The 57671-nt window shown below is 71.1% G+C and carries 46 protein-coding genes and 1 pseudogene (1 of these 47 running past the window's edge); 24 read left to right on the forward strand and 23 right to left on the reverse strand.

Features of this window, described 5'->3' with window-relative positions:
• Window positions 1-298 precede the first annotated feature (298 nt).
• The 6 genes from AC0NH5_RS39660 (at window position 299) to AC0NH5_RS39685 (ending at window position 9917) form a co-directional block, all read left to right on the forward strand.
• A complete protein-coding gene (locus AC0NH5_RS39660) occupies window positions 299-760 on the forward strand; it encodes a MarR family winged helix-turn-helix transcriptional regulator (protein ID WP_474412996.1) in 462 nt (153 codons plus the stop codon).
• On the forward strand, window positions 757-1398 hold the full coding sequence (locus AC0NH5_RS39665; protein WP_474412998.1) for a maleylpyruvate isomerase family mycothiol-dependent enzyme: 642 nt from the start codon (window positions 757-759) through the stop codon (window positions 1396-1398). The genes AC0NH5_RS39660 and AC0NH5_RS39665 overlap by 4 nt, the downstream gene beginning before the upstream one ends.
• A gap of 41 nt (window positions 1399-1439) precedes the next feature.
• Window positions 1440-3701, forward strand: a complete 2262-nt coding sequence (locus AC0NH5_RS39670; protein WP_474413000.1) for a putative bifunctional diguanylate cyclase/phosphodiesterase — start codon at window positions 1440-1442, stop codon at window positions 3699-3701.
• 94 nt (window positions 3702-3795) lie between these two features.
• Window positions 3796-4524: a hypothetical protein gene (locus AC0NH5_RS39675; protein WP_474413002.1), complete on the forward strand. Its 729-nt coding sequence runs from the start codon at window positions 3796-3798 to the stop codon at window positions 4522-4524.
• Window positions 4521-6836 (forward strand): hypothetical protein, encoded by a 2316-nt coding sequence (locus AC0NH5_RS39680; protein ID WP_474413004.1) that lies wholly within the window; start codon window positions 4521-4523, stop codon window positions 6834-6836. Before AC0NH5_RS39675 ends, AC0NH5_RS39680 begins: the two co-directional genes overlap by 4 nt.
• 15 nt (window positions 6837-6851) lie before the next feature.
• The gene (locus AC0NH5_RS39685) at window positions 6852-9917 is read left to right on the forward strand and encodes an amidohydrolase family protein (protein ID WP_474413006.1); all 3066 of its coding nucleotides are present in this window, start codon (window positions 6852-6854) and stop codon (window positions 9915-9917) included.
• Here AC0NH5_RS39685 and AC0NH5_RS39690 read toward each other — a convergent pair.
• On the reverse strand, window positions 9896-10840 hold the full coding sequence (locus AC0NH5_RS39690; protein ID WP_474413008.1) for a helix-turn-helix transcriptional regulator: 945 nt from the start codon (window positions 10838-10840) through the stop codon (window positions 9896-9898). The two genes, AC0NH5_RS39685 and AC0NH5_RS39690, sit on opposite strands and share 22 nt — an antisense overlap.
• A 61-nt stretch (window positions 10841-10901) precedes the next feature.
• Between AC0NH5_RS39690 and AC0NH5_RS39695 the strand changes: the two genes are divergently transcribed.
• A complete protein-coding gene (locus AC0NH5_RS39695; RefSeq protein ID WP_474413010.1) occupies window positions 10902-11465 on the forward strand; it encodes a DinB family protein in 564 nt (187 codons plus the stop codon).
• A complete protein-coding gene (locus AC0NH5_RS39700; RefSeq protein ID WP_474413012.1) occupies window positions 11462-11923 on the forward strand; it encodes a VOC family protein in 462 nt (153 codons plus the stop codon). The genes AC0NH5_RS39695 and AC0NH5_RS39700 overlap by 4 nt, the downstream gene beginning before the upstream one ends.
• Before the next feature lie 5 nt (window positions 11924-11928).
• Here the strand turns inward: AC0NH5_RS39700 and AC0NH5_RS39705 are convergent, their stop codons facing one another.
• Window positions 11929-12861, reverse strand: coding sequence for an AraC family transcriptional regulator (locus AC0NH5_RS39705; protein ID WP_474413014.1), 933 nt, complete (start codon window positions 12859-12861; stop codon window positions 11929-11931).
• Window positions 12862-12966: 105 nt separating this feature from the next.
• On the opposite strand from AC0NH5_RS39705, the gene AC0NH5_RS39710 reads away from it, so the two are divergent.
• From AC0NH5_RS39710 to AC0NH5_RS39735, 6 genes are all read left to right on the forward strand, one after another.
• Window positions 12967-13824 (forward strand): NmrA family NAD(P)-binding protein, encoded by an 858-nt coding sequence (locus tag AC0NH5_RS39710; RefSeq protein ID WP_474413016.1) that lies wholly within the window; start codon window positions 12967-12969, stop codon window positions 13822-13824.
• The gene (locus tag AC0NH5_RS39715; RefSeq protein ID WP_474413018.1) at window positions 13821-14675 is read left to right on the forward strand and encodes an oxidoreductase; all 855 of its coding nucleotides are present in this window, start codon (window positions 13821-13823) and stop codon (window positions 14673-14675) included. The genes AC0NH5_RS39710 and AC0NH5_RS39715 overlap by 4 nt, the downstream gene beginning before the upstream one ends.
• A 228-nt stretch (window positions 14676-14903) precedes the next feature.
• Window positions 14904-15395, forward strand: coding sequence for a sigma-70 family RNA polymerase sigma factor (locus AC0NH5_RS39720; protein ID WP_474413020.1), 492 nt, complete (start codon window positions 14904-14906; stop codon window positions 15393-15395).
• Window positions 15379-16467: a hypothetical protein gene (locus tag AC0NH5_RS39725; protein ID WP_474413022.1), complete on the forward strand. Its 1089-nt coding sequence runs from the start codon at window positions 15379-15381 to the stop codon at window positions 16465-16467. Before AC0NH5_RS39720 ends, AC0NH5_RS39725 begins: the two co-directional genes overlap by 17 nt.
• Window positions 16464-17444, forward strand: a complete 981-nt coding sequence (locus AC0NH5_RS39730; RefSeq protein WP_474413024.1) for an ABC transporter ATP-binding protein — start codon at window positions 16464-16466, stop codon at window positions 17442-17444. Before AC0NH5_RS39725 ends, AC0NH5_RS39730 begins: the two co-directional genes overlap by 4 nt.
• Window positions 17441-18283 carry an ABC transporter permease gene (locus tag AC0NH5_RS39735; protein WP_474413026.1) on the forward strand — a complete coding sequence of 281 codons (843 nt, stop codon included), beginning with the start codon at window positions 17441-17443 and terminating at the stop codon, window positions 18281-18283. Before AC0NH5_RS39730 ends, AC0NH5_RS39735 begins: the two co-directional genes overlap by 4 nt.
• Window positions 18284-18332: 49 nt before the next feature.
• Here AC0NH5_RS39735 and AC0NH5_RS39740 read toward each other — a convergent pair whose 3' ends face one another.
• The 5 genes from AC0NH5_RS39740 to AC0NH5_RS39760 form a co-directional block, all read right to left on the reverse strand.
• On the reverse strand, window positions 18333-18641 hold the full coding sequence (locus tag AC0NH5_RS39740) for a DUF3349 domain-containing protein (RefSeq protein ID WP_474413028.1): 309 nt from the start codon (window positions 18639-18641) through the stop codon (window positions 18333-18335).
• Window positions 18642-18645: 4 nt separating this feature from the next.
• The gene (locus tag AC0NH5_RS39745) at window positions 18646-18960 is read right to left on the reverse strand and encodes a hypothetical protein (RefSeq protein ID WP_474413030.1); all 315 of its coding nucleotides are present in this window, start codon (window positions 18958-18960) and stop codon (window positions 18646-18648) included.
• Window positions 18961-18970: 10 nt separating this feature from the next.
• On the reverse strand, window positions 18971-20188 hold the full coding sequence (locus tag AC0NH5_RS39750; RefSeq protein WP_474413032.1) for an inorganic phosphate transporter: 1218 nt from the start codon (window positions 20186-20188) through the stop codon (window positions 18971-18973).
• Window positions 20189-20310: 122 nt separating this feature from the next.
• A complete protein-coding gene (locus AC0NH5_RS39755) occupies window positions 20311-21042 on the reverse strand; it encodes a lysostaphin resistance A-like protein (protein WP_474413034.1) in 732 nt (243 codons plus the stop codon).
• 150 nt (window positions 21043-21192) lie between these two features.
• Window positions 21193-23118, reverse strand: coding sequence for a cellulase family glycosylhydrolase (locus AC0NH5_RS39760; RefSeq protein ID WP_474413099.1), 1926 nt, complete (start codon window positions 23116-23118; stop codon window positions 21193-21195).
• A gap of 451 nt (window positions 23119-23569) precedes the next feature.
• On the opposite strand from AC0NH5_RS39760, the gene AC0NH5_RS39765 reads away from it, so the two are divergent.
• Entirely contained in the window at window positions 23570-24439 is an 870-nt protein-coding gene (locus tag AC0NH5_RS39765) for a sulfotransferase domain-containing protein (RefSeq protein WP_474413036.1), read from the forward strand.
• A gap of 22 nt (window positions 24440-24461) precedes the next feature.
• Here AC0NH5_RS39765 and AC0NH5_RS39770 read toward each other — a convergent pair whose 3' ends face one another.
• Together AC0NH5_RS39770 and AC0NH5_RS39775 are read right to left on the reverse strand one after the other, a co-directional pair.
• A complete protein-coding gene (locus AC0NH5_RS39770; RefSeq protein WP_474413038.1) occupies window positions 24462-25139 on the reverse strand; it encodes a DUF998 domain-containing protein in 678 nt (225 codons plus the stop codon).
• Window positions 25140-25228: 89 nt separating this feature from the next.
• Entirely contained in the window at window positions 25229-25423 is a 195-nt protein-coding gene (locus tag AC0NH5_RS39775) for a hypothetical protein (RefSeq protein WP_474413040.1), read from the reverse strand.
• Window positions 25424-25680: 257 nt separating this feature from the next.
• Here AC0NH5_RS39775 and AC0NH5_RS39780 point away from each other — a divergent pair, with 257 nt between their 5' ends.
• The 7 genes from AC0NH5_RS39780 to AC0NH5_RS39810 all read left to right on the forward strand — a co-directional run bounded on the left by AC0NH5_RS39780 (window position 25681) and on the right by AC0NH5_RS39810 (window position 35811).
• On the forward strand, window positions 25681-26160 hold the full coding sequence (locus AC0NH5_RS39780) for a hypothetical protein (RefSeq protein ID WP_474413042.1): 480 nt from the start codon (window positions 25681-25683) through the stop codon (window positions 26158-26160).
• Window positions 26157-26483, forward strand: a complete 327-nt coding sequence (locus tag AC0NH5_RS39785; RefSeq protein WP_474413044.1) for a winged helix-turn-helix domain-containing protein — start codon at window positions 26157-26159, stop codon at window positions 26481-26483. Before AC0NH5_RS39780 ends, AC0NH5_RS39785 begins: the two co-directional genes overlap by 4 nt.
• Window positions 26484-26901: 418 nt before the next feature.
• On the forward strand, window positions 26902-27741 hold the full coding sequence (locus AC0NH5_RS39790; protein ID WP_474413046.1) for a hypothetical protein: 840 nt from the start codon (window positions 26902-26904) through the stop codon (window positions 27739-27741).
• Between the two features lie 57 nt (window positions 27742-27798).
• Entirely contained in the window at window positions 27799-30258 is a 2460-nt protein-coding gene (locus AC0NH5_RS39795) for a beta-L-arabinofuranosidase domain-containing protein (RefSeq protein ID WP_474413048.1), read from the forward strand.
• 12 nt (window positions 30259-30270) lie between these two features.
• Window positions 30271-31704 (forward strand): glycoside hydrolase family 43 protein, encoded by a 1434-nt coding sequence (locus AC0NH5_RS39800; RefSeq protein ID WP_474413049.1) that lies wholly within the window; start codon window positions 30271-30273, stop codon window positions 31702-31704.
• The gene (locus AC0NH5_RS39805) at window positions 31701-34973 is read left to right on the forward strand and encodes a discoidin domain-containing protein (protein WP_474413051.1); all 3273 of its coding nucleotides are present in this window, start codon (window positions 31701-31703) and stop codon (window positions 34971-34973) included. The genes AC0NH5_RS39800 and AC0NH5_RS39805 overlap by 4 nt, the downstream gene beginning before the upstream one ends.
• 154 nt (window positions 34974-35127) lie before the next feature.
• Window positions 35128-35811 (forward strand): hypothetical protein, encoded by a 684-nt coding sequence (locus AC0NH5_RS39810; RefSeq protein WP_474413053.1) that lies wholly within the window; start codon window positions 35128-35130, stop codon window positions 35809-35811.
• A gap of 33 nt (window positions 35812-35844) precedes the next feature.
• On the opposite strand, the gene AC0NH5_RS39815 is transcribed toward AC0NH5_RS39810, so the two are convergent.
• From AC0NH5_RS39815 to AC0NH5_RS39840, 6 genes are all read right to left on the reverse strand, one after another.
• Window positions 35845-36399, reverse strand: coding sequence for a putative immunity protein (locus AC0NH5_RS39815; RefSeq protein WP_474413055.1), 555 nt, complete (start codon window positions 36397-36399; stop codon window positions 35845-35847).
• A gap of 80 nt (window positions 36400-36479) precedes the next feature.
• On the reverse strand, window positions 36480-37298 hold the full coding sequence (locus AC0NH5_RS39820) for a MerR family transcriptional regulator (protein WP_474413057.1): 819 nt from the start codon (window positions 37296-37298) through the stop codon (window positions 36480-36482).
• 92 nt (window positions 37299-37390) lie between these two features.
• Complete coding sequence (locus AC0NH5_RS39825) at window positions 37391-39001, reverse strand: LamG-like jellyroll fold domain-containing protein (RefSeq protein ID WP_474413059.1); 1611 nt, start codon at window positions 38999-39001, stop codon at window positions 37391-37393.
• A 79-nt stretch (window positions 39002-39080) separates the two neighbouring features.
• On the reverse strand, window positions 39081-40091 hold the full coding sequence (locus AC0NH5_RS39830; protein ID WP_474413061.1) for an aldo/keto reductase: 1011 nt from the start codon (window positions 40089-40091) through the stop codon (window positions 39081-39083).
• 132 nt (window positions 40092-40223) lie between these two features.
• Window positions 40224-42146: a putative bifunctional diguanylate cyclase/phosphodiesterase gene (locus tag AC0NH5_RS39835; protein WP_474413063.1), complete on the reverse strand. Its 1923-nt coding sequence runs from the start codon at window positions 42144-42146 to the stop codon at window positions 40224-40226.
• 141 nt (window positions 42147-42287) lie between these two features.
• Window positions 42288-45230 carry a M36 family metallopeptidase gene (locus AC0NH5_RS39840; RefSeq protein ID WP_474413065.1) on the reverse strand — a complete coding sequence of 981 codons (2943 nt, stop codon included), beginning with the start codon at window positions 45228-45230 and terminating at the stop codon, window positions 42288-42290.
• Window positions 45231-45485: 255 nt separating this feature from the next.
• Here AC0NH5_RS39840 and AC0NH5_RS39845 point away from each other — a divergent pair.
• A pseudogene (locus AC0NH5_RS39845) lies at window positions 45486-45686 on the forward strand (hypothetical protein); the annotation flags it as partial.
• Window positions 45687-45764: 78 nt separating this feature from the next.
• On the opposite strand, the gene AC0NH5_RS39850 reads toward AC0NH5_RS39845, so the two are convergent.
• From AC0NH5_RS39850 to AC0NH5_RS39880, 7 genes are all read right to left on the reverse strand, one after another.
• Window positions 45765-47912, reverse strand: coding sequence for a molybdopterin oxidoreductase family protein (locus AC0NH5_RS39850; RefSeq protein ID WP_474413067.1), 2148 nt, complete (start codon window positions 47910-47912; stop codon window positions 45765-45767).
• 194 nt (window positions 47913-48106) lie between these two features.
• Window positions 48107-49441 (reverse strand): cellulase family glycosylhydrolase, encoded by a 1335-nt coding sequence (locus AC0NH5_RS39855; protein WP_474413069.1) that lies wholly within the window; start codon window positions 49439-49441, stop codon window positions 48107-48109.
• A 217-nt stretch (window positions 49442-49658) separates the two neighbouring features.
• The gene (locus tag AC0NH5_RS39860) at window positions 49659-51209 is read right to left on the reverse strand and encodes a glycoside hydrolase family 13 protein (protein ID WP_474413071.1); all 1551 of its coding nucleotides are present in this window, start codon (window positions 51207-51209) and stop codon (window positions 49659-49661) included.
• Window positions 51206-52438: an ABC transporter ATP-binding protein gene (locus AC0NH5_RS39865; protein WP_474413073.1), complete on the reverse strand. Its 1233-nt coding sequence runs from the start codon at window positions 52436-52438 to the stop codon at window positions 51206-51208. Before AC0NH5_RS39865 ends, AC0NH5_RS39860 begins: the two co-directional genes overlap by 4 nt.
• 11 nt (window positions 52439-52449) lie before the next feature.
• Complete coding sequence (locus AC0NH5_RS39870) at window positions 52450-53280, reverse strand: carbohydrate ABC transporter permease (protein ID WP_474413075.1); 831 nt, start codon at window positions 53278-53280, stop codon at window positions 52450-52452.
• Window positions 53277-54224 (reverse strand): carbohydrate ABC transporter permease, encoded by a 948-nt coding sequence (locus AC0NH5_RS39875; RefSeq protein ID WP_474413077.1) that lies wholly within the window; start codon window positions 54222-54224, stop codon window positions 53277-53279. The genes AC0NH5_RS39870 and AC0NH5_RS39875 overlap by 4 nt, the downstream gene beginning before the upstream one ends.
• Before the next feature lie 9 nt (window positions 54225-54233).
• Window positions 54234-55526: an extracellular solute-binding protein gene (locus AC0NH5_RS39880; RefSeq protein ID WP_474413079.1), complete on the reverse strand. Its 1293-nt coding sequence runs from the start codon at window positions 55524-55526 to the stop codon at window positions 54234-54236.
• Between the two features lie 147 nt (window positions 55527-55673).
• On the opposite strand from AC0NH5_RS39880, the gene AC0NH5_RS39885 reads away from it, so the two are divergent.
• A complete protein-coding gene (locus AC0NH5_RS39885; protein WP_474413081.1) occupies window positions 55674-56669 on the forward strand; it encodes a LacI family DNA-binding transcriptional regulator in 996 nt (331 codons plus the stop codon).
• On the opposite strand, the gene AC0NH5_RS39890 is transcribed toward AC0NH5_RS39885, so the two are convergent.
• Window positions 56628-57671: the 3' portion of a LacI family DNA-binding transcriptional regulator gene (locus AC0NH5_RS39890; protein WP_474413083.1), read on the reverse strand. Its footprint extends 57 nt past the window's final position; the window shows 1044 of its 1101 coding nt (coding positions 58-1101); its start codon lies off the right edge, out of view; the stop codon is at window positions 56628-56630. The genes AC0NH5_RS39885 and AC0NH5_RS39890 overlap by 42 nt on opposite strands.

The following is a 57671-nucleotide window of genomic DNA, read 5'->3' on the forward strand; positions in this document are numbered from 1 at the left end:
TTTTTGTTATTTGTATAACCCCCCCCCCCCCCCCCCCCCCCCCACCCACCACCCGTGTGTTTGTCCCCTCCTTCCCCCCCCCCCCCCCCCCCCCCCCCCCCCCCCCCCGATACGCCATGCAAGCGAGTAGCGGCCGACCGACGGCGGGCACGCGTAGCTGGGGCGCGGCGCCGTGGCAGGAACAGCCTGGACGCGAGCGGCGGGCGCGCGTGGCCGGGCTGCGGGGTGGTGGGCGGGTGCTACCCCGTTTGACCCGATGGGGTGGTGATGGCGATGCATGCATGACATCATTGTTGTCATGTTGGAGGAGCGGGTAAGCCGCGGCGAAGAGCTGTATGAGGTGCTGAGAGAGGTGCGGCCCCTGGTGCTGAACTCGGCACGCGTGGTCGAGGCCGCCCTGAAGCGTGACGGCGTGACCGTCGGCATGCGCGCGGTGCTGGAGATCCTGGCCGAACACGGCGCCGCGACCGTGCCCGCCATCGCCGAGCGTCTGGATCTCGCCCGGCAGGGCGTTCAGCGACACGTCAACGACCTGCTGGAACTCGGCTTCGTCGAGGTCCGCGACAACCCGGCGCACCGCCGATCGGTGCTGATCGCGCTGACCGTCGCCGGCACAGCGCTGTTCGACCGGATGCGGCGCGACGAGCTGCGCCGGCTGAGCGAGATGGCCGCCGAGTGCGGCGCCGGTGACGTGGCGGCGGCACTCAAGGTGCTTCGGGCACTCAACCGGGACGTGCGCCGCCGGGCGGTGGGCGAATGATCGACAAGGCCGAGATCTACCGGCTGACCACGGCGAACCGCCTCATGATCGCCGACTTCCTGGACGGCCTCGACGACCGCCAGTGGGCCGCCGACACCCTGTGCCGGGGCTGGACCGTGCAGCACATGGCGGCACACTTCGTGCAACCCATGCTGATCGGTTTCGGACGGTTCTTCCTTGCCGCTCTGCGCTACCGCGGCGACACCGACCGGACCGTCGACCATTTCACCCGCCGGCTCGCCGACCGGCCCCGCGCCGAGTTGGTGGCGCTGCTGCGCGCGCACGCGCAGGACCGGGTCGACCCGGCCCGGGTCGGCCCGATGGGCCCGTTCGCCGAGACCTGCCTGCACCTGCGGGACATCGCGCGACCTCTCGGCCTGAGCGCCGACGTGCCGCTCGACCACTGGCGGATCCTGCTCGACTACCTCACCTCGCCGCGGGTCGCCCCGGCCCTGGTCCCGCCCGGGAGGCTGGACGGTCTCGCGCTGACCGCCGGCGACCTCGACTGGAACAGCGGCACCGGTGTGATCGTCTCCGGCCAGGCCGAGGCGCTGGCCATGGCGATCACCGGCCGGGCCGCGGCTCTGGCGGACCTGCACGGACCGGGCCGCGACAGGCTGAGCAGCGCCATGAGCTGATCCGGGAGCAGAATCGCGGCCCCGGCGTTTCCGTCAAGTCCGTGCCATTGCTGCCGATCGGCACGCTCATGATGCGCTGGGCGGACTCCAACACTGGACAGACGGGGCACCTGGCCCGTCAGGTCCGCCTCACCCTGGGCGTTCTCGCCGCGCTGACCGGGATGGGCCTGCTCCGGGTCGAGCTGGCCTGGCCGGCCCGCGCCTGGACGACCGTGGCGGCCCTGTGCGCGGCGCTGGTCGTCGTGCTGGCGGCGATCCGCCTGCCCTGGGAGTCGATCCTGGCCCGCCCGTCCGGGCACCGGGTGCTGACCGGCCTGTACGCCGCCGCCCTGGCCGCCCTGGCACTGTTCAACCTGCCCGACCCGGACGCCGTCGTGATGTTCCCGATCGGCGCGGTGCTGGTCACCACGGTGGCCGCCACCACGGTCGGCAGCCGGGTGACCGTCGGGCTGGGAGCAGCCGGCGTGCTCGGCTATCTGGCGCTGCTCGGCACCCGCTGGTCCGGTGAGCCGGCGCTGGTCGTGTCGATGTGCTGCGCCATGGTGGTGGTCACCGGGCTCTGTGTGCTCACCACGCACAACCGCCGCCTGCAGCAGAACCAGCGGGAAGCGGCCGAACAGCGCGCCGCGGCCCTGCTGGAGAACGGCTCCGACGCCGTGGTGGCCCTGGCCGACGGCGAGATCCGCTATGTCAGCTCCTCCACCGGCCGCATCCTGGGCCACCAGGCGGGCACCCTGACCATCGCCGACCTGGCCGCGATGACCCACCCGGAGGAGGTGGAACGGGTCGTCCGGTGGCTGGCCGAGCTGCGCGCGGCCGGGCCCGGGCACACCTCGCGGCTGGAGACGCGCAGCGTGCACGCGGACGGGCGCTGCCTCGACACCGAGGTGACCGGCACCAACCACCTCGACAATCCGGCGATCGGCGCGGTGATCCTGAGCATCCGGGACGTGACCACGCAGAACACCCTGCGCCGGGAGCTGACCCGGCAGGCGTTCGAGGACGCGGTCACCGGGCTGCCGAATCGGTCACTGCTGCGCGACCGGATCACCACCGCGGAGCGCAGGCACGCCCGTACCGCCGGCCGGGTGTCGTTGTTGATCATCGATCTGGACGAGTTCAAGAAGGTCAACGACACGCTCGGCCACCCGGCCGGCGACGAGCTGCTGCGCCGGGTCGCCACCCGGATGACCGGCGTGCTGCGCCCCTCGGACACCCTGGCCCGGCTCGGCGGCGACGAGTTCGCGGTGCTGGTCGAGGACCTCGACGACCTGGGTCTGCACGCCGTCGCGGACCGGCTGCTGGAGGCCGTCCGCGAACCCGTGCGGATCGCCGAGAACGATCTCGTGGTCACCGCCAGCCTCGGCATCGCGACCGTCAAGGCCGGCGAGACACACGGCGCCGTCGTCGACGAGCTGATGCGGGACGCGGACCTGGCCATGTACGCGGCCAAGAGCGCCGGCGGCGACCGTGCCGCGGTCTTCGAGCCCTCGATGTACGCGGCCGCGGTCGCCGAGGCCGAGGCCCGCGGCGAGATGGAGCGGGCTCTCGCCGCCGAGGAGTTCACCGTCGTCTACCAGCCCATCGTCGACCTGCCGGGCGCGCTGCCGATCGGCGTCGAGGCCCTGGCCCGCTGGCAGCACCCCACCCGCGGGCTGCTCGGGCCGAACACGTTCATCCCGCAGGCCGAGCGGACCGGCCTGATCACCGCGCTCGGCGGGTTCGTGCTGCGCACCGCGCTGTCGCAGGTGGCCGAGTGGCATCGCACCATCCCGGGCGCCGACCGGGTCCGGGTCAGCGTGAACCTGTCCGCCCGCCAGTTCCAGGAGGGCGACAACCTGGTCGAGGTGGTCCGCGACGCCCTCACCTCGTCGGGCATCGCCCCGGGCCTGGTGGTCCTGGAGATCACCGAATCGCTGCTGATGACCGACGTGGACGCGACCGTGGAGATCCTGCACGCGCTGCGCGGGCTCGGCGTGCGGATCGCCATCGACGACTTCGGCACCGGGTATTCGTCCCTGTCGTACCTCCGTCGCTTCCCGATCGACATCTTGAAGATCGACAAAGCGTTCATCGACGGGATCACCGTGAGCCAGGAGGACGCCACCCTGGTCGAGGCGGTGGTCGGGCTGGGCCGCGCGCTGCGCCTGCAGACCGTCGCCGAGGGCATCGAGCAGGCCGGTCAGCACTCCATGCTCTCCGAGCTGGGCTGCACGTACGGGCAGGGTTACCTGTTCGCCAGGCCGGGCACCGCGGCGGAGATCACCGATCTGGTCCGGGAGGCGTACCGCACCGGACAGTGACGGCAACCCGGGGTGAGCGTGTCAGCTTTGCCCGGGCGGCCGATGCTGGTATCACGGTCACGGACGGCCGTGATGACCGGGACGGAGCTCAACGGTGCAGGATCTCGCACCACCGGGCTTCGTCAAACGCGCCTTCTGCAACCACCTCGGCAACTCCTGGCACGAAGTAGCGGATCTCTTCGAGGTCCGTCGCCATGAACGCGACCTGTTCCTCCGCGGGAACGAGCCCCGGGGCCTGTGGGACTGGATCGAGGACCGCCACAGACTCGCCGAGTTGCCGGCCATCCTCCGCGAGGTCGAGCGGGCCGACCTCGCTGATCTCTTCGACCAGATTCCCGCCAGGGCGGACATCATCGTCGTCCGGTCGGAGACCCACCGCACCGAGTGGCACCTCCAGGAACTCTTCAACGAGGTCGTCACCGGCTGCCGTACGGAGACGGCCGACGTCCGCGACATCGACGAGGTCCGCGCGGCACGGGCGGATCTCCACTTCGTTGCTCACCTGGCTGCCCGGGTCGCCGGCAACGGCACCGGCGAAGCCGTCCGCAGCGCCTTGTCCGCTCGCGAGCGCGGCGACTCCGCGGAGGCGCACATCTTCCTCATCGGCTCCGAGGACGACTGCCTGCTGGCAGAACCGAAGGTCGACGTCTGGTTGGGCTCCAGCGCGCCCAGCAAGATCTATGTGCGCCGTGCGGCCGGCGTCGACGAGTTCGGCGACGCGGTGGCGAAGCGCATCCGCCAGCTCGTCGCCGACCGCACGCGCCAACGCCCGACTTCCCCGGCCCACTCCTTCAGCGACTCCCCCGTAGGTGGCTACCGATGAACCTGGCCTGGATCGCCGCCGTCCTGGCGCCGCGCGACGTCGCCTCGCGCCCGCACACCCCCGACGAGCGTGGCGCACGCGAGTACGCGCAGCTCGCCGACCTGGTACTCGGCCGCTCCGGCAGCCGGGAATCGAGCGGTCCCCTCCTGCGTGCCGCGGAACGGTCGCTGCGCAACGACACCATCCGGGAGGCGGTTCCCGATCTTGCCGCCCTGGTCGTGGAGGCGGCGGCGGACGACCCGGCCAGGGCGGCCGCCTACGCCCTCATGCTGACCTGCGCCGCCGCCGAGCTCGACGACTACGACACCTGCCTGGGCACCCTCGACCTGCTGCTGGCGAGGGTCACCGGCGAGACCGCGGACGATCTCCTGGTGCGCGCGGCGCTGCTGCAGCAGAAGGCGCTCCGGCTGCGCGACGCCGGCCTGCCGCACCTGCCGGCCTCCCGGGAGGCCGCCTCGGCTCTGGACCGCTTGCGACCTGCCGACTGCACACCCTTCGAGCCCGGCCCGATCAGCGATCGGGGTCACGAGGACGTGATCGCCACGATCGTCGACAACCTGGGCGATGCCGTCGGCAGCCTGATCGCCTACCAGGAAGCCGAAGAGAGTGGACTAGCTTCGCTGCTGGCGCGACGGGAGGAGAGCAGGCTGCGGGGCACCGAGCTGATCCGCCGCACGACGCGGGATCGCGCTGACCAGTACGCCCACTACGCCCGATCGCTCTTCAAGGACGGCTTCAAACGGAAGCGGCGCATCATCGGCGACCCGGGCCACGCGGAGCTGTTCACGAGCGCCCTGCACCTGGAGCTCGCCGGGCACGGCAACGTCTATGCGGCACGCGGTGACCTGGCGGTGCTGCGCCTGCTGCAGAACCCTGACGTCGTCGACACCGCCGACGTCCTGCGGCTGCTGCGCCACAGCATCGGACAACGCGAGCTGACGGTCGTGGTGCGGCATCTCGTCGAAGCGGGTCCCCTCGCGGCCCTCGTCCGGGACGCCCGGCAGATCCTGGACCGGCGGACCGCTCCCCATCTGCTGCGCATCGTGGAGCTCCAGGTGCTGCGGGCCGCCGCGGATCTGCTCGACCCAGAGGAGGCACGGCGCGCTCTGACCGCGGTGCTGGACCTGCTCGCGGCCGGCGGACCGTGGAATCTGCCGGGCAGCCGGCAGATGGCCGTACTGCGGCGTTCGGCCGCATGGTCGGCCGCGGCCGCGCTGAGCAACGTGTGCGACGCCGCCGGCGAGATCACCGACGTGCTGCTGGCCCAGGCCCGCCAGGCGCCCGAGGACGACCAGCTGCTCGACGAGGAACTTCGGCGGGCGGTGCGCATCCTCGACTGGGACCGCCTCGACCCGCACCTCCGGGAGCGCTGGCTGGAGGCGAGCGCGGACCTGACCGACCGGCTGCCGCGCACGACGGCCCTGGTGTCGCTGCGCTCAGGCCGGCCGATCGCCTCCACGTCCGACGCGCCGCCCCTGACGCGGCTGGCCGACGAGCTGAGCTCGGCCATCGCCGCGGACCAGCCGCCGCCCGCGGTGACCGAGGCGGACCGGGCCGCCCTCCGCGAGGGGATGGCTGCAACCCGTGCGACGGCCGCGAACGGCGTCTATTCCTTCGGTGGTCTCCAGGAGGCGGATGTCGCGGTCGCCGCGATCGCTCTGGCCGGCGCCACTGATCTGTGGCCTGACCTGGCCGCCTTCCTGCTGGACATCCGGGTGGGCCGGGACGACCGCAGCACCGCCTTCGACCGGCTGGCCCAGGCGAAGCTCAGCCTGCCGGACGATGTCGCGGAGATTTTCCGGGACGGCATCCGGCGGGTGATCGTGGACGAGTCCGCGCCGGGTTTCCTGACCGGCGTGATCCCTTTTCCGGCCGCCCTCCGGTTCGGCGCGGCGCACGGGCTCCTCGATCCGAGCGACGTCTACGACTTCGTCGCCCGTCTGCTCGGCGGCTCTGAGGCCGACTCCCGCCGGGAAGGCGCCCGCACCGTGGCGCTGCTGGCCGCCCGGGCACCCGATGACGCCCTGATGGCCATGGTGCTCCCGTTCACCGGGGACGAGAACGTCGAGGTCCGGGCCATGGTCGCGGTCGCCCTGGTCCGGTCGCTGACGACAGAGAGCCCGCTGCGCCCGCTCATCGCCGGGAGGATCGACGAGATGATCAACAATGACGGCACCCTCGTCGCTGCCGCGATCCTGACCGCGGCCGAGGACCTGCCGGGCCTGTTCCCCGCCGACCTCCGCCGGCTCACCGACCACCCCGCGCGCTCGATCCGGGAGTGGGCCCGGAGGCTTGCGTCAAGGCATCCATGAGCGTCTATTGAGGGAATGACTCCTGTCACCAGACGTGGACTCCTCGCCGGCGCCGCCGGCACCACCGTGCTCGGGCCGGCCGCCACCCGCGCCGCCGCCTCCGTCACCCTCACCAGGGCCGGTCTCGATCAGGGCACCAACATCGCCGTCCGGGTGTCGCCGGACGGTCGCACGATCGCCATGGATCTGGCCGGCGTGCTCTGGACGCTGCCCGCTTCGGGCGGCCCGGCCCGCCGCCTGACCGGCGACCTCTTCGACATAGCCCAGCCCGACTGGTCGCCCGACGGGCGCACGCTCGTCTTCCAGTCCTACCGCACCGGCACCTTCGACCTCTGGGCCGTCCGCGCCGACGGCGCCGGCCTGCGCCGCCTCACCTCCGGGCCGTTCGACCACCGGGAGCCGCGCTTCTCCCCCGACGGCCGCACGATCGCCTTCTCCTCCGACCGCTCCGGCAGTTACGGCATCCACCTGTTGGACCTGGCGTCCGGCCGGATCAGCGTGGTCGCCGAGAGTGCCGCCGAGGAGTTCGAGCCCACCTGGTCGCCGGACGGCCGGCGGATCGCCTTCGTGGTCGCCAACACCCGCGTCGACGTGGTCGAGGTCGCGTCGGGCGCCCGCAGCACCGCGGTGACCGTGCCGGCCGGCCAGATCATCCGCGGGCCCGAGTGGACGCCGGACGGCGCCGGCCTGATCCATCAGCTCACCGTGGCCGGGCGCAGCGAGTTGTGGCTCGACGGCGCGCCGGTGGTGACCGGTGAGGAGGTGTTCCCGTTCCGGGTGAGCTGGGTTTCGGCGCGCGACTTCGTCTATGCCGCGGACGGCGGGATCCGGCGGCGCACGCTGGGCGCCGCGGCGCCGGCGGCGCGGATCGGTTTTGCGGCCGCCGTCGCCCTCTCCCGGCCGCGTTATCGCAAGCGGGCGAGAGACTTCGATTCGGGTACGCGCCACGCGGTCCTGGGCATCGGCAGCCCGGTGCTCTCCCCCGACGGCAGCTCGGTTGCGTTCCGGGCGCTCAACGACGTCTGGACGATGCGGATCGGGCAGCCGCCCCGGCCGCTCACCCGGGACCACTGGTGGAAGTCCGATCCCGCCTGGTCGCCCGACGGCCGCCATCTGTCGTACTCCACCGACCGCGGCGGCAAGCTGGACATCTGGATCCGTGATCTGGCCACCGGCGCCGACCGGCAGCTGACCGCGCTGCCCGGCGCGGCAGCGGTCTCCGGCACCTGGTCGGCGGACGGGTCGCACCTGGCGTTCCTGGACCAGACCGGCGCGCTCCACACCGTCGAGGTGGCCACCGGCGCGGTCCGGCAGCTGTTCACCGCCACTTTCGAGCCGGGCCGGCCGAGCTGGTCGGCGGACGGGCGCACCATCGCGCTCGCCGCGGTGGTGCCGTACTCGGCCCGCTTCCGGGAGGGGCTCAGCAAGATCCTGCTGGTGGACGTGGCGACCGGGGCCGGGCGCTACGTCGACCCGCTGCCGCACAGGTCCCTGCAGACCCGCGGCGACGACGGGCCGGTCTGGTCACCGGACGGGCGCCGGCTCGCGTTCGTGCTGGCCAGCGTGCTGTGGGTGGTGGACGTCAACCCCGACGGCAGCTATGCCGGCACGCCCCGGCAGATCACCCACGAGGTGACCGACGCCCCCAGCTGGAGCGGTGACTCGACCCGCCTGCTCTATCTGCACAACGGCGTACTGCGCACGATCGGGGTGGGCGGTGGCCGGCCGCGGACCGTACCGATGCCGCTGACCTGGGCCAACACCCGGCCGCGCGGCCGGACCGTCATCCATGCCGGCCGGATGTGGGACGGCGTGCGCCGCGACCTGACCCGGGACGTCGACATCGTGGTGGAGGGCCACCGGATCACCGCGGTCGAACCGCACCGGGCCGGGCGGGACGGGCGCCTGGTCGACGCCCGGGACGCGGTGGTCACGCCGGGGCTGATCGACATGCACCACCACCGGGAGATGCAGGGCTATTCGTACGGCGACCGGCAGGGACGGCTGTGGCTGTCGCTGGGCGTCACCACCACCCGTTCGCCCGGCAGCCCGGCGTACCACATGGTCGAGGAGCGCGAGTCGATCCAGTCCGGCGCCCGCATCGGCCCGCGGTACTTCGCCACCGGCGAGGCGATCGACGGCTCCCGGATCTTCTACAACTTCATGCGGCCCACGTACGACCACGGGCAGCTCGCGCTGGAACTGGAACGGGCCGGGGCGCTGGGGTACGACCTGATGAAGGCGTACGTCCGGTTGTCGCCGGAACGCCAGCGGCAGGTGATCAGGTGGGCGCACCGGAACCGGGTGCACGCCACCTCGCACTACCACTACCCGGCGTTCGCGTTCGGCGGCGACGGCCAGGAGCACGTCGGAGCGACCAGCCGCTTCGGGTACTCGCGAACGGTGACCGCCCTGGGCACCGTGTACTCCGACGTGGACGACGTCTTCGTCACCACCGGCGCGGCGCGCACGCCCACCCTGTTCAACGCCGTCACGCTGCTGCGCGAGGACGACAGCCTGGTCACCGACGTCCGCGTGCGGACGCTCTATCCGGCCTGGGAGTACGCGGCCCTGCAGACCATCGCCACCACCGCCCGCACCACCGACCAGACGGTCACCCGGCAGAACCTGGCCCGGCAGGTGGCGCACCTGACCCGGCTGTTCCGCGCCGGCGGCACCGTGATCACCGGCACCGACTCGCCGATCGCCCCGAACGCGGTCAGCACCCACCTCAACCTGCGCGCCATGGTCGCGTACGGGATGACGCCGTGGGAGGCCCTGAGCACCGCCACCCGGATCCCCGGCCGGTTCCTCGAGGAGCCGCTCGGCCGGATCGCTCCCGGCCACTACGCGGACCTGGTCGTGCTGGGCGGTGACCCGCTCACCGACATCGAACGGGCGGCCGACGTCCGTCAGGTGATGGCGGCCGGGGTGCTCCGCGGGGTGGAGGAGTTGATCGAGCCGTTCCGCGCGGCGCCGATGGAGTCGGCGAGCGTGCCCGCCCCGGCCGCCGTCGATCATCACTGGTGGCACGACCCGCACTGGGTGCGGGAGGCCCGTCACGCCTGCTGCGACGGCTGACCGGCGGCGCGGAGCCGCTCGGCGAGGACCTGGCAGCGCTCCCGCAGCTCCGGCGGTTCAAGGATCTCGAAATCGTGACCGAGCAGGACCATGTGCATCAGCACGAAGTCCAGGGTGCCGGCGCCGCTGAGCAGCTCGCAGCGGCCGTCGGCGCGCTCGGTGACGACCGCTGCCGAGGCCGGGACCTCAGCGCGCACGGTGTCGGCCGGAGCGTGCACCAGGAACCGGGCCTGATGCCGGTAGACGCGGCTGGCCACGCTCTCCTGCACGAACCGCGCGGCGTCCGGGGCCGGGCGGGGAGAGAACCGCCAGGTCCGGGCGGCGACCTCGGCCATCCGGTCCACCCGGAAGGTGCGCCAGTCGTCGCGGTCCAGGTCGTACGCGAACAGGTACCACCGCCGGTCCGAGGCGACCAGCCGGTACGGCTCGACGCGGCGGCGCCGCACAGTGTCGCCGGACGGGTAGTCGAAACCGGCCTCGACCTGGTCGCGGCAGGCCCGGGCCAGGGTGGTCAGCACCTCCCGGGCGATCGGGGCGAGGCGGGCACCGAAGGACTCGACGGCGCTGTGCAGTGCGCGTACCTCCGGTTTCAGTCGGGTGGGAAGCACTTGATCGAGTTTGGTCAGCGCGCGCAGCGCGGCGTCGCCCGCACTCGCCGCACCGGCCAGCAGCGAGACCGCGGTCGCGATGGCCTCCTCGTCGTCGAGCAGCAGTGGCGGCAGCGTCTGGCCGGGGCCCAGCTGATAGCCGCCGCCGACACCCTGGCCGGCCCGCACCGGATAGCCGAGCGTGCGCAGCCGCTCCACGTCGCGCCGCACGGTGCGCGGTGTGACGCCGAGCCGCTCGGCCAGCTCCGGGCCGGTCCAGACCTGCCGCTGCTGGAGCAGCCCGAGCAGGGTGAGCACGCGCTCCGTCGTCTCCATGTCACCACCCTGGCAGAGAAAGCGGACCGATCCTGTCCGCCAGGGGTGCGAGGGTGGGCGCATGGAACCGAACTGGAACCAGATCCTTCGCGAGCAGTGGGAGTTCCACTGGGACAACCAGCTCCGGTCCCGGCTGGCGGACCTCAGCGACGAGGAGTACTTCTGGGAGCCCGCGCCGAATGCCTGGAGCGTGCGGCCACGCGGCTCGTCGGCAGCGCCCGTGCAGGCCGGAGCCGGTGAGTTCACCATCGACTACGGCTTTCCGCCGCCCGAACCGCCGCCGGTCACCACGATCGCCTGGCGGCTCGGCCACGTCATCGTCGGCGTGCTGGCCATGCGCAACGCCGCCCACTTCGGTGCGCCGCCCGCGTCCTACCAGACCTGGGACTACGCGGGCACCGCCGCCGGCGCGCTGGACCAGCTGCGGACGCAACTCGGCGTCTGGCTGGACGGGGTGCGCGGCCTCGGCGAGGCCGGGCTGCTCGTGCCGGCCGGTGACAAGGAGCCCTACCCGGAGCTGCCGATGGCCGCCCTGGTCCTGCACATCCACCGCGAGTTGATCCACCATCTGTCCGAGGTCAGCCTGCTGCGCGACCTCCACACCGCCAAGGAGACGATCCGATGAGCCGCACCGTCCAGGTCACGTTCGACTGCCACGACCCGGGGGCGCTGTCGCTGTTCTGGCGCGACGCCCTCGGCTACGTCCTGCCCGGCCCGCCCGGCGTCGAGCTCGGGCCCGACGACGACCCGCTGGAGGCCTGGCGGGCGGCACTCAAGCGGTTCGGCGTGCCGGCGGAGGAATGGAACTCCCGGTCAGCCATCGAGGACCCGGACGGCACCGGCCCGCGGATCTTCTTCCAGCGGGTGCCGGAGGGCAAGACCGCGAAGAACCGCCTGCACCTGGACGTCCGCTCGGCTCCGGGCCTGGAGGGCGACAAGCGGATGGCCGCCCTGGAGGCCGAGTGCGACCGCCTCGTCGGGCTGGGCGCCAAACGGCTGCGCCGGGACGAGCCGCAGCCCCCGTTCAGCGCCGGCTTCATCGTGATGGCCGACCCCGAGGGCAACGAGTTCTGCCTCGACTGAGCCCTCTAGACAACGGCCCGGTACTGCTGCGGGCTGGCGCCCCGCACCCGTTTGAAGGCCACGGTCAGCGCGAACGCGTTCGCGTACCCCACCTGCCGGGCGATCGAGCTGACCGTGGCGTCCGTGGTGCGCAGGGCCTCCGCCGCCAGGTCCAGGCGCCACCGCGTCACGTACGCCATCGGCGGCTGGCCGACGAGGTCGGTGAACCGGCGGGCGAAGGCCGCCCGGGACGCGCCGGTCGCCGCGGCGAGGCCGGCCACCGTCCACGGCCGTGCCGGGTCGTCGTGGATGATCCGCAGGGCCGGCCCGACCAGCGGGTCGCCGTGCGCCCGGTACCAGCCCGGAGTGTCCGCCTCGGGGCGGGCGAACCAGGCGCGCAACGTGGCGATCAAGGCCAGGTCCAGCAGCCGGTCCAGCACCACCTGCTGCCCCGGCTCGTCCCGCTCCACCTCGGTCGCGAGCAGTTCCATGATCGGTGACTGGACCTGCGCGCGGGGCACGTGGACGAGCCGTGGCAGCGCGGCCAGCAGCCGGCCGCTGACGAAGCTGCTCACCTGATAGGTGCCGCTGGCCAGCACGGTGCCGCCGGCCGGGCGGCCGAGCCGGCTCACCGTCGCCTGCTTCGCCTGGGTGGTGACGTCGATGCCCTCGACGCTGAGCAGCCGGTTGCCGGGCCGGACGAAGACCGACGGACGGGTCCCCGGTGCGTCGGCCACTGTGTACGGCTCCGGGCCCTGCACGATCGCCACGTCGCCGGTCCGGATCAGGGTGGGTTCCCCGTCGTCCGGGACCACCCAGGCGTGGCCGCTGAGCGGGAGGGCCAGGGCGAGCCGCGCCTCGTCCTCGATCCGCAGTCCCCAGGGCGGGTCGAGGACGGCCTGGCAGAAGGCGGCGGTGTGCGCGCGTACCCCGTCGAGCAGGTCTCCCAGCGGGTCCATGGCCGCACTGTAGACGCTCAGACATGCGATCGAGCCTGTGGAACATGGATCGTCTCACCACCTGCCAGTTGACTGAAGTCAACGGAAACCGAGCAGGAGGCCCACATGTACGCCATCACCGGAATCACCGGCCACGTCGGCGGAGCGACCGCCCGCGCCCTGAGCGCCGCGGACCAGCCCGTCCGCGCCGTCGTCCGCGACCCGGGCCGGGCCGCGTCGTGGCCCGGCGCCGCGGTCGCCGATCTCACCGACCGGGCCGCTCTGGCCGCCGCCCTCACCGGCTGTCGCGGCGCGTTCGTGCTGCTGCCGACCATCGCCACCGGCGGCGACGCCGAGCACCGCGCGATGGCCGACACGATCGCCGGCGCGGTCGCCGACAGCCGCGTCCCGCACGTGGTGATGCTCTCGTCGTGGGGCGCCCACCTGGCGGAGGGCACCGGCCCGATCCGCTGGCTGCACCACCTGGAGAACCGCCTGCGCGCGACCGGCGCGGTGGTCACCGCGATCCGCGCCCCGCACTTCCAGGAGAAGGCCGAGGAGATCCTCGGCGCGGCGACCGGGGCCGGCGTCTACCCGGTCTTCGGCGACACCGCCGACGTGCCGGTCCCGATGGTCGCCACCCGTGACATCGGCCGGGTCGTCGCGGACGCGCTGGTGAACCCGCCGGCGGCCGGCGAGGTCGTCGCCCTGGAGGCGCCCGCCTACACCGAGCGGCAGGCCGCCGAACTGCTCGGCGAGCTGCTCGGCCGCAAACTCGAGGTGGTCACCGTCCCGCAGCCGGCCTGGCTGGACACGATGACCCGGGCCGGCATCCCGCCGGTGCTCGCCACCGAACTGTCCGCCCTCTACGACGCCGGGAACCGCGGCCTGCTCGAACCGCGGGGCGACCGGCGGCGGGAGTGCACCACCGAGCTGAAGGAGACCCTCCAGGACGTCGTCCGGGCCGCAGGGGGCGGGTCATGAGGCGCACCGTCGTGGTCACCGGCGCGACCAGCGGCCTCGGCGCGCAGATGACGCGGGTCCTGGCCGCGGCCGGCCACCAGGTGATCATGGCCTGCCGCGATCCGGCCCGGGCGCGGTCCGTCGCGGCGCAGATCGGCGGAGATCTGGAGGTACGCGAGATCGACCTCGCCGACCTCGGGTCGGTGCGATCCTTCGCCGGCCGCCTGGACCGCGAGGTGGACGTGTTGATCAACAACGCCGGCGTGATGGCAGTGCCGAAAGGCGTCACCGCCGACGGCTTCGAGCTGCACCTCGGCGTCAACCACCTGGGCACGTTCGCGCTGACCACCCTGCTGCTCGACCGGGTCCGGGACCGCGTCGTGACGGTCTCCAGCGGCCTGCACCGGCTCGGCCGGATCAGCGCGCACCACCCGGACCTGAACTGGGAGCGCCGCCGCTACCGGCGCTGGCTCGCCTACGGGCAGTCCAAGCTGGCCAACCTGCTCTTCGCGTACGAACTCCAGCGCCGGCTCACGGCCGCCGGCCGCCGGACCATCTCGGTGGCGGCGCACCCCGGCGTCGCCGCCACCGAGGGCCAGCGGCGGGACACCTCGCTGACCGGGCGGATCCTGGCGGGTGGGCGGGCGCAGACCCCGGAGATGGGCGCCCTCCCCCTGTTGTACGCGGCGACGGCGCCCGGCGTCGGCGGCGGCACCCTGATCGGGCCGGACGGGTTCGCGCAGCGCACCGGCCGGCCGGCGGTGGTCCGGTCGAGCCGCCGGTCCTACGACGTCGCGCTGGCCGCCCGGCTCTGGGACTGGTCGGAGCAGCTCACCGGCGTGGACGCGGGACGGCTGAGCACCTCCTCGTGAACGGCGTACACCGATCTCGCGTACCCCTGCGCGATGTAGCCGGCGGCCGGTACGCCCGGGCCACCTCGCCGGCCGGCCACACCGGCCCGCCGCCGACTGTCACATCCCGGGCCTCGGCGGTGCTTTCCTGATGTGAAGCAACACATGGCTGCGCCGGCCCTCGCGCCGGCGATACGGATCTCGGACGGCCGCGGCCGTGCGGCCGGCCGAGCCGAGCGGAGGGACGCGGTGGTCCGACCGGACCTGGAACAGGTCTTCCGTGCCGCCTATCCGCGGGTCGTCGCGGTCGCCGCCCGGGTGCTCGGCTCGCGCGACGAGGCGGAGGACGTCGCGCAGGAGGTGTTCCTGACGTTCGGGCGGTCCTCGGTCCCGGCGGGCGAGGCCCCCGGCTGGCTCTCGGTCGCCGCGGCGCACACCGCGCTCAACCATCTGCGCTCAGGCCGCCGCCGCACCTCCCGTGAGGAGGCGGTGGCCGGCCCGTCCACGGTCTCCCCGGACGTCGCCGAGACCGTCGTGGCGCTCGAGGAACGCCGCCGGGTCCGCGCGGCGCTCGCCAGGCTGCCGCGCAAGCAGGCGGTCGCTCTCGTCCTGCGGCACAGCGGCCTGAGCTACGCCGAGGTCGCGGCCGCTCTCGATCTTTCCCCCGGCAGCGTCGGCACCACGGTGCGGCGCGCCGAATCCGCCCTACGCAAGGAGTTGGGTCATGCGTCATCCCACTGACGGCACGCTGCGCCGGCTGGTGGACGAGCCGGCCGGTGTCGCCGACACCGACCGTGAGCACGTCGCCGGGTGCCCGGTGTGCCGGTCCGCGCTGGCCGCCGCGCAGCAGGACGCGGCCGCCGTGGGCGCGGCCCTGAACTTCGCGGTCACCCCGGACGTCGACGCGGCCTGGCACCGGCTGTCCGCGGCGGCCGCGGCCGGCGAGGCCTCCCCCGCGGTCGCCACGGAGCGCACCGGCCGCTGGCGCGCCCGGCTGGGCCGGCCGGTGGTCGCGGTGGGCGCGGTGGTCGCGCTGCTGGCCGGCGCCACCGCCGCCGCCGCGACGGACTGGCTGCAGATCTTCCGCACCGAGCAGATCGCCCCGGTGACCATCAGACAGGCCGATCTGCTCCAGATTCCGGATCTCTCGGGGTACGGCGATGTGCGGATCACCGAGCCGGTCCGGATCCGCCCGGTCGCCGACGCGGCAGCGGCCCGCGACGTCACCGGACTGTCCCTGCCGGAGGTGGCCGAACTGCCGCGCGGCGTCTCCGGGAAACCGGAGTTCCAGGCCGCGGAACGCATCGGCGCCGAGTTCACCTTCTCCGCGGCGAAGGCCGCCCGGAGCGCCGCAGCCGCCGGGCAGACCCTGCCGCCGATGCCCGCGGGTCTGGACGGGAGCAAGTTCCGGCTGTCGGCCGGCCCGGGTGTCGCGGCGGCCTGGACCGAGGGTCGCGGCGTGCCGTCGCTGATCATCGGCCGGGCCGTCTCCCCCACCGCCTATTCGTCCGGCGTCCCGTTCGGCACCGCCCGCGACTATCTGCTCTCCCTCTCCGGTCTGCCGGAGGACGTGGCCGCGCAGCTGCGCCGGTTCACCGGGGACGGGCGAACGCTGCCGGTGCATGTGATGGCCGAGGAGCTCGCCAGCGCGCCGGCCGACGTGAACGGCACCCCGGCGACCGTGCTGACCAGCAAGGATCAGGTGCTGGCCGCGGTGGTCTGGGTGCAGGACGGCGTGATCACCGCGGTGGCCGGTTCGCTCAGCGCCGACGAGGTGCTCACGGTCGCCCGCGGCCTGAGGTGGGAGCGGTGACGACCGTACCCGACGAGGCGGCCCGGCAGCTGCTCGCCGAGCTGCCGGCCTCGCCCGCGGTGTGGGCCTCCGGCCTGCGCAAACGATTCAAGCGGCGGACCGCGGTGGACGGTGTGTCGTTCAGCGTCGCGCGCGGCGAGGTGATGGGCCTGCTGGGCCCGAACGGCGCCGGCAAGACCACCGTCATCAAGATGCTGCTCGGCCTGGTCCGCCCGGACGACGGCGAGGTGCTGCTGCTCGGCCGGCCGGCGAAGGATCCGCGGTCCCGGGCGAAGGTCGGCTACCTGCCCGAGCTGTTCCGCTATCAGCCGTGGCTGACCGCCGCCGAGGTGCTCGACCTGCACGTCCGGCTGGCCGGGGCCACGGTTCCGGCGGCGGACCGGCGCGAGTGCCTCGGCCTGGTCGGTCTCGCCGACCGGGCCGGCGACCGGGTCGGCGGCTTCTCCAAAGGCATGCAGCAGCGGTTGGGCCTGGCCGTCGCGCTGGTGGCCCGGCCCGAGTTCGTGATCCTCGACGAGCCGACCAGCGCCCTGGACCCGATCGGCCGGGCCGACGTGCGCGACCTGCTGCTGTCGCTGCGGCAGCGCGGCGTCGCGGTGCTGCTCAACTCGCACCTGATCGGTGAGGTGGAACGGGTCTGCGACCGGGTGCTGATCCTGGACAAGGGGCACGTCGCCGCCGCCGGCACCCTGCCGGAGCTGCTCGGCGGCCGCGAACTGCGGATGCGGCTGGGCTGTGTGACCGACCGGGCCCGGGCGCGGCTGGCCGCCACCGGCGAGGTCTCCTCGGCCGGCGACGAGTTCACGGTCACGCTGCCCACCGAGCAGAGTCCCGCCCTGGTGCCGGACCTGATCGCCGAGCTGGTCGCGCTCGGTGTCCGCGTGCACGCCGTCGAACCGGCACGGGTCAGCCTGGAGGAACGTCTGCTCGGCATCCTGCGGGCCGACCACAAGGGTGCGGAACAGGAGCAGCGATGACAGTCGTGTTCACCCTCGCCGGGCTGACCCTGCGGGAGGCCGCCCGCCGCCGGGTGCTGCGGTCGCTGGCCGTGCTCACGGTGGTGCTGCTGACCCTCAGCGCCTGGGGCTTCTCCCGCATCGACGCCGAGTTCGGCGGCCTCACCAGCGGCGAGGCCCGGTTGGCCGCCTCCATGGTGCTCAACCTGGTGATGTTCGGGCTCAGCCTGATCGCCGCGCTGGGCACCGCGTTCCTGGCCGGGCCCACGCTGTCCGGCGAGATCGAGTCCGGGATCGCGCTGGCAGTCCTGGGCCGCCCGGTACGCCGGTCGGCCGTCCTGGTCGGCAAGTGGCTGGGCCTGGTCGGCTTCGGCGCCGGTTTCGTGACGACCGCCGGGCTCGCCCTGCTGCTCGTCGTGCGGGCCACGGTGGGTTATTGGCCACCGGAGCCGGTCACCGGGCTGGCACTGCTCGCCGCGCAGACCATTGCGCTGCTGACCCTGGGCCTGCTGCTCTCCACCGCGATCTCGCCGATGGCGTCGGGCATCGTGGCGGTCGGCCTGTTCGGCGCCACCTGGGTCGCCGGCGTGGTCGGCAACGTCGGTGAGGCCCTCGGCAACCCGAGCGTCGAGCGCATCGGCACCGTCTCGCAGATGCTGCTCCCCACCGACGGCCTGTGGCGCGGCGCGATGCGGGCCTTCCAGGACCCGGCCCTGATGGCCCAGTTGGATCAGTCCTTCCAGGCCCACCCGTTCTTCAGCCTGGCCCCGCTGACCGGCGCGTACCTCGTCTGGTCCGGCGTCTGGATCCTGGTCGTGCTGGGCCTGGCCGCGCTCGCCTTCCAGCGCCGCGACCTCTGACACCGAGCCGGTGCCGCGCGGCCGCCCCTTCGGGGCCGCACGGCACCGGCTATCCGGTGGGCGGGTCGGCGAGGGGCCAGCCGCCCGCTGCCAGGTGCGCGGAGACCCGGACCACGTCCTCCGGCATGGCGTCCTGCAGGACCGTATAGCTGATCATGCGTTCGATGTCGCCGGAAGTGATCGCGGTGGCCGACTGGTCGGCCAGGCTCCGCGCGATCCCGCGGATCTCGTCCTCGGTCAGCTTGCGGCGCAGCACCCCGAGCAACGCGACGTAGTCCTGCTTCGGCACGCCCTCGGGATATCCGGCCCGCAGCCACTCCACGGCCCGCTGCACGAAACTCGACCGGTCCTCGCCCACCGGGTCACTCCTTGTCGACGACGGTCGGCACGACGCCGGAGAAGCTGAGCTCCTTGCCCAGGCCGGTGGCCACGATGAACGTGATGCCCAGCGCCACGCCGAGCAGCACCAGGCCGAAACAGAGGTAGCCGCCGAGGGTCCCGATCCGGTGGGGGCGCGGCCCGGTCGTGCCCGCCTCGTGCGCCGCGGCGTCCCCGCCCGCGCCGAACGCCAGCGAGCGGATGCCCACCGCGAACAGGGCGGGCAGACCGGCGCCGAGGATCATGCTGGCGAGCAGCACCTTCCAGGCGCCCTCCAGAGCCAAGGTCAGATTGTGCATGTCGGGCTCCTCAGCTCGTCGCGCCGGCGGTCTGGCGTCCGGGCACGGGCGCGTCCCATTCGTCGTTGACGTTCTCGTGGTTGACCGGGGCCCGCCGCGACCTCTGCCACATGACAGCGGAGAGCGCGATCAGGACCGCGAAGATGACGAGTGCGCCGGCCGCGCCACCGATGAGGTCGGCGACGGTCCACATCATTGCGCCGACCAGCGCGGCGGCCGGCAGGGTGATCAGCCAGGCGGTGACCATCCGGCCGGCGACGGCCCATCGGACGGTCGCGCCGGGCTTGCCCACCCCGCTGCCCAGGATCGAGCCGGTGGCGACGTGTGTCGTGGAGAGCGCGAAGCCCAGGTGCGAGGAGGAGAGGATGACCGCGGCGGCGGCCGACTCGGCGGCCAGGCCCTGCGGCGGGGCGATCTCGACGAGACCTTTGCCGAGCGTACGAATAATGCGCCAGCCGCCGAGATAGGTGCCGATCGCGATGGCCAGGGCGCAGGACACCTTCACCCAGAACGGGATCTCGTCCGTGTCGGTCCAGTCGCCGGCGGCGATCAGGGCCAGCGTGATGACGCCCATGGTCTTCTGCGCATCGTTGGTGCCGTGCGCCAGCGAGACCAGCGAGGCGCTGCCGATCTGGCCCCAGCGGAACCCGTTGTCGGTGAACCGGGCGGCCACCCCGACGGTGACCCGGTAGATGATCCAGGTGCCGGCCGCGGCCACCGCCCCCGCGATCACCGGTGACAGGAACGCGGGCAGGATCACCTTGCCGACGACACCGTCCAGTTTGCTGCCGTCGCCGGTCCAGTTGACGCCGGCCCAGCCGAGGCCGGCGATCGCGGCGCCGATCAGGCCGCCGAAGAGCGCGTGCGACGAGCTCGACGGCAGGCCGAGCAGCCAGGTGAGCAGGTTCCAGAGGATGCCGCCGATCACGCCGGCCAGCACGATGAGCAACAAGGCGGTGCCGCCGTCGTCCAGCAGTTCCGGTTGCGGCGTGCCGTCCGGGTTCTGGATGCGGACGACGGCGTTCGTCACGGTGAGCGCCACCTCGACGGAGAGGAAGGCGCCGATCAGGTTGAGGACCGCGGACAGAGCCACGGCCACCTTGGGCCGCAGGGCGCCGGTGGCGATCGAGGTGGCCATGGCGTTCGCGGTGTCGTGGAAGCCGTTGGTGAAGTCGAAGCCGAGCGCGGTGACGACGACCAGCAGCAGGATCACGGTTGTCTCGGTCACGGTTCGATCGTTGCCCCGCGCCGAGCTGAGCGTTACCTGGGAACGCAGAAGTTCGAAGTCTATTGGCGGCGGTGAATACCCGAGTTCATCCGGTCCTCACCGGTCACGAGGTTTGAACCGGGTCAGGCCAGGCGCACCGTCGCCAGGGCGGCGGCGATCAGCAGCCCCATGCCGTTGGTGGCCCAGTGCAGCGCGGCGGCCGCCAGCAGGCTGCCGCTGCGCCGGCGCAGCTCACAGAGCAGCAGCCCGGCCACCGCGGTGAAGCCGACCGCACCGGCCACCGCCAGGAACTGGCCAACGACGTCGGTGCCGAGTGCCGAGCCGATTCCCTGGTTGGCCTCGGCTAGCCGCAGCGACGGCAGGATGTGCCAGAGGCCGAACAGGACCGACGAGGTCACGCTCGCCCAGACCGCGCCGCGGTGCCGGTTGACCAGCCCGAGCAGCACGCCGCGGAAGGCGACCTCCTCGAGCAGCACGGTGCCGAGTGGCACCACCACGAACGCGGTCGTCAGCGCGGCGCTCAGATGCAGGTGGTACCGGACGTCGGAGAAGGCGGGCCGGGTCAGCGGGACGGCCACGCCGATCGCGTAGACCACCGCGACCGCCAGCACGGCCCCGACCGCGTATTTCAGGCCGGGCACCAGGGTGTGCCGGGACAGTCCGAGGTCGTGCCAGGTCAGTCCGGCGCGCCGGGCCAGCAGGACGAGTCCCGCGGCCACCAGCGGCCCGGCAATCAGGCCGGTGTGCGGCGGGCCGTACTTGTTGACGACATTGACCACCACCAGGATCGTCAGCACCGCCCCGAGGACGAGGGCGAGGCGACGGCGGGACAGGCCGCCGGGCGGGTTGATCAAGGTAGATGTTCGGTCGGGCACGAGGAGGAGACGCTACCCGCGCGGGGCGGCGCATTTCCGGCCAATGCCGCGGCTGTGACAAGTGCCTCCATGGGTGACAGCCTGCCGGGGGACAACGACCCCGGCAGGCCACCACGCAGGGCGATCGGGTCAGGACAGGCTGCAGCTCACCGTCGGGGTGGCAGCCGGGCCGGAGCCGACGAAGCCGAACGACGTGCTCGCGCCCGCCGCCAGCGCGCCGTTGTGATCGACGTTGCGCACGGTCACCGCGGGCGTGCCGAGCACCCCGTTCCAGAGCGAGGCGACGCTCGTCCCGCTCGGGTACGTCCACTGCACGGTCCAGCCCCGGCCGGCGCTGGTGCCGGTGTTCTTGACCGTCACCTCACCCTGGAAGCCCCCGCTCCACGACGTCGTCGTGCGGTAGGTGGCCGAGCATCCCTGGTCACCGCCGCCGCCGTTCGAGGCCGCCGTCGTGAAGGTGCGCGCCGCCGAGGCGGCCGACACGTTCCCGGCCGCGTCGCGGGCCCGGACGCTGTAGGTGTACGCCGTGGACGGTGTCAGACCGGTGGCGTTGTGGGTGGTGCCCGAGACGGTCGCCACCAGCTGGCCGGATCGCAGCACGTCGTAACCCGTCACGCCGACGTTGTCGGTCGACGCGGTCCAGGACAGGATCGCCCCGGTCGCGGTCAGCCCGCTCACCGACGGCTGCCCCGGCACGGTCGGCGCCGCGGTGTCGCCGTCCCCGCCGCCGCTGCTGTACCGCTGGTTCAGGCTGATGCCGGTGGTGCTGCCGGCGCCGCCGAGCGGCACCTCGTGGTCGAGGCCGACGAACTTGCCGGCGTGCTGCCAGAGGGCCGGCTTGAGCAGCGCGTACTTCTGCTCGTCCCAGGTCTTCCAGTCGTCGAGCAGCAGGCCGCCGGTGTCGCCGGAGTTCGGGTTGAGCACCCAGAACGTCTGGTGCAGCTTGTGCTCGACGATCAGGTCACGCAACGCGGTCATCCACTTGTCCTGCCGGGCGTCCTGCCCGAGCCGGCCGCCCCACTCGCCGATCAGCAGCGGCGCGATGTTGTTCTCGTGCAGGTAGAACCAGTTCGGCCGCCACACGTCGTCGGTCAGCGTGGTCTTGTCGAACGGCTTGTCGAACCACGGCTGGTTGAACACCAGCGGCCCGTAGTCGTGCGGCGAGTAGACCAGCTGGTCCTGGTTGGCCCCCAGGTTGATCGGGTGGTCCTTGACCCCGCGCAGGTTGCCGCCCCACCAGTTGTAATAGTAGTTCGGCGTCAGGTCCGGGTCGGTGTTCGGCGAGCTCCAGGTCTCTCCCTCACGCGGGTAGACCTCGTTGCCCTCGACCAGGATCAGCACCTCGGGGTTGATCGCGAGGATGCGCTTGGCCGCGGTCTCGGCGACGTGCTTCCAGTTGTCGGCGTCGGTGGAGCCGTCCCACTTGGCGCGCACGGGGTCGTTGGGCGTACCGTGCGGCTCGTTCTTCAGGTCGAAGGCGACCATCGTGTCGTTGTTCTTCCAGCGGTTCGCCGCCCACTCCCAGCCCTGGTAGAACTGCTCCGTGGTGACGGTGCCCTTCCACCACACCGGGTGGATGTGCCCGGAGTTGTCGGCCTCGGCGGAGTGCAGGTCGAGCAGCACCTTGATGCCGAGCCGCTCACACAGGCCCATCCAGAACTCGAAGATCTGCAGGCTGTTCATCCCGGCCAGCTCCGGGTTGGCGTACGTGTTGACGTTCGGCGCGGCGGCCTGCCCGTTCTTCCACTCCAGCAGCAGCTGGGTGGAGATCGGCACCCGGACGATGTTGATGCCGCGCTGGGCCATCGACTCGGTGATCTGCGTGATGTTGGCCGACCAGAGTCCGTGGAAGACCCGTTCGGAGGCGTTGAAGCCGAACCAGTTGGCGCCGGTCAACCACACCGGGTTGCCGGCCGCATCGACGATCTTGTTGCCGGACACGTGCAGCCAGTCGGCCGTGGGTGCGGCCGCGGCGGCGGTCGCGGGTGGGGCCGCGACCGCGGTGGCTCCGGTGACGGTGACGCCACCGGTCGCCGCCAGCGCGAGGCCCACCATCAGGGCCAGGCGCCTGCGAGTTCGTTCGAGGAACACTGCATCTCCCTACCGGGAACGGGGACGGGTGGGAGCGCCGGGACGGATGGGCCTGGGAGCGCTCCCAGGACAGTATTCAAGCAACTCGATGCGGAGACAAGCCCTGCGCACGGATCAGCATTCCTGAGTACACCTATAGGAATTGCCGAATCTGCGGATAACGACACGCTGTGACATTGCTGAGAAATCACCGGGTGGACAACGCGCTCGCGATATCCTCTGCGCCTTAGATCAACTGTAGTAACTCGGTCGAAATTCTTGTAAACTCCGGCTCGTCATGGCGGGCGCGACGCGACAGCGGAGCTCCGGCCATACGAGCCGGGCAGCGTTTCCGCTGCACTCGTCGTGCCGGCGAAAGCGCGAGCACGACAGCGACTGACGACGAACGTTCCCCCGACTGGCGCAGGTAAGGACGATGCTCAATCGCACTGTCATGTTCGCCAAGCAGACGGCGCCCGAATCCCTGCGTGTCGCAGGGCGCCGCCTGCAGCAACAGACACACAACGCCCGTCTCCGCCTCACCGTTCCGGTGGTCGAGCGGAGCGAGTTCACGAATATCTATCACTGCGCGGTGCGCAAGACCGCAAGCCAGTGGATCAAAGAGCTCTTCAGCGATCCCATCGTCTACCGGCACTCGGGGCTGGTGACCTACGACCCACGGTTCTACCACTGGAAGGATCCGCGGGTCTGCCCGCCGGACCGGATCGCACTGTCGTTGTTCTTCCCGCGCCGGCGATTCGACAGGATGCCGAAACCGGAGAAGTACCGCGCCTTCTACGTCTACCGCGATCCCCGCGACATGGTCGTTTCCAGCTATTTCTCGACGCGCAATTCACACGGCCCGATGGGCGACGTGCTCGAAGTGCGCAAGGTCCTTCAGGAATTGCCCAAGAAGGAGGGCCTGCTGTACCTCGTGGATCATCTCGCCAAGAAGAACACCTTCAAGGCGATCAGGTCCTGGGCGGCCGCTCCGCCGTCGGACGAGGTGCGGCTCTTCCGCTATGAGGATCTGACCGGCGAACACCAGGCCGAACAGGTCGACGAGCTGATGCGGCACTGCGGCATCGTCATTCCGCCGGCCGAGCTGGAGACGCTGCTCTCCCGGTACAGCTTCTCCCGGATGAATGATCGAAAAGGCGCCGGATCGGTGTCGCACTACCGCAAGGGCGCGGCCGGCGACTGGCGCAACCATTTCGACGACGACATCACCGAGGCGTTCGCCCGGGCGACCGGCAACCTGATCGAGCTCCTCGGTTACCCCGAGACCGCCGCGAACTCACGCTGACACCGGCACAGGCCCACGCGCCTCACGCTGACGCCGCACGCTGCCGGGCCCGCACCGGCCCGGCAGCACGGCTTCGCGCCGACGCCCACCCGGCCAGCATCAGCACGGTGACCACCTCGGCCAGCCCGAGCAGCCGCTCGACCCTGCCCAGCGGAATCGCCTGCCACCACCGCACCCCGGTCCACGGCTCGGAGACGAACGCCCACAGGATCGGTGCGAAACAGAGCAGCGACACCACCCCGCCGATCAGCACGGCGACCGCCGGCCCGCGCCCCGCCGGCCGCCGCAGCCACGGCGCCGCGATCAGCAGGGCGGCCGCCGGCAGGCTCAGGAACGCCAGCAGGCTCGCCGCCCGGTGCACGTCACCGCTGGTCGACGGCCCGGCCGCCCAGTTGTGCTTCTCGAAGACCACCACGCCGACGAGCCCGGCCACCCACAGCCCGAGCGCCACGGCCCCGCCCGATCCGGCGCGGGCCACACCGGTGCGCACCAGCGCCACCAGCACCGCCGCCGAGCCGCCCGCCAGCAGCAGCGTCGCCGCGTCGAAAATCCACCCGTTGTCGAGCAGTGCGTACTGACTCAGCGTGCGCCGCTGCCAATCCAGCACCGACGACGGCGGCGCGAGGTGCAGCCAGGCGAACAGGGCCAGGCACGCCACCACGCAGGCGGCGCCCGACCGGGCGAGGAGGCGCGGGATCATCCCCAGCAGGCTGCCATCTCTTGCTGTGCGTGCCCTGATAAGAACGCGTCTTCAGTACGCGAAGGAGCACAGCGCCCGGACCACCGGTGTCACAGACCGCTCAACAGATCGGCGGTGCTCGGTGAGGCCCGGCTCAGCAGCTCGGCGAAGATCGGGGTCGCCTCCCCGCCGCCCGCCCGTCCGGGCACGGCCACCCGGGTGATGCCGAGCAGCCCGCCGGAGCGGTTGAGCCGGCCGGCCAGGCACTCGAGCAGCACGAGGTCGACATGCGTGCGATCGGCCATGTTGATTCCCCCTACCGGTCACCGTCATCAGGTTTTACCCGCGATCAAGCCGAACGGTTCAATCTGGATCACGAGTGCACACGCATCGCAGTCACTACGTCACTCCCCCCACGCGAACCGCGTGTGAACTTCGGGTTCATATCGAGCCCGAACTCCCCACGCAAGCCCGCCGCGCACGGGCGACCGGAAAGTACTTGCCTACTAGGAAAGCTGACTGTACTTTCCTAGTAGGCAAGTACATGCCCGAGGAGGAAGCAATGACCACTCCGCACATCCCGCCCGTCGACGCCGAGCTCGCGCTGGCCGAGATGCACGCCCGCCGCGCCCAGGTCGTCGACACCAATCTCGTCCCGCACTGGTTCTGGTACAGCATCGCCGCGCTCATGGTGCTCTTCGTTGCCTCCGTCGAGACCGAGATCGGCTGGGTGGTCGCCACCGGCAGCGTGGTCTACGCGTTCGGGCTCGCGGCCATGATCCTGGGGCTGGTGCGCAAGGCCCGGGTCCAGGTCCGGCAGGAACTTCTCGGGGTGCGCGGCGGCCTCGCCATCGCCGGCTTCACCATCGTGCTGGTGGCCGCCGGCATCGGGCTCGGTCTCACCCTGGAGTCGCTCGGCGTGCCGCATCCGGCCACCCTCGCGTGCGTGCCGGTCGCACTGGGCCTCGCCCTCGGCGGGCCGCGGCTGATGAACCACCTCCGCCGGGTGATGCTCGCCCGCCCGCTCGGCACCCCGCGATGAGCGGCACCCCGCGCTTCGACGAGCTGATCCACGCGCCGACCCGGCTCTCCCTGGTCAGCCTGCTCGCGGCGACCGAATGGGCGGACTTCAAGTTCGTCCGCGACAGCCTCGGCCTCTCCGACTCGGCACTGTCCAAGCAGCTGACCACCCTCGAGGACGCCGGGTACGTGGAGATCCGCAAGAGTTTCGTGGGCAAACGGCCGCGCACCTCGGCCCGGCTCACCGAAGCGGGACAGCAGGCGTTCGCCGACCACGTCGCCGCCCTCCAGGAGATCGTCGCGAAGGCAGGCCTCGCCGTCCTGCCCGACCAGCTCGCCCGCTGACCCACCACACCCTCCCGCGTGTGTGAAGTTCGGGTGCGATCCGCACCCCAACTTCACACACACGCCTCTCGCCCACCCCGTGTGTGACGTTCAGGTGCGATCCGCACCCGAAGTTCACGGACGGGGTTTCGGCGTCTGGGGTCGAAACGATTTTCGGCCCGGTCGCGTGCGGGCACAGGGACTCCACCAGCGGGATCGTTCAATCATGGGTTTCTATTCGTAACCCGCTGCACATCTTGCCGAAAACGTTTTCGTAGGGAAGCCTGACTTCGGGACGGAGCATCGCCTCAGCGCACTCGCAGCCCGGGGCACCGGCCACGGCCGGACGGCAGCGAGTGCCCGGCGACCATCACAGCACGCGCCACGGGGGTGCACTACAGCCCAAGAAATCGACATGCATGAATGTCATGGAGGTTCCGTGAGAACACGACCGGTGAAAGCCCTCCTCACGGCGATAATCGCCGTGCTGACGGCCGTCAGTCTGACCCCGGCCCCGGCGTACGCCGCCCCGCCGACCTGGAGCCCGCCGGCCAACCTGGTCACGCCGCTCAACCAGGTCTGGCAGCACCAGGAGCAGACCTACAACAACGGCAACCTGTACGGGTTCCGCAACTACGGCTGGGACCAGGTGATGGCCAACCGTGGCTACATCAACTACTGCGTCCGCTGGGACTCCTCGGCGACAGTGACCGCGGCCCAGCGCGACCAGATCCACGCCACGCTGGCCCGGCAGCACAAGAAGTGGATGGACGAGCTGGTCGGGCACAACGCCTGGCCGTACGCCGAAGTGCCGGTCCGGGTGGTCGGCTGGGCCGTCCGGAACCGCTCCCAGCTCCAGTGGAGCGACACGTCCGTGGACATCTACGTCAACGACATCCGGGAGAACGCGCCGCAGTGCGCCGCGCCGTGCGGACGGTTCTTCAACCAGAACGGGCAATATCCGCGCTGCCCCGGTGGGATGGCCCGGCACTACGACCAGTCGCTGTGGCTGACCGACGGGTTCGGCGGCGGCGCCGGTGGTGACTGGGGTCAGCGGGTCGGCCGCGAGTACTTCATGAACAACCTCAACGCCAACAACATGCACATCCTGCTGCACGAGATCGGCCATACCTGGGGTCTGGACGACTTCTACGACTGGACCCCGAGCGGTGTCGGCGGGTTCCTGATGAAGGCCGGCAGCGCCTCGTCGATCACGGAGTTCGACGCCTGGATGTTCCGCGACTGGTGGCGGCATCTGAAGAGCCGTTACGGCTACTGATTTCCCGCCCCGGCCGGGCCGAGAGCCCGGCCGGGGCGCCGGAGAGAAAGGCGACCCATGCTCTCTCGTCGTACCCTCCTCACGGCCGGCGCGGCGGGTGCCGCGGGCGGTCTCCTCCCGGCCGGCGCCGCCCCGGCGCAACAACAAGCCGCCCCGGCGCAAGGACAAGCCGTCGCAGCGGCCCGGCCCGACTTCGGCGTCTCCGCCTACGCGTTCCCGCTCACCGCCGTCCGCCTGGGCACCGGCCCGTTCGCCGACAACGCCGCCCGCACCCACACCTATCTCAAGTTCCTCAACGCCGACCGGCTGCTGCACATGTTCCGGGTCACCGCCGGGTTGCCGTCGGCGGCGACGCCGTGCGGCGGCTGGGAGTCACCCGCCACGGAACTGCGGGGGCATTCGATCGGCCACGTGCTGACCGCTCTCGCCCAGGCGTACGCGAGTACCGGCGACAGTTCGTACAAGACAAAGGGTGATTTTCTTGTCGCGCAGCTGGCGCTCTGCCAACGATCGAACGGCTATCTCTCGGCATACCCGGAGAGCTTCATCGATCGGGTGGAGACCGGGCAGCAGGTGTGGGCGCCCTATTACACCCTGCACAAGATCGTGCAGGGCCTGCTCGACCAGCATCAACTGGCCGGCAACGCGCAGGCGCTGACCGTGCTGCAGCGCAAGGCGGCGTGGGCGCAGGCGCGCAACAGCCGGCTGACGTACGCGCAGCGGCAGCAGATGCTCCGCGTCGAGTTCGGCGGTATCGGCGAGACCCTGTTCAACCTCTATCAACTGAGCGAGAACACCGCGCACCTGACCACCGCCCAGTATTTCGACCAGGCCCAGGTCCTCGACCCGCTGGCGAACAATGTGGACGCGCTCGCCGGATTCCACGCCAACACGCAGATCCCCAAGGCGATCGCGGCCATCCGCGGCTATCACGCGACCGGAACAGCCCGCTATCGCGACATCGCCGTCAACTTCTGGAACTTCGTGGTGCGACAGCATTCGTACGCGATCGGCGGCAACTCCAACGGCGAGTACTTCCAGGCGCCGAACCGGATCGCGAGCGAGCTGTCCGACACGACCTGCGAGTGCTGCAACTCGTACAACATGCTCAAGCTCACCCGGCAGCTGTTCTTCACCGATCCGGGGCGCGGCGCCGAGCTGATGGACTTCTACGAGAAGGCGCTCTACAACCATCTGCTCGGCGCGCAGAATCCGAACTCGGCGCACGGGCATCACTGCTATTACGTGCCGCTGCGGCCCGGTGGCATCAAGACGTACAGCAACGATTACGACAACTTCACCTGCTGCCACGGCACCGGGATGGAGACGAACACCAAGTTCGGCGACAGCGTGTACTTCCACAGCGGCACCACCCTGTGGGTCAACCTGTTCGTCGCCTCGACGCTGATCTGGCCGGACCGCGGCATCACCGTCCACCAGGCCACCACCTTCCCGGACACCGCCACCTCCCGGCTCACCGTCACCGGCTCCGGCGCCATCGACCTGCGGATCCGCATCCCGTCGTGGACCGTCGGCGCCCAGGTGCGCGTCAACGGGACGCTCACCGGCTCCCCCGTGCCCGGCTCGTACCTGGCGATCAACCGCACCTGGGCGAGCGGCGACGTCGTCGACATCAGCCTGCCGATGGCGCTGACCCTGGAACCCACCCCGGACAACCCGGCGGTACGCGCGGTCAAGCACGGCCCGATCGTGCTGGCCGGCCAGTTCGGCAGCAGCAACCTGAGCGCCCTGCCCACGCTGAACCCGGCGAGCCTGACACCCACCGGCACCGCGCTCGAGTACACCACCGGCTCGGTGCTGCTCCGGCCGTTCTACAAGACGCACGGCCAGCGGTACTCGGTGTACTGGACCGTCGCCGCCGGGGCGACCTCCGCGCACTACCCCTTCGACGAGGCGTCCGGGACGACGGCGGCCGACGCGACCGGCAACGGCTGGACCGCCACGCTCGCCGGTGGCGCCGCCCGGACGACCGGGCGCAGTGGCAACGCGGTGCTGCTGAACGGCGGTAGCGCGTACGTCGATCTGCCCGCCGGCATCCTGGCCGGCGCGACCGCCTTCTCGATCGCCGCCTGGGTCCGCATCGACGCCGCCGCGACCTGGACCCGCCTGTTCGACCTCGGCACCGGCACCGGCGCCTACCTGTTCCTCACCCCGCGCAGCAGCACCGGTACCGCGCGGTACGCGATCACCACCGGTGGCGCCGGCGGCGAGCAGCGGATCGACGCTCCCGCCGCGCTGCCGGCCGGCACGTGGACGCACGTCGCCGTCACGCACACCGGCACGCTCGGCGTGCTCTACGTCGACGGCGCCGAGGTGGCCCGCAACAGCGCGCTGACGGTGCGCCCGTCGGCGCTGGGCGCCACCACTCGCAACTGGATCGGCCGGTCGCAGTACGCGGGCGATCCCTATCTGACCGCGGCCGTCGACAACCTCCGGATCACCAGCCGGGCCCTGTCCGCGGCCGAGGTCTCCCACCTGCACGCCAACGGTCAGTAGCGAAGGAGTCAGATGTCCGCAAGGAGATGGCCGGCCGCCGCCCTGTGCGCGCTGGTCACCGTGGTGGCCGGGATCGCGGTCGCCACCCCGGCCCAGGCCGCCAACCCCATCATCACCAGCATCTACACCGCCGACCCCGCGCCCCTGGTCGTCGGCAACACCATGTACATCTACGCGGGCCGTGACGAGGCCCCCACCGGCACCAGCAACTTCCTGATGCGCGAGTGGCACGTGCTCTCCTCCACCGACGCGGCGACCTGGACGCACCACGGCGCCCGGGCGAGCATCGCGACGTTCCCGTGGGCCGGCGCCGACGCGTGGGCCGGTGAGGTGGAGCCGCGCAACGGCAGGTACTACTGGTACACCTCGGTCAACGGCAACGGCCCCGGCTGGATGAACATCGGCGTCGCGGTCGGCGACAGCCCGCTCGGCCCGTTCACCGACGCCAAGGGCGGGCCGCTGGTCAGCGACAGCACGCCGAACTCGTCGGGCCTGAACATCGACCCGACGGTGTTCGTGGACGACGACGGCCAGGCATATCTGTACTGGGGCGGTTATTGGGGGCCGCGCGCGGTCCGGCTGGCCGCCAACATGATCGACACGGTCGGCGCGGTCGTCACCCCGGCGGGACTCACCAACTTCTGGGAGGCCCCGTGGATGTTCAAGCGCAACGGCCTCTACTACTTGATGTACGCCGCCAACGACACCGGCGGCTGCGTCACGAACTCGAGTTACGCCTGCCAGCGGTACGCGACCGCGACCAGCCCGCTCGGACCGTGGACCCATCGCGGCGTCGTGCTCGGCCAGGTCTCGTCGACCACCAACCACGCCGGCGTGGTCGAGTTCAACGGCCGGTGGTACATCGTCTATCACAACGCCAACGCGCCCGGCGGCGGCAACTTCCGCAGGTCGGTGGCGGTGGACCGGCTCTCCTTCAACGCCGACGGCACCATCCAGCCGGTCGTGCAGACCACCACCGGTCCCCCGCCGAACCCGGGTGGCGGCGGCGAGGGCGGCACCAACATCGCGCCGTCCGCGACGGCGTCGACGTCGCACGTCTCGTCATGGGAGAGCCTCGCGGCGCTCAACAACGGCGGGGTGCCGGCGAGCTCGCAGGACCGGTCGAACCTGGTGTACGGCAACTGGCCGCAGCAGGGCACGCAATGGGTCGAGTACCAGTGGCCGTCAGCCCGGTCGATCAACAGGTCGTCGGTCTACTGGTTCGACGACAACCAGGGCATCGACGTGCCGGCCTCGTGCCGGATCCAGTACTGGAACGGCACTGCATATGTTGACGTGCCGAACCAGTCAACATGTGGCGTCGCCGGCAACACCGACAACGTCATCACCTTCAATACAGTCAACTCAACACGTCTGCGACTCCAGATCACCGCACGCAGCGGCTACTCCACAGGTGTCCTCGAGTGGAAGGCGTTCCAGCCATGAGGCGCAGGCTCACGTCGTACACCATGGGTCTGATTCTGATCGCGAGCGGTCTGGCCGCTCAGTCCGCGCCGGCGCAGGCGGCCCAGCCCATCGGTTTTCCCACCTTCACCAACACCGGCTCGATCCCGGCGCCGCCGGCCGGTTACACGACCGGCGACACCATGCGCGCGATCTACGACGCCGAGGCGTCCGGCACGGACTTCTGGATGGACCGGCTGCTGGCCCGCACCGGCAACGACCCGGCCGGGACCTGGCTGATGACACGCGGGCGTGCGGCCTTCATGTACACGCACAACCCGGCGGTGATCGGTTTCGGCGGCAACGCGGCATACTGGGACAACATCAGCAGCCAGAACGCGTACGCCGTCACCGCCTCGCCGGGCACCTTCACCGAGCAGCCCGCGCAGCGCCGGCAGACGCCGAGCCACTGGCGCAGCGTGCACACCGGCGGGTCGGTCCGGCTCGACGTCACGAAGTTCATCACGAATAACAACGTGCTGGTCACGAACGTCGCCGTGGTCAACACCGGGTCCGCCTCGACGACCGTGCAACTGAACGCCACATCGCCGTACGCGACCACGGTGACCGGCAGCGAGCTGATCGGCACACGGGCGGTCAAGAACAACCTCACCACGCTGTACCCGCGTTTCTCGGGCGACGGCTTCACCGCCGGCAGCGGTGGCCTGAGCCGATCAGTAACGGTCGCTGCCGGGCAGACAGTCACCGTGAAGGTGCAACTCGGCCTGATCGCCACCGAGATACCCGCGTCGCGGACGGAATACGACAGTTACCGCTCTTCCGGGCCGGCCGACGCGTTCGCGACGCACGTCCGCGCCTACAACCGGTGGTGGGCCGACAACGTGCCCTACATCGACGTGCCGGACCCGGCGATCAAGAAGAACATCTACTACCGCTGGTGGCTGATGCGCTTCAACCACCTGGACGCGGACATCCCCGGGCAGGACTTCCAGTTCCCCCAGTCGATCGAGGGCGTGACCGGTTACAACAACGCGATCGCGCTGACCCAGCCGATGCACATCGACGACCTGAAGTACCTGCGCAGCCCGGAGTACTCCTACGGTCCCTATCTCGCGGTGGGGCAGTACTCGGCGAACGGCCGGTTCATGGACAACCCGGGCGACCCGGAGAACTGGTCGAACTCGTACACGCAGTACATCGCCGAGGCGGCCTGGCGCGCCTATCAGATCCATGGTGGACAACCGGCGATGCTGACCAACTTCGCCCGTTACGCGGAGGGTGACGCCAAGGGTCAGCTCGCCACCTACGACACCAACGGCAACGGCGTCATCGAGTACGACTGGGGCGCCATGACCGGCAACGACGCGGACGCGGTGTCGTTCCACTGGCGGGCCGGCAACCTGGACCGGGCCGAGACCGCGTACGTGTGGTCGGCGGCCAACGCGGCCCGGGACGCGTACTCGCTGCTCGGCAACTCCGCGAAGGCCGGCGAGATGCAGACGCTGGCCGACCGGATCCGCAACGGCGTGGTCACCACGCTGTGGAACCCGGCGCGGCAGCTGCTCGAGCACAAGCACGTGGCGACCAACACGCACGTGCCGTGGAAAGAGATCAACAACTATTACCCGTACTCGGTGGGGCTGATGCCGAACACCGCCCAGTACCGGGAGGCTCTGCGCCTGTTCGCCGATCCGGCGGAATACCCGATCTTCCCGTTCTACACCGCCAACCAGCGGGACAAGGCGGCGGCCGCGGCGGCCGGCAACCCGGGCAGCAACAACTTCTCCACGATCAATTCGACGGTGCAGTTCCGGCTCTACTCGTCGGTGCTGCGCAACTACCCGAACTCGTGGATGAACAACGAGGACTACAAGAAGCTGCTCTACTGGAACGCGTACGCGCAGTACGTCGGCGGCAACACGGCCTGGCCGGATGCCAACGAGTTCTGGGCCGACTGGAACGGCAGCACGATCAACTACCGGTCGTGGATCCACCACAACATCCTCGGCAGCAGCAACTGGACGATCATCGAGGACGTGGCGGGGCTGCGGCCGCGCAACGACTCGCAGATCGAGTTGTCCCCGATCAATATCGGATGGACGCACTTCGCGGTGAACAACCTTCGTTACCGCAACGCGAACCTCTCCGTCGTCTGGGACGACCCGGCTGACGGCGTGACCCGCTACAGCGGTGTTCCGCAGGGTTACTCGATCTTCCTGAACGGGAGCCGGGTGGCGACGGTCGACCGGCTGACCCCGTTCGTCTACAACCCGGCAACCGGGGCGGTCACCTTCCCGGGCGGCGCCGGGACCACGGTGTTCAGCACCGCGTTCCCCGGCCTGCAGGCACCGCAGAACGTGGTGCAGAGCGGCCCGCGGATGGTGGACATCTTCGCCAAGGCCGGCGTGGACCTCGCGTCGTCGCGGCCCAACCTGGCGTCCGGGGCCACCGCCTCGGCGTCCTACACCACCTCGGGCACGTCGGCCGCCGCGGCAATCGACGGGCTGCCGACGAACTCGCCGCTCTGGGGCAGCGCCGGCAGCGGGAACGCGACCGACTGGTTCGAGCTGAACCTCGGCACCAGCCGCACCGTCGACGAGGCACGGCTCTACTTCCGGCACGACCGGGCCGGCAACCGGTACCGGCCGCCGTCCGCCTACACCGTCCAGTACTGGAACGGCTCGGCCTGGGTGAACGCCGCCGCGCAGGTCAGGTCGCCGGGCACACCGCAGGCCAACTACAACAAGGTGACCTTCACCCCGGTCGCCACGTCCCGGCTGCGCCTGCAGTTCACCCAGCCGTCCGGCAGCGCCCGGGTCGGCCTCACCGAAGTGAAGCTGTACGGCCAGGGCACGGTCCCGGCCAACCCGAACCTGGCCGCCTCCGCGACCCCGAGCGCCTCCTACACCTCGTCGTGGGAGAACGTCGCTGCCCTCAACGACGGCATCGACCCGTCGTCCTCCAACGACACGGCGAACCCGCGGTGGGGGACGTGGCCCGAACAGGGCCAGCAGTGGGCCGAGCTGACCTGGCCCACGGCGCAGACCCTGCGCTCCGCCCAGGTCTACTTCTTCGACGACGGCCAGGGCATCGACCTGCCCGCGTCGTGGAAGCTCCAGTACTGGAGCGGCACCGGGTACGTCGACGTCCCGTCGCCGGGTCCTTATCCCGTGGCCGCCGACCAGTACAACCAGGTCACCTTCGGCCAGATCAGCACCACCCGCCTGCGCGTCGCCCTGACCAGCGCGGCGGCGTCAGTGGGCCTCCTCGAGGTCCGAGCCTTCGCCTAGCCCGTGCTCGCCGGGGGTCGACACCGACCAGGGGATGTCCCGGCACGACGCCGTGGCGTCCCCTGGTCGACAGATGCGCCCGGGAACCGATGTCGTACCTCCGCGATAATGTGCCGGCACGTCGCTGTCACATGTTCGTTCAAGGTGGGGTGGGGTGCTGGCGCAGGATTCGCCTTTTCGTCCTTACTGGTGGGGTGTGGGCCTGGCCGACGCCGGCGTGAGCAGCCGCCCCGAGATGGAGACCTACGGGCGATACGACTTCGCCGCCCTCCCCCCGGTCCCGTTCCGGCTCTCCGGCGACCTGGCGTGGCTGGCCGCACAGCGCGCCGCGGATGAGTGGGCGATCGGCGGAGAGCCGGTGGCCGAGCTGCCGCACCTGAGATCCGCGTGCGACCGGCTCGGCCTCACCCTGCCGCCGGCCTTCGTAACCTTCCTGAGCACTCCCGGGCTCCAACGACGGGTCCGCTCCTGCACAGCCTGCTATCTCGACGTCAGCGCCGAGCCGGTCCGCGCGCCCGGCGCCGACGGTTATCTGATCCGCTTCCTCGCCGACCAGCAGGGCTGCCTCTTCTGGTACCTCTATGTGACCGCCGACGGCAGCGACCATGCCGTGGTCTGTTCAGGCGACTACTACGGGTCCCCCGCTGACGAAAACGACGACGAGGACGAGGACGAGGACGAGCCCACCGACATCGCGTTCTGCGGCGAGTCGTTCGAGACGTTCCTCTGCCGCTACTGGTTGGAGAACGAGATCTGGTTCGCCACCTCGAACAACACACCGATGCCCACGGGTACGGCGGAGTACGTCGAGGGCTACCAAGCGTCCAGCTCCGCCTGACCCCTCCGGCAACCGCCCGGCCGCCACCTCCGTTCAGGGCCTTCCGGGCCCTCGCAAGGCGGCGTCCAGCTCCCGCAGCAGCTCCCCCACGCGGCCGCGGCCGCCCGGAGCATCCGGATATCGCGCCAGGACGCTCACGACCACGGGCCCGGCCAGACTCCTCGCCCGCTCGAGATGGCGTGCGGCGGCCTCCCGGTCGTCACCGGCGTCCAGCTCGAACGCCAGAGCCGCATGGGCGGCCGGCCCCAGGATGTGCAACACCTGCGTCGCCTTGGCCAGCGGATGCAGATAGGCCGCAGTCGCCGCGGCAACGGCCGCCCGCGCCGCCTCACTGGCCGCCGGACGGGCCGCATCACGGGCCTCCTGGTACGCCCGGTGTGCCGCCCACGCCCTGTCCCGGATCACCTTGCCGCGCGCGGCACCCTCCGCGAACGCCCGGGCCGCATCGACCGCATCGCGGGCCCGCCGATCACCCGGACGGACCCGCTCGAAGATCTCCAGCGCCGGCTCCGCACACCCGAACGCATAGCCCGCGACCGCCCGCAGCTCCGCCATGCTGAGCTCGATCCGCACATCCTCGTCCGCCACCCCTTCGACGGTATCGTTGAACCGGCGGTTCAAGCTTTCCGCCGATATGGGCAGCGGGCCGGCGCCGAACCCTCAAATCATCACGCGGGCTTGACGGGGAACTGCACCTCCGTCAGCAGCTCCTCCTGGCTGACCGACCGCGGATCGTTCAGGTAGACCTCACGCGGCGGCCCCGCGTGCTGGTAACCGTGTTCCTGGATCCACCCGGTGATGTAGTGGTAAGCGGGCGAAACCTCTCCGTACGGCCCGCGGTGCACAGCGACCGCCATCTCACCGCCCGGGATCTCGGTGATGTGCGCCGGGCCCGCCGGCAGGCTGGCGCCGGGCGTGACCGGGACGCAGATCTGGATGGTCCCGTCGGTCTGCTCGTCGATGACGTCGTGGAAGACGATGAACGGCGCCCCCGCGGGGTGCTGACCGGCGGCCGTGACGGCCTGGACAACGGTGCCGAAGCCCTGCTCGACGTCGCCGTCGACGGCGGTCAGCGTGGTGCGCAGGGTGACGGCGGCGACCGGCTGTGGCGCGACGGTCCGGACGGTGACCTCGTAGGGCATGATGCCCCCTCCTCGTTCGATGAGTCGTTCGAGGAACCGCAGCATCCGTTCCTGCTCCGCCAGCCGCTCCAGCAACCGCTCGCGGTGGATCGCCAGGCGCTTGCCGGTGATCTCCGGGTCGTCCTCGGCGAGCACGTCGCGGATCTCGTCGAGCGGCATGCCGGTCGAGCGCAGGATCCGGATCGCCTCGGCGCGGTTGGCCTGGAGCCGGCTGTAGTAGCGATAACCGGTGTGCGGGTCGACGTGCACCGGGGTGAGCAGGGCCTGCTCGTCGTAGAAGCGCAAGGCCTTGATCGAGAGCCGGGTCATCCGGGAGAAGCGGCCGATCGGGATCAGGTCGGTCATGGGTTCCTCCTTCCGCACACGATCCTGGAGTCTCCCCCAACGGCAGGGTCAAGCGCCTGTCCCGGGGAGAACCCGGGACAGGCGCCGCACGGCTACAGCGTCACCGGCCGGCCTCCCAAGGTCACCAGCAGTCGGCCGTCCGAGGCGAACGACCAGGCCAGCGCCCCGCTGTACGACGCGCACCGGGACCCGTTCGACCCGGACCAGAACTGGTTCGAGCTGTCCGAGTTACCGATGATCCGGTCGTTGGTCCCGCTGCCGCTGCGGCAGGACGTGTTGTTACGGAAGACGTGGCTGCCCGCGTCGAAGTTGAAGTTGCGCTCGGCGTTGTCGATGCTCAGGTTGTTGGAGATCGTCATGCTGCCCGGGTTGCTGTTGTACGTGAACCCGTGCTTCCCGTTGTCGTACGCGATGCTCCGCCGCACGACGTGGTGCACCCCGATGTCCTCGCCGCCGAGCTTGTACCCGTTGCGGTCACCGGCGCCGGCCTGCCCGCCGTTGCTGAGCGTCCCGTTCTCGTACGCCAGAGAGTCCTCGATGGTGACCACGCCGATCGCGCCGGTGTCGGTCTTGGTGTAGAGGTCCCACCCGTCGTCGATGTTGTGGTGCGACACCGTGTGGCGGAAGACGTTGCCACCGGCGACGGTCAGCTTCGCGGCGAAGCCGTCGGCGTCCTCCCCGTCGGAGTCGGCGTTGTCGTGCGACTCGGAGGAGAGGATCAGGTTGTTCGCCGGCCACTGCGCCTTCGGCGTGTCCGAGGCGATCCGGGAGAGCTGCAGGCCGCTGTCGCGGTTGAAGCGGGTCACGGTCCGCTCGACGATGTTGTTGCTGCCGCCGATGAAGATCCCGTTGTCGCCGGCCCGCTCCACGATCAGCCCGTTGACGTGCCAGTAGTCGCCGTTGATCGCGAGACCGCGGGCGGTGGTGTCCTCGGCCTGCGCGGAGAAGTTCAGGATCGGCCGCTCACCGGGGTACGCGAAGATCTTCTTGAGTGCCCCGGGCCCGCCGTTGTTGCCGGGCGCCACGGTGATCGTCGACGACGAGTTGTAGGTGCCGGCCCGCAGGTAGATGGTGCCGCCGGCCGCGATCCGGGTGATCGCCGCGGGCAGCGTGGTGGGCGCGGCCTGGGTGCCGGCCGCGCTCGCCGAGCCGTTCGGCGCCACATGGAGCGCATCCGAAACAGGCGGGTTGGTGGAGGGGCTGGTCGAGGGACTCGTCGAAGGGCTGGAAGTGGGACTCGACGGCGGCGGCGTGCCGCCGGTCGTCACCACGACATCATCGAACCCGGCCGAGGCGTACGCCGTCTGCAGCCCGATCCGTCCCGACGCGATCCCCGAGTTCGTCCCCGACCCGACGGCCGCCCCGTCGATGCTGCCGCTGACCGTCGTCCCGGTGACGCTGAGGCTCAGTGTGTACCAGGAACCCACCGGCAGGGCCCGCGACGACGTGCCCAGCACCGTCACGTTCCCGCTGTTCACCGTCTGCAGCTGCGCCTGGTTGGAGGGCAACAGTGCCAGCCGGTAGAACGTCGTCGAGCTCTTCGCCCGGGCCAGCAGCCCGACGAGGCCGCCCGAGCCGAACGACAGCGGCTTGACCCGCGCCGAGACGGTGTAGTCGGTCCAGGCCGCGTCACCGGCGAAGATCCGGGCGTTCTCGCTGCCCGCGTTCGTCTGGCGCAGCGTCTGCGTGCCGTCGGCGACCACGAGTTGTTGGTGCCATGAGTTGCAGGAACAGTGTGTGAAGTTCGGGTGCGATACGCACCCGAACTTCACACACCGGGGCTCAGGACCGGCTGCGCGGTGACCGGGCCAGGTAGCCGTGCGGGTACGGCAGCGGCATCCGCCCCGCCCCGGTCAGCCGTTCCATGCTCTTCTCGTCCAGCACGAAGTCCGCCGCACCGAGGTTGTCGTCCAACTGGGCGACCGTCCGCGCCCCGACGATCGGCGCGGTCACGCCCGGCCGCTGCATCAGCCACCGCAGCGCCACCTGCGCCGGGCTGCGGCCGATCTCGTCCGCGACGGCGAGCAGCGTGTCGGTCACCGCCCAGACGCGCTCGTCCACGCTGTTCTGCCAGTCACCCAGCCACGGCTGCTGGTCGCCCTCCCACCGGGTGTCCGGCGGCGCCTGCGTCATGCCGCGCCGGTACTTCCCGGTCAGCCAGCCACCCCGCATCGGCGACCACGGGATGATGCCGACGCCCTCGTTGCGGCAGACCGGCGCAAGCTCCAGCTCCACCTCCCGGTCGATCAGGTTGTAGAGCGGCTGCAGGGCCACGAACGGCTCCCATCCGCGGAACTTGGCCAGGTCCACGGACTTCTGCAGCTGCCAGCTCGCATAGTTGCTGACGCCCAGGTGGCGGACCTTCCCGGACCGGACCAGGCCGTCCAGGGTCACCAGCGTCTCCTCGATCGGGGTGCGCTCGTCGAAGCAGTGCACCTGATAGAGGTCGATGTAGTCGGTGCGCAGCCGCCGCAGGCTGTCCTCCACCGCGGCGAGGATGCGCTTGCGGCCCGCACCCACGTCGTTAGCGCCGCCGCGGCCGGTGCTCCAGAAGAACTTGGTGGCGATGACCAGGTCGTCGCGGTTCCGGCCGGCCAGCCACCTGCCGATGATCTCCTCGGACGCGCCCTGGGCGTACACGTCCGCGGTGTCCACGAAATCGCCGCCGGCCTCGACGAACCGGTCCAGCAGCTGATGGGAGGCCTGCTCGTCAGCCTCGTTGCCGAAGGTCATCGACCCCAGGCACAGCTCGCTCACGCGCAGCCCGCTTGCTCCCAGATATCTGTGCTCCATCCCATCATTCTTCGCAAACCACAAAGGACGGACAACCGCATTTTTCGTACGATCCGAACCGGTCCCGTGTCTACCCCGCGACCCGGGCGGGTGGCCCGGGCCGCGGCGCGGGCGCCGGGCGTGAGCGGTGGGTCAGGCCGGGGCGGTCACCGTCTGCCGGGCCAGTCGCTCGGTGACCGCCGCCGCCGGCAGCGGCTTGGCGAACAGATATCCCTGGGCCACGTCGCAGCCGAGATCGCGCAGCGCCGAGGCGGTCGCGGTGTCCTCCACCCCTTCGGCCACCACCGTGAGGCCGAGGTTGCGGCCCAGCTCGACGGTGGACTCGACCAGCGCGTGGTCGCTGCGGTCGTTCGTCATGTCCTTCACGAACGACCGGTCCACCTTCAGCTCGTCCAGCGGCAGCAGCTTCAGGTAGGTCATCGACGAGTACCCGGTGCCGTAGTCGTCGATCGACGTCTTCACGCCCAGGGCCCGGATCCGCCGCATCGCCTCGATGGCGGTGGCCGGGTCGCTCATCACGGTGTGCTCGGTGACCTCGATGCAGAGCTGGTCGCCCGGCACGCCGATCTCCTCGAGCAGGGCCGCGACCCGGTCGGGGAACGTTCCGTCGAGCAGGCTGCGGGTGGAGATGTTGACCGACACCGGCACCCGGTGCCCGGCGTCGAGCCACTCCCGGGCCTGGTGCAGCGCCATGGTGAGCACCCGGTCGGTGAACCGGTGGATCAGGCTGGTGGTCTCCAGCACCGGGATGAACTCGACCGGCGAGATCGCGCCCTTCACCGGGTGGTTCCAGCGGGCCAGGGCCTCCACGCCGGCCACCGCGCCGGTGTCCATCGCGATCTTCGGCTGGTAGTGCAGGTCGATCTCGGAGCCGTTGTCCAGGGCCCGCCGCAGGTCGCCGAGCAGGGTCAGCCGGGCGGCGGTGTCCTGGCCGTGGTCGCGGGTGAACCGGTGGAAGCCGAGCCGGTGCTCCTTGGCCTCCCGCATCGCCATGTCGGCGTGCTGGAGCAGCGTGGTCACGTCCTCGCCGGGGCGCGCGACCGCGGCGCCGATGCTGACCTCCAGGTCCACGGTGACCTCGCCGATCAGGAACGGCCGGCCGAACGCCTCGGTCAGGCGGGCGGCGAGGTCCTCGCCGAGGGCCGGGTCGCTGTCGCGCAGCAACACCGCGAACTCGTCGCCGCCGATGCGGGCGACCACGTCCTCGGCGCGCACCGAGGCGCGCAGACGCTCGCCGGCCTGGACCAGCAGCAGGTCGCCGATCCGGTGGCCGAGCTGTTCGTTGACGTCGCGGAAGCCGTCCAGGTTGACGGTCAGCACGGTGGCGGAGCCGGACTTCTGCTCGGTCAGGGCCAGCTGGGTGTGGGTGCTGAACGCGGTGCGGTTGGGCAGGCCGGTCAGCGCGTCCGTGGCGGCCATCGTCTCCACGAGCCGCCGGTGCGACCGGGTCGACCAGAGGAAGAGCGCCAGCACCAGCAGCCCGACCGCGAAGCTGAGCACCCCGCCCCACCAGAGCAGGCGGGACTCGTGCCCGGCGGCCGTCTGATAGGCGGCGTGCTCGGCGAGGTGGTAGTTCACCTCGGTCCGCAGATCCTTCATGATCAGCGCGGCTTCGGGCTCGATCCAGGTCTCCAGGGTGAGCCGTGCGCCGGCCGTGTCGCCACGGTCCAGCTCCCGCAGGTACCGGTCGATCGCGGGCTGCAGGCCCCGGCGCCGCTCGGCGATCCACCACGCGCGGTACCGGTGGTCCGCGTCGGCGGCGACCATCCGGTCCATCGCCGACTGCACCGAGACCGCCACGCCCGGCAGCTGCCGGCGCTCGCCGCCCTGTGGCTCGAGCAGCGCGGACTGCAACAGCGCCGTCTCCCAGCCGGCGACGAAGGCCACCTGCTGGTACGAGTCGGTGCGCGCCGAGTCGGCCGCCACCTGTTCGAGGACCTGGGTCTGCCGCCAGCCGCCGACGGCCGCGTACCCGGAGAGGGTGGCCAGCATGAAGGAGAGCGTGCCGGCCACCCACACCGACGACCACCGCCGGCCCTTTCGGGTCGTACCCATCCCGCCTCCCTCACCGCCTCGTCACAGCGATCCGAAGGCCATGATCGGCCCTCGCGAGGATCGGTTGACCTGCGGTCGCGGTGCAGGACGGTAGCGGAATCCGGGACGGGCCGGTGGGCCCGCCCCGGACTGGCGGATCAACTACCGGGTGAAGGCCTGGAACTCCGCGACGCGGACGTTCGCGGCCTGCGGGCTCCCGGTGGCGCAGTCGCTGACCGCACGCGGGTCCGCGTCCTGCTCACCGGCGTAGTCGGGCGCGCCGGTGCACTGGTTGGTGACCACCTCGAGACGCAGGTGGGTCGCCGTCGTCGACGGGATGTCGAACGACTTGATCTTCAGGTCGCCGACCCGCGGCCGCGGCTGGCCGGACGGGAAGGTGTCCGGCCGGCTGGTGAAGACCGTGCGGAACTGGGCCGGGTCGGCACACGTGACCGTGGCGCTCGCGGTGCAGGCGAGCACCTTGAACTGCCGCAGCGCCGTGAACCGGTTCTGCGTGCCGGCGTCCGGGTCACCGGCCACCGGCGGCCGCAGCATCGCGCTCACCTGGACCCGCCGGATCTTCTGCGCGTCACCGGCGAGGTCGACGGTGACCTGCTTGCCCGCGACCGGGCTGCCCAGCGACGCCCAGTTGGTCGCCTCGTCGTCGTCGGTGATCCGGGCCAGGTTGATGCCGTCACCGGTCGCCGTCGCGCCGGCCGTGCCGGACGCCAGGTTGCGCGGCAGCTTCACGGTCAGCGTCTTGGACCTGCCGGGCCACAGGGCGGTGCTGCCCACCCGGGCGTGGCCGTGGCCGGGCGCCTGGGCAACGAATCCGTACGACCCCGCGATCAGGCTGACCTGGTCGGTGAGCGGCGTCGCCGGGTCGGTGTCGGCGACCGGGACCGCGCGGGCCTGGAAGTCGCCGACGAACAGCTTCGCACCGGCCACCGGCTTGCCGTTCTCGTCCACCGGACGGAACGTGACGGTGGCCTCCTTGGCGTACGGCGAGGTGAAGCCCGGCCGCGGGTCGGCGTCGCCGGCCCCGTTGCTGAGCGCCGCCTCACCGAGGCCGCGCTTGGCGAACGCGTTCCAGAGCAGGTCCTGGTTCTTGCCGCCGAAGCGGACCAGGTCCGCGCCGATCAGCGCGTCCCGCGCGTCGACCTGGCTGTTGGCGCTGTTGGCCATCAGCAGGAACGAGTCGAAGACCAGCTGGATCCAGCGCCGGTTGCCCGGGCACGAGGTGACCGCGACCTTGCCGTTGGCGCAGGCCTTCTGCAGTTTCGCCGAGCCGTACCCGTACCGCTTGATGAACGCGTTGCGCACGTCGTAGTTGGCGGCGCTCCACACCTCGCCGGAGGCGTGCACCTGCAGGCCGACGAAGTCGTAGTCCACCGAGCTGTAGTTCAGCGGGCTGCGAGTCATGTTGTAGTTGCGGATGCCGGCGTTGTCGTCGCCGGTCACGTATTCGCCGATGGTGAAGCCGCGGCTGCCGGGCGTCGCGTACCCGTGCTCCGCCAGGTATTCCACCGACAGCAGGTCGGACCAGCTCTCGCTCATGCCCTGCGGCGAGCTGAGGCCGCCGTCCGGGCCGGCGATCATCCGGTTGGTGATGGCGTGCGTGTACTCGTGGGCGATCACCGACATGTCGTAGTCGCCGTCGACGCACGGGGCGTAGAAGGCGCCCGCGATCGGCTGCCACAGGTACATGTTGGTGATCGGCGCCTCGCCGTCCGGCGGGGTGATCTGGTTGGCGTTGTTGCGGGCGGCGAATCCGGGCGGGCCGCCGCTGATGCCGCCGGCCTGCGCGTTGCCCTGCTCCGGGTCGTTCGGCAGGCCGCCGGGGCGCAGGTTCTCGTCCTGCATGTTCCAGGTCGCCTCGGTGAAGCCCAGGTGGTACGACCAGTCGTGCATCCGGTTGTGCTGCGCGAACAGGTTCGCCCGGGCCGCGTCGATGTCGTTGCGCGCCGGGGTGTCGAACGTGGTCGGCGCGCAGCTCTCCCGGTGCCACTGGTTGGTCCAGGGGTAGTTGTAGCTGCGGTCCGGCCGCGGCGTGGCCAGCTCGGTGCCGACCGAGAACGCGTCGTTGGAGTTCCAGTTGTGCACCGCGAAGCCGTTGTTGCCCTTCGTGGTGTACGTGGGCTGCCCGGTGGCCGGGTCGACGTCCCAGCCCTGCGGGGAGGCCGGGGTGCCGACGACCTCGTCACAACCGCGTTCCGGAGTGAAGCACCAGGTCCGCCGGGTGTCCCGGCTGGAGTAGTCGGTGCGCGGGGAGTTCGGGAAGACCTCCCAGTCCGCGCCGCCGGCGGGGTCCGAGTGCGAGTCGACGATCTCCTCACGGACCAGGACGGTCCCGTCCCGGGCGTCCACGTGCGTGGTGAACGCGATCGGCTCCGCCCCGGTGAGGTCGTCGCCGAGGGTGACCTGGAACGCCGCGCGGGCGCCCCGGTCGGCCGTCGGCACGGCGACCAGCTTGGTGGCCAGCACGGTCCCGTCCGGGATGCCGGCGTCGGCCTTCGCGATCCGCTCGGCGTCGGCCGCGGTGATCGTGGCGGGCGCCGGGGTGCCCGCGTCGCGGGCGAGCGAGGAGCTCACGAACCACACCTTGCCGTCGCGCACGCCGACCGACAGCAGGCCGTCGACGCCGGCCGGCAGGTCGCCGAAGCGCTGCCGCATGATGACGGCCGCGCCCGCGCCGATCGGTGCGGAGGTCAGCACCTCGAGGGCGGCAGCGCCCTCCGCGGTGAGCCCGAGCACGTCACGGTTGGCGGCCACATATGCCTTGGCGGCGGCCACCGGGTCGGACGGGAGCCCGGCCGCGAGCGGCTCGGTGCGCGCGGTCAGCGTCGCGGGGGTGCCCAAGGCGTTCCAGCGGGCGCTCGCGTTCACCTCGGCGGCCTGGGCCCGCTGGTCCGAGGTGGGCGCGAGACGGCCACGCCGATTGTCTCTGATCTTCTCGTGGTGCTCGTCGCCGTGCACCTTTACGCTCTCCGGCGCCTGCGCCGGGCTGGCTGGGGCCGCGTTCCCACCGGATCCTGCGGCGAGCACGAGCACGCTTGCGACAAGTGTTGCGGTGGTGCCCGCCAACGCACGGGATGGTGTGCGCACGGTACCTCCTTTTTGGACGGCCATTACCGGTCACCCAAATCCGATCGCACGGAAGGGGGAGCGGGACATGGGCCGAACGTCCAGAATAGAAGGCAGTCGATAAAAATGATTGTCAATTCCGTTGGCGCGGCCTCCGCCGCCGCTCGGCACGGCGCCGGCCCCGAGTCGTTTAGCGCTGCACGAATCGGGCATACCGCGACCATGAGCGACCCGCGAACCAACGACGAGCTGTCGAACACGCTGCCCGCGGACACCGATGTCGAGCAGCTCCGCAACGGCGGCCCCGCACCGGCCGACGGCGGCATCATGACCACCACCGGCGGCACCGCCGGCCCGGCCAGCTTCCCGGACCGCCCCCGCACCGGCCCCGGCGTCGCGAACACCACCACCGGCGACGCCACGACCGGCACGCTCAGCACGCCGCCGGACCAGTACACCAGCGACAACGCGGGCTGAACCCGCGTGTGAAGTTGCGGTGCGCTCCGCACCCGAACTTCACACACCGGTCCCTGCGGTGTGCAGTCGCGGTTGGGGCTAGATCGGCTTCACCTCGACCGGGATGCCGTTCAGCACGCTGTTGCCGGAGAGCGGGTCGACGACCAGCTCATCGGTCAGCACGTTCGAGTTCACACCCGGATGCGCCGCGGCCACCGCCGCCCGGGTGCCCGGCAGGTCATGCCCCCACCCGTGCGGCAGGCTCACCACGCCCGGCATGACCCGGTCGGTCACCTCGACCCGGGCAGCCAGCCCACCGGCGCGCGAGGTCACCTGCGCCTCACCACCGTCGGTCAGCCCGAGCCGCTCCGCGTCGCGCGGATGGATCTGCAGGGTGCACCGGTCCCGGCCTTTCACCAAGGCCGGGACGTTGTGCATCCAGCTGTTGTTGGACCGCAGGTGCCGGCGCCCGATCAGCACCAGATCGTCACCGTCGCGTCCCCGGACCAGCGCCGCGCGCAACCGCTCCACGTCCGCGACGATCGGCGGTACGCACAGCTCGACGGTGCCGCTGGGCGTCTTGAGCACCTCCGGGATCCGCGGCTGCAACGGCCCGAGGTCGATCCCGTGCGGATCGGCCCGGAGCTGATCCAGCGTGAGCCCGTACGCGCCGGCCCGCAGAGCCACGTCGAGCAGCCGCTCGGCCGGCCCGTCACTGCTGTCCGGCACCTCGATGCCCGCCTTCGCCGCTGCCCGCTCCAGCATCGCCGTGTGCAGCACGGCCGGATCAGCGTCCGCCCCCTGCCCGGAGACGATCAGCGTGAGCCGGGCCAGGATGTCGCACTCGTCCATGCCGTCCGGGTCCGCCGGCAGCACCGGCGGCGAGTACGCGGCGAAGTTGCGCACCGCCAGCGCCAGGAACGCGAAGTCGTAGTGCCCCTTGCGGGTCGGGTCGAGCGGCGGCAGCACCACGTCGGCGTGCCGGGTGGTCTCGTTCAGGTACGGGTCGACGCTCACCATGAAGTCGAGCCCGGCCAGCGCGCGGTCCAGCCGTGCGCTGTTCGGCGTCGACAGCACCGGGTTGCCCGCCACCGTCAGGAGCGCCCGGACCTGCCCGTCACCCGGCGTCTCGATCTCGTCGGCCAGCGTGGCTACCGGCAGCTCACCCTTGACCTCGGGCAGCCCGCGCACCCGGCTGCTCCACCGCCCGGTCCGGAAGCCGTGGCCGCCGGGCCGGCTGTTCGGCCGCAGGTGCGCGGCGAGCGGGAACATCACCCCGCCGGGCCGGTCCAGGTTGCCGGTGAGCACGTTCACCACGTCGACGAGCCAGCTGGTCAGCGTGCCGAACTCGACGGTGCAGGTGCCGATCCGGCCGTACACCGCCGCGGTCGGCGCGGCCGCCAGCTCACGCGCCAGCCGCCGGATCCGCTCGGCCGGGATGTCGCACGCCGGCCCCACCCGTTCCGGCGCGAAGGCTTCGGCCAGCTCGCGCACCTCGTCGATCCCGGTGACGTGCTCCGGCCGCACGGCGAGACCTTCGCCGAACAGCGTGTGCACGATGCCGAACAGCAGGAACGCATCCGCTCCCGGCCGGATGAACAGGTGCTCGTCGGCGTGCTCGGCGGTCCGCGTGCGCCGCGGGTCGACCACGACGAACCGGCCCCCGCGCTGCTGGACGGCCTTCAGCCGGCCCGGGAAGTCCGCCGCGGTGGCCAGGCTGCCGTTCGACTCCCACGGGTTCGCGCCCAGGATCAGCAGGAAGTCGGTGCGGTCCAGGTCGGGGACCGGGATGGTCAGCGGGTGGCCGAACAGATAGCCGCTGGAGACGTGCTTGGGCATCTGGTCGACGGTGCTCGCGGAGAAGATGTTGCGGGTGCCGATCGCCTTGAGCAGCGGCGTGAGATAGAGCCCGCCGGCGATCGTGTGCGCGTTCGGGTTGCCGGCGTAGGTCGCGACCGCGTCGGGCCCATAGCGCTCGATGATCGGCCGTAAGCCGGCCTCGACCGCCGCGAACGCCTCGTCCCAGGACACCTCGACGTGCTGTCCGTCGCGCTTGAGCAGCGGCTTCCGGAGCCGGTCGGGGTCTGTCGCGAGCTGCCCGAAAGTGGCCCCTTTCGGGCACACGAACCCGTGGCTGAACACGTGCTCCCGGTCTCCCCGGGCCGCGACCACCTCGGTCTCGCTGATCGTCAGCTCGAGGCCGCAAGCTGCCTCACAGAGAGGACAGGTCCGATATGCCGTCCGCATCGACGCCACCGCCTTCCGGTCGGTTACTCGCCGGTATCCTCCCACGAGACGGAGGCGGTTCCGCCACCCTCTTTTTCTCCGCGGCAGCCCGGGGGCCGACCGGCCCGGACAGAGCCGCTGACGCCGGCCGGCCTCCCGGGAGCGCCCGAGCCGATCGGCGAGCCGTGCTCAGGGCCCGGTCCGGGCGGCCGGGCTCAGGCAGCGGCGCAGGTCACCGCGGGGACGGCGTTGGCGCTGTTCCACGAGCCGAGGAAACCGAACGACGTGGTGGCGCCGGCGGCCAGGCGCCCGTTCCAGGCGGCGTTCCGCGCGGTGACCGTGGACCCGTCACTGGTCACGGTGGAGCCCCAGTGGCTGGTCACCGTCTGCCCGTCGGCGTAGGTCCAGGTAACGCTCCACCCGTTGATGGCGGCGCCACCCGCGGTGACCTTGACCTCGCCCTGGAAGCCACCGGACCACTGGCCGGCGACGGCGTACGTGGCCGTACATCCGCCGGCGGGGTTGGAAGGTGAAGGTGAGGCCGACGACGCGGAGGGCGACGGTGACACGGGGCCGCCGAAGATGCCGGCCTCCCGGGCGGTGGCGCGGATCCCGTTCGGGCCGTTGAAGATGCGCTCGCCCCAGGTGCTCAGCCGGTCCGGGTCGAAGTCGGTGGCCATGTCCAGGATCGGGTCGGTGTTGCCGGCCCAGGACCAGCCGAGATAGCCGAGGTCGCGGGCGGCCGCCTCGGACAGGATCGTCTCGTGGTCGACCTGGCTCGCGTCGAAGCGCCAGCCGAACTCGCCGATGACCAGCGGCCAGCCGCGGCTCTTGAAGTGGTCCAGGTAGCTGATGATCGACGCCGCGGTGTTGAACACCGAGTACATGTGGATCGACAGCACGGTGTTGTCGCGGACGTCCGCGTCGAGCACCGTCTGCGCGTTGTCGCGCATCACGTACTGCCAGTCCTGGCCCCAGTTCGGCGCGTCGATCATCAGCAGGTGCTCGAACCCGTTGGTGCGCATCTTCTGGATGGCGGACACCGTGGCAGCGGTCCACTGGCCGGCGTTCGTGTTGCCGATCGGCTCGTTGCCGATGTTGATGACGACGTAGTCCTCCTGGCCGGCGAGCACGCTCTTCAGCCCGATCCAGTAGTCGGCGGCCTGATCCAGGCTGTACGCCGCGGCGTCCTCGCCGTAGCCGGTCGTGTCGTGGTTCTCCAGCACGCAGATCAGCTTGTTCGCCTTGCACAGGTTGATCACGTTGGTCACGTCGGCGGCGCTGTTGGCGGTCCACCGGCCGCCGCTGAGGACGACCCGGACGGTGTTGGCGCCGGCCGCCTTGATGTCGGCGAACGAGTTCGTCTGGTCGGTGTACCAGGTGTGCATGTGGTTGATGCCGCGCATGACGAACTTGCGGCCGTCGGCCTCGACGATGTCGGTGCCGGACACGTGCAGGCCGGTGGCGGCGTGGGCGGGGGTGACGTGGAAGAGGACGGCGGCGGCGGCCGCGGCCAGCGCGGCGGCGAGGGTGGTGAGTCGGCGTTTCATGACCTACCTCTGGACGGGGATGATGGGAGCGCTCCCAGGAAGGACCCGTCCATTGACTCACGTCATTACCGGCGATGCAACGAGACAGAAAGGGACGCGCCCGTCCTGGCACGGGGGAACCGGGACGGGCGCGTCGCAATCCATGATCTTGGATAGTGAGCTCTTTGGCAAGTCCCGAACGATACTGGCGATACAGGACGAACCGGTGCAGGACGAATCAGCCGGTCGCCAGCCACACGGCGGTCGCGCCCGGCAGGGTGTCGCCGGTCACGAGCGGACCGCTGGCCAGCAGAATCGCGGCATCGGCCAGCCCCGCGGGCAGCGGGGCCGGCGCGTCGCCGACGTTGACGACACAGGCGAAACCGGGCTCCCGGCGGAAGGCGAGCACGTCGCCTGCCGCGGGCAGCCAGGCCATCCCGCCCGCACCGAGTGCAAGGTGCGACCGGCGGTGGCGCAGCGCGTCGCGATAGAGCGAGAGCGTCGAGGACGGATCGCCGGCCTGATGCGCCGCGGTCAGACCGGCCCACTCCGGCGGCTGTGGCAGCCAGGACTCGCGGGCGGGCCCGAAGCCGTACGACGGGGACGTCCCCGACCACGGCAGCGGCACCCGGCAGCCGTCCCGGCCGGGGTCCAGCCCGCCGGTCCGGTGGAAGGCCGGATCCCGCCGCACCTCGGCGGGCAGGTCCGTCACCTCGGGCAGGCCCAGCTCCTCGCCCTGATAGACGTACGCGCCACCCGGCAGCGCCAGCATGAGAAGCGCCGCCGCCCGGGCCCGCCGCAGCCCCATCGGCCCGCCGCCGTACCGGGTGACGTGCCGGACCACGTCATGGTTGGACAGCACCCAGGTGGCCGGCGCGCCCACCGGGCTCAGCGCGCCCAGACTGGAGTCGATCGCCGCCCGCAGCGACGTGACCGTCCAGTCCGCCTTGAGGAAGGTGAAGTTGAACGCGGTGTGCAACTCGTCCGGCCGCAGGTAACGGGCGAGCCGGGCCGGGCTCTGCACCCAGACCTCACCGACGAAGGCCCGCTCTCCGGGATAACCGTCGCTGAGCGCCCGCCACGAGCGGTACACGTCGTGCACCTCGTCGAGGTCCCAGTGCGGATGCCCCTCGGGCGCCGGGCCGAGGTCGAAGTGGCTCTCCCCCAGGTCCGGCATCTCCGGGTCCTTGGCCAGACCGTGGGCGACGTCGACCCGGAAGCCGTCGGCGCCCCGGTCGAACCAGAACCGCAGGACGTCCTCGAACTCGGCCCGCACCTCCGCGTTGGTCCAGTCCAGGTCGGGCTGCTCGGGGGCGAACAGATGCAGGTACCACCGGTCGCCGGCCCGGGACCACGCGCGGCCGGAGAACATGCTGATCCAGTTGTTCGGCGGCTGGTCTCCCCGGCCCTCGCGGAACAGGTACCGGGCCCGGCTGCGGGCGTCACCGGCGAGCGCCGCCCGGAACCACGGATGCTCCGACGAGGTGTGGTTCGGCACCAGGTCCAGGATGATCCGCAGCCCGAGCGCGTGCGCGTCCGCCACCAGCCGGTCGAAGTCGGCGAGCGTGCCGAACCGCGGGTCCACGTCGCGGTGGTCGGTCACGTCGTAGCCGTTGTCGGCCTGCGGCGACGGATAGAACGGGTTCAGCCAGACCGCGTCCACGCCCAGGTCCCGCAGGTACGGCAGACGGGACCGGACACCGGGCAGGTCGCCGATCCCGTCACCGTCGGAATCCGCGAAGCTCCAGACGTACACCTGGTAGATGACGGCGTCGCGCCACCAGCTCACCGAGGCTGGTCCATCCGCTCGCGCAACTCCTCCTCCTCGAGCCGGGCCAGGTCCGCCGCGGCCTCCTCGTCCCGGGTCAGGTTGTCGCCGGACCGCGGGTCGAACAGGTGCATCCGCCGGGTGTCGGCCCAGAACTCGCCCTCGTGGTTCTCCCGCAGCCGGCTCATCGCGTCGATCGAGATGATCAGCTGGCTGCGCAGCGCCTCGCTGTCCAGCTCGGCGGCCAGGTCGGCGAGCTGCTGCGCCACCTCCGGGTTCGACTCGAACGGCAGGTACGCGTACTGCGAGTCGCCGAGCCACTCGGTGACGTCGACGCGGGCCCGGAACACCTCGCCCCGCTCCCGTTTGCCGGCGTCGAGCATGCGGGCGTCCTCGAAGTGCTCGGGCCGGATACCGGCGATGAGCAGCTGCCCGTCGGTCACCCGCTCCGCCGCGGTCGCCGGGATGCCGGTCTCCAGGAACGGCAACCGCACCCGGCCGCCGTCGACCACCGCGGGCAGGAAGTTCATCGGCGGGGAGCCGATGAAGCCGGCGACGAACATGTTGACCGGCTGCTCGTAGAGCTCGCGCGGGGACGCCACCTGCTGCAGCAGTCCCCGGCGCAGCACCGCGACCCGGTCGCCGAGGGTCATCGCCTCGGTCTGGTCGTGGGTGACGTAGACCGTGGTGGTGCCGAGCCGCCGCTGCATCCGGGAGATCTCGGTGCGCATCTGCCCGCGCAGCTTGGCGTCCAGGTTGGACAGCGGCTCGTCGAAGAGGAACGCGTTGACCTGCCGGACGATGGCCCGCCCCATCGCCACCCGCTGGCGCTGGCCGCCGGAGAGGTTGGCCGGTTTGCGGTCCAGGTGCTCGCCGAGCTCGAGCATCGCGGCCGCGTCCCGGACCCGCTTCTGGATCTCGTCCTCCTTCAGGCCCTTCTGCAGGCGCAGCGGGAAGGCGATGTTCTCGAAGACGGTCAGGTGCGGGTAGAGCGCGTAGTTCTGGAACACCATCGACAGGTTGCGGTCCCGGGGCGCCTTCTCGTTGACCCGGTCGCCGCCGATCAGCATGTCGCCGGAGGTGATGTCCTCCAGCCCGACGATCATGCGGAGCAGCGTGGACTTGCCGCAGCCGGAGGGCCCGACCAGGATCATGAACTCGCCGTCCGCGATGTCCAGGCTGATGTCGTTGACCGCCTTGAAGCCGTCGCCGTACTCCTTGATGATGTTGCGCATCTCGATCGCTGCCATGAGAGGTCCTTTCAGCCCTTGACGGCGCCGGACGTCAGACCGGCCACGATCTTGCGTTGGAAGAACAGCACCAGCACGATGACCGGGATGGTGACCACCACGGCGGCCGCCGCGATCGGTGCGGTCGGCTGGGAGAACTGCGAGGCGCCCTGGAAGAAGGCCAGGGCCGCGGGCACCGGACGGGCCGCCTCGCTGGAGGTCAGCGTGATGCCGAAGACGAAGTCGTTCCAGACGGCGAAGAACGTCAGGATCGCCGCGGTGAACACGCCGGGGCTGGCCAGCGGCACGATGACCCGGCGGAACGCCTGCCACGCGGTGGCGCCGTCCACCTGGGCGGCCTGTTCCATCTCCCACGGGATCTCGCGGAAGAACGCGGCCAGCACATAGACCGCGAGCGGCAGCGAGTACGACAGGTACGGGATGATCAGTCCCAGCCAGGTGTCGTAGAGACCGATCATGCGCCACAGGTTGAACAGCGGCGTGGCGATCGCGATCACCGGGAAGACGGTGATCGCCAGGGCCACCCCGAGGACCAGGCGCTTGCCGGGGAAGTCGAGACGGGAGATCGCGTACGCCGCCAGCGTGGCGAGCACGACCGAGATGGTGGTGGCGATCAGCGCCATCCCGACCGAGTTGCGCAGCGCCGTGGTGAACAGGTCGGACGCGAACACGGTCCGGTAGTTCTCCCAGCTCCACACGGTCGGCAGGAACGCGTTGTTGGTGATGTCGTCGCCCTCCTTGAAGGAGAGCGAGACGATCCAGATGATCGGGATCACGGCGTACGCGATGATCAGGACTGCTCCGACGATCCAGAAGATCTGTGTCCGGCGGCTCGCCTTCACTTGCGATCACCCCTCGCCTGCGACAGGTCGGTGCGGAAGACCTTGATGAACAGGAACGCGATCAGCACGACCAGGACCGCCAGGATCACGCTGACCGCCGAGCCGGAGCCGATCATCACCCGGCTGATCGTCTGCCGGTACGCCAGGAACGACAGCGTCTCGGTGTTCTGCGCACCGGCGGTCATGATGAAGATCGTGTCGAAGATGCGGAACGCGTCCAGGGTGCGGAACAGCAGCGCCACCATGATCGCTGCCTTCATGTTCGGCAGGATCACCCGTTTCACCCGCTGCCAGGCCGTGGCGCCGTCGACCTTCGCCGCCTCCAGGTAGTCGTCCGGGATCTGCGCCAGACCGGCGAGCAGCAGCAGCGACATGAACGGCGTGGTCTTCCAGATCTCCGCCACGGCCACCGTGAACAGCGCGGTCCAGGTGCCGCCGAACCAGTCCAGGTCGCCGAGGCCGAACAGCGAGTTGACGAAGCCGTACGTGTTGCTGAAGGCGTACGCCCAGGCGTACGCGGAGACCACCGTGATGATCCCGTACGGCACGAGGATGGCCGTCCGCAGCGCCGTGCGCAGGTAGAGCGCCCGGTGCATGACCATCGCCAGGGCGAAGCCGAGCACCAGCTCGACCGCGACGGTGAAGACTGTGAGCAGGGCGGTGACCCCGAACTGCTGCCAGAACAGCGGGTCGCTGAGGATCATGGTGTAGTTGCCGAGGCCGATGAACTCGCGTCCCTCGGGGTCGGTGAGGCGGTAGTCGAACAGCGACAGCCAGATCGCGTTGAGGACCGGGTATCCGGTCACCCCGACCATCGCGATGAACGCCGGCCCGGCGAGCAGCCAGCCCAGGTTGCGTTCCTTGCGGCTGCGGTCGGTCAGCACCACGCGCCGGGGCCGCTTCTTCTCCGCCACCTTCTCGGCGGCGGGAGTCGTCATGGTCATGGACTGCTCCTAGATCAGTCGCCGGTTGGAGAGCACGTCCTCGAGCAGCTGGTTCGCCTCCCCGGGAGAGGTCCGCGGATCGAGCGCGTCCGGCGGGTGGAAGCCGGCCTGGACGGACCCGGTGACGTCGCCGTAATAGGGGCTGACCGGGCGCGGGGTGGCGTTGTCCATGCCGGTGCGGATCTCGTCGGCCATCGGGAACACCTCGCGGATCTCCGGGTCGTCGAAGACCGCGGCCAGCGCGGCCGGGTTCCCGGCCTTGATCATGAATTCCTTCTGGCTCTGCTGCGACGCCAGGCAGCGGATCGCCTCGACGGCGAGATCCTGGCGGTCACTGAAGGCACTGATCGACAGGCCGAGACCGCCGGACGGTGGCGCGGCCTCGGTGCCGGCGTCCACCCGCGGGTAGACCGCCCAGCCCACGTCGTCCTTGAAGTCCGCCGGGAGCGAGCCCTCCTCGATGGCGGTGTCGAAGGCCGCCCAGACGTACGGCCAGTTGACCATGAAGCCGCCGTTGCCCGCCTGGAACGCGGCCCGGGACTCCTCCTCGCCGGCGGTGCTGAAGCCGGCCGGTACAACCGGGGAGACCGCCAGATCGTGCATGATCCGCACGGCGGCCTCGCCGGCCGGGGTGTTCAGCCCGCCCTTGACCTGGTCGCCGGGCAGGTCCTCGGCGCCCTCCGCCAGCACCGACCCGCCGGCCGAGGCGACCAGGGCGTTCACCCAGACCATCAGGCTCTCGTTGCGGCGGCCCTGTGCGGCGAACGTGACACCCGCCTGCGCCGCGCCCTGGATCAGCTGGTCCCAGGTGACCGGTCCGGCGGCCGGGTCGACACCGGCCCGCTGCAGCACCGACTTGCGGTACCAGAGCAGCTGGGTGTTGCCGTAGAGCGGCGCCGACCACAGGGTGTCGCGGAAGGTGGACTGCTCGACCGGGCCCTGCAGCACCCCCTCGGTGAGCTCCTGGCGCTCGGCGGCGGTGAACGGCCGCAGGAACCCGGCGTTGGCGAACTCCGCCATGAACGGTGGGTCGACGCTGACGATGTCCAGCGAGCGGTCCTGGGCGGCGAGCCGGCGCAGCAGCTGTTCCCGGCCACCGGCCGCGGTGTTCGGCAGGCGCTGGATGTCGAAGTCGTACGCACCGCCGGACTCCGCCGCGCACCGGGTGGCGACGTCCTCCTGAGCCGCGTCGGCGATGAAGTAGCTGAGGGTGGAGGACCCGCCGTCGTCGCCACCGCATCCGGTGAGGGTCGCGGCGGACAGGACGAGTGCGGACAGTGCGGCGAACGGCCGAGAAGCCACGATGCCTCCCCTGTTTTGGAATCGCTTCCAGACCCCCACGCTTGTGTGACCTAGGTCTCATGTCAATGCGATCGTCACAGTATGGAAATGTTTCGTCACCCAACGTGTGGAATCGTTTCCACGTGAGAGAGTCCCGACGTGGTCAACATGGCCGACGTCGCGCGCCGCGCCGGTGTGTCGATGGCGACCGCGTCACGAGCTCTCAGTGATCACCCGCACGTGGCGCCGGCTACCCGCGCCCGGGTGCTGGCGGCCGCCGAGCAGCTCTCCTATGTGGTCTCCCCCGAGGCCTCGCGCCTCGCCGGCGGCAGCACCGGACGGGTCGCCGTGGTGGTGCCGCACATCTCCCGGTGGTTCTTCGCCACGCTGCTCGAGGGCCTGGAGTCGGTGCTGCGCGACGCGGATCTCGACGTGCTGCTCTACCACGTCGGGGACGCCGCCGATCGTGGCGCCTTCTTCCAGCGACTGCCGGCCCGCCGCAAGGCCGACGCGGTCGTGGTGCTGGGCATGCCGGTCGCCCGGCCGGAACGGGACCGGCTCGGGCTGATGGGCGTGCACGTGGTGGCCGCCGGCGGGCAGGTGGAGAGCTATCCGTACGTGGCGATCGACGACCTGACCGCCGGCCGGCAGGCGGTGGACCATCTGCTGTTCCTCGGGCACCGCCGGATCGGCATGATCGCCACCACTGACCCCGCGCAGCCCGGCTGGCCGGTGGGGCCGGGCCGCGCCCGGGCCTATCACGAGGCGCACGCCCAGGCCGGCCTCCCGGTCGACGCACAGCTGACGGCCGAGGTGATGTCCGGCGGCGCCGGCGGCGCCGAGGCGATGGCCGAGCTGCTCTGCCTGCGCGAGCCGCCGACCGCCGTCTACGCCCACTGCGACGAGGTGGCGCTCGGTGCCGTCCGGACCCTGCGCCGGGCCGGCCTGCGGATCCCGCAGGACGTGTCGGTGATCGGCATCGACGACCACCCGCTCGCCGAGCTCACCGACCTGACCACTGTCGCCCAGCCGGTCCGCGACCAGGGCGTGCTCGCCGGCCGGATGGTGCTGGCGCTGCTCCGCGGGGAGAACGTCACGCAAGGCGTGACGGTGCCGACCCGGCTAGTGGTCCGCGGCTCGACCGGGCCGCCCCGGCGGCGCTGAGGACCCGCGGATCCGCAGCGCCGGGCTGATCACCACCCGGTGCGCCGGCCGATCCGGATCAGCGAGGCGATCGGCCACCAGCCGCACCGCCGCCCGCCCGATCGACCGCCGCGGTGGTCGCACCGCGGTCAGCGGCGGGCTGAACATCCCGGCCACCTCGTCGTCGTAGGCGATCACCGACAGGTCCCCCGGGATTGCCAGATGCCGCTCCTCGCACCGCTGCACCAGCGCGATCGCCTCCGGGTCGGCGTGCACCAGCAACGCCGTCGTCCCGCTGCTCAGCGCCTGATCCAGGACCTCGTCGAGGGCCGCCTCGGAGGCCGGGGTCCGGGCGTCCGGCACCCGCGCGTCCACCGTCGCCGGGTCCAGGCCGCAGTCGGCGACGGCGGACACCCAGCCACGGTGCAGATGCGGCCCGGTCGGGCTGTTCTCGGCGAGCACCAGCCCGACCCGCCGGTGGCCGAGCGACGCCAGATGCCGCACGGCCATCGCGGCGCCGAGCGCATGATCGGTCACCACCGACTCCAGCACCGCGTGGTGCGGGCCGGCGGTCGCGGTGCGCTCCAGCAGCACCACCGGAATACCGGTGCCGGCCAGCCACTCGATGGTCCCCCGCGCGGTGGGCGCGTCCATCCGCGGCGCCACCACCAGCGCGTCCACCCCCTGCTGGTCCAGCAGGCGGGCCAGCTGCGGCTTGTCGTCCACGGTCTCGTACGACGAGCCGCGCAGCACCACCCGCAGGTCGAGCTCGCGGGCCGCCTCCTCCGCGCCGCGCGCCACGTGCGGCCAGTAGTAGTCCAGCGACGGCACCAGCATCCCCAGCGCCCGGCCGGCCGGCGTCGCCGGCTCGTCCGGACCGGGCAGCGTCACCCCGCCGTGCACCCGCCGGACCAGGCCCTCGGCGGCGAGCTGCGCGATGTCCCGGCGGATGGTGACGGCCGACGAGCCGAGCGTCTCGGTGAGGTCGGAGACCCGGAGCATCCCGTCGCGCTGGAGCGCCTC

It is taken from the genome of Actinoplanes sp. 13 (assembly GCF_056134165.1).

Coding starts and splice junctions, on each gene's coding strand:
- AC0NH5_RS39830 (WP_474413061.1), bottom strand. CDS start 40,091: ATGGAGCACAGATATCTGGGAGCAAGCGGGCTGCGCGTGAGCGAGCTG.
- AC0NH5_RS39785 (WP_474413044.1), top strand. CDS start 26,157: ATGAGCGGCACCCCGCGCTTCGACGAGCTGATCCACGCGCCGACCCGG.
- AC0NH5_RS39795 (WP_474413048.1), top strand. CDS start 27,799: ATGCTCTCTCGTCGTACCCTCCTCACGGCCGGCGCGGCGGGTGCCGCG.
- AC0NH5_RS39805 (WP_474413051.1), top strand. CDS start 31,701: ATGAGGCGCAGGCTCACGTCGTACACCATGGGTCTGATTCTGATCGCG.
- AC0NH5_RS39875 (WP_474413077.1), bottom strand. CDS start 54,224: ATGACCATGACGACTCCCGCCGCCGAGAAGGTGGCGGAGAAGAAGCGG.
- AC0NH5_RS39775 (WP_474413040.1), bottom strand. CDS start 25,423: ATGGCCGATCGCACGCATGTCGACCTCGTGCTGCTCGAGTGCCTGGCC.
- AC0NH5_RS39685 (WP_474413006.1), top strand. CDS start 6,852: ATGACTCCTGTCACCAGACGTGGACTCCTCGCCGGCGCCGCCGGCACC.
- AC0NH5_RS39835 (WP_474413063.1), bottom strand. CDS start 42,146: ATGGGTACGACCCGAAAGGGCCGGCGGTGGTCGTCGGTGTGGGTGGCC.
- AC0NH5_RS39665 (WP_474412998.1), top strand. CDS start 757: ATGATCGACAAGGCCGAGATCTACCGGCTGACCACGGCGAACCGCCTC.
- AC0NH5_RS39695 (WP_474413010.1), top strand. CDS start 10,902: ATGGAACCGAACTGGAACCAGATCCTTCGCGAGCAGTGGGAGTTCCAC.
- AC0NH5_RS39710 (WP_474413016.1), top strand. CDS start 12,967: ATGTACGCCATCACCGGAATCACCGGCCACGTCGGCGGAGCGACCGCC.
- AC0NH5_RS39680 (WP_474413004.1), top strand. CDS start 4,521: ATGAACCTGGCCTGGATCGCCGCCGTCCTGGCGCCGCGCGACGTCGCC.
- AC0NH5_RS39780 (WP_474413042.1), top strand. CDS start 25,681: ATGACCACTCCGCACATCCCGCCCGTCGACGCCGAGCTCGCGCTGGCC.
- AC0NH5_RS39770 (WP_474413038.1), bottom strand. CDS start 25,139: ATGATCCCGCGCCTCCTCGCCCGGTCGGGCGCCGCCTGCGTGGTGGCG.
- AC0NH5_RS39660 (WP_474412996.1), top strand. CDS start 299: ATGTTGGAGGAGCGGGTAAGCCGCGGCGAAGAGCTGTATGAGGTGCTG.
- AC0NH5_RS39735 (WP_474413026.1), top strand. CDS start 17,441: ATGACAGTCGTGTTCACCCTCGCCGGGCTGACCCTGCGGGAGGCCGCC.
- AC0NH5_RS39760 (WP_474413099.1), bottom strand. CDS start 23,118: ATGGTGGGCCTCGCGCTGGCGGCGACCGGTGGCGTCACCGTCACCGGA.
- AC0NH5_RS39765 (WP_474413036.1), top strand. CDS start 23,570: ATGCTCAATCGCACTGTCATGTTCGCCAAGCAGACGGCGCCCGAATCC.
- AC0NH5_RS39705 (WP_474413014.1), bottom strand. CDS start 12,861: ATGGACCCGCTGGGAGACCTGCTCGACGGGGTACGCGCGCACACCGCC.
- AC0NH5_RS39885 (WP_474413081.1), top strand. CDS start 55,674: ATGGCCGACGTCGCGCGCCGCGCCGGTGTGTCGATGGCGACCGCGTCA.
- AC0NH5_RS39865 (WP_474413073.1), bottom strand. CDS start 52,438: ATGGCAGCGATCGAGATGCGCAACATCATCAAGGAGTACGGCGACGGC.
- AC0NH5_RS39855 (WP_474413069.1), bottom strand. CDS start 49,441: ATGAAACGCCGACTCACCACCCTCGCCGCCGCGCTGGCCGCGGCCGCC.
- AC0NH5_RS39700 (WP_474413012.1), top strand. CDS start 11,462: ATGAGCCGCACCGTCCAGGTCACGTTCGACTGCCACGACCCGGGGGCG.
- AC0NH5_RS39725 (WP_474413022.1), top strand. CDS start 15,379: ATGCGTCATCCCACTGACGGCACGCTGCGCCGGCTGGTGGACGAGCCG.
- AC0NH5_RS39800 (WP_474413049.1), top strand. CDS start 30,271: ATGTCCGCAAGGAGATGGCCGGCCGCCGCCCTGTGCGCGCTGGTCACC.
- AC0NH5_RS39850 (WP_474413067.1), bottom strand. CDS start 47,912: ATGCGGACGGCATATCGGACCTGTCCTCTCTGTGAGGCAGCTTGCGGC.
- AC0NH5_RS39745 (WP_474413030.1), bottom strand. CDS start 18,960: ATGCACAATCTGACCTTGGCTCTGGAGGGCGCCTGGAAGGTGCTGCTC.
- AC0NH5_RS39820 (WP_474413057.1), bottom strand. CDS start 37,298: ATGACCGACCTGATCCCGATCGGCCGCTTCTCCCGGATGACCCGGCTC.
- AC0NH5_RS39715 (WP_474413018.1), top strand. CDS start 13,821: ATGAGGCGCACCGTCGTGGTCACCGGCGCGACCAGCGGCCTCGGCGCG.
- AC0NH5_RS39690 (WP_474413008.1), bottom strand. CDS start 10,840: ATGGAGACGACGGAGCGCGTGCTCACCCTGCTCGGGCTGCTCCAGCAG.